The 55,719-nt window shown below is 43.2% G+C and carries 60 protein-coding genes, 9 tRNA genes and 7 pseudogenes (1 of these 76 only partly in view); 46 read left to right on the forward strand and 30 right to left on the reverse strand.

Annotated features, from left to right (window positions below; genetic code table 11):
- The 3 genes and pseudogenes from HW45_RS01725 to mrdA form a co-directional block, all read left to right on the forward strand.
- Window positions 1–252 (forward strand): transposase domain-containing protein (locus HW45_RS01725; protein WP_038224239.1); only part of this gene is annotated, 252 nt, incomplete at its 5' end.
- Window positions 253–266: 14 nt separating this feature from the next.
- Window positions 267–553, forward strand: a pseudogene (locus tag HW45_RS29810) (Tn3 family transposase); the annotation flags it as partial.
- A 171-nt stretch (window positions 554–724) separates the two neighbouring features.
- On the forward strand, window positions 725–2,596 hold the full coding sequence (gene mrdA, locus HW45_RS01730) for a penicillin-binding protein 2 (RefSeq protein ID WP_038224358.1): 1,872 nt from the start codon (window positions 725–727) through the stop codon (window positions 2,594–2,596).
- A 148-nt stretch (window positions 2,597–2,744) separates the two neighbouring features.
- Here the strand turns inward: mrdA and HW45_RS01735 are convergent.
- Window positions 2,745–3,197: pseudogene (locus HW45_RS01735) on the reverse strand (type I restriction-modification system subunit M N-terminal domain-containing protein); the annotation flags it as partial.
- A 528-nt stretch (window positions 3,198–3,725) separates the two neighbouring features.
- Here HW45_RS01735 and HW45_RS01740 point away from each other — a divergent pair.
- On the forward strand, window positions 3,726–4,010 hold the full coding sequence (locus HW45_RS01740; protein ID WP_038224243.1) for a hypothetical protein: 285 nt from the start codon (window positions 3,726–3,728) through the stop codon (window positions 4,008–4,010).
- An 887-nt stretch (window positions 4,011–4,897) separates the two neighbouring features.
- Here HW45_RS01740 and HW45_RS28165 read toward each other — a convergent pair.
- Window positions 4,898–5,212 carry a hypothetical protein gene (locus tag HW45_RS28165; RefSeq protein ID WP_051867653.1) on the reverse strand — a complete coding sequence of 105 codons (315 nt, stop codon included), beginning with the start codon at window positions 5,210–5,212 and terminating at the stop codon, window positions 4,898–4,900.
- Window positions 5,213–5,526: 314 nt separating this feature from the next.
- Between HW45_RS28165 and HW45_RS28600 the strand changes: the two genes are divergently transcribed.
- The 4 genes from HW45_RS28600 to HW45_RS01760 all read left to right on the forward strand — a co-directional run bounded on the left by HW45_RS28600 (window position 5,527) and on the right by HW45_RS01760 (window position 7,080).
- Entirely contained in the window at window positions 5,527–5,871 is a 345-nt protein-coding gene (locus tag HW45_RS28600; RefSeq protein ID WP_081875734.1) for a DUF805 domain-containing protein, read from the forward strand.
- Window positions 5,872–6,012: 141 nt separating this feature from the next.
- Window positions 6,013–6,288 (forward strand): HU family DNA-binding protein, encoded by a 276-nt coding sequence (locus HW45_RS01750; protein ID WP_038224245.1) that lies wholly within the window; start codon window positions 6,013–6,015, stop codon window positions 6,286–6,288.
- A gap of 62 nt (window positions 6,289–6,350) precedes the next feature.
- Window positions 6,351–6,788 (forward strand): regulatory protein RecX, encoded by a 438-nt coding sequence (locus HW45_RS01755; protein WP_038224247.1) that lies wholly within the window; start codon window positions 6,351–6,353, stop codon window positions 6,786–6,788.
- A gap of 34 nt (window positions 6,789–6,822) precedes the next feature.
- Window positions 6,823–7,080 carry a helix-turn-helix domain-containing protein gene (locus HW45_RS01760; protein WP_038224250.1) on the forward strand — a complete coding sequence of 86 codons (258 nt, stop codon included), beginning with the start codon at window positions 6,823–6,825 and terminating at the stop codon, window positions 7,078–7,080.
- A 4-nt stretch (window positions 7,081–7,084) separates the two neighbouring features.
- Here the strand turns inward: HW45_RS01760 and HW45_RS01765 are convergent, their stop codons facing one another.
- Both HW45_RS01765 and HW45_RS30260 read right to left on the reverse strand, forming a co-directional pair.
- On the reverse strand, window positions 7,085–7,264 hold the full coding sequence (locus HW45_RS01765) for a hypothetical protein (protein ID WP_038224251.1): 180 nt from the start codon (window positions 7,262–7,264) through the stop codon (window positions 7,085–7,087).
- A 325-nt stretch (window positions 7,265–7,589) separates the two neighbouring features.
- A pseudogene (locus HW45_RS30260) lies at window positions 7,590–7,787 on the reverse strand (transposase domain-containing protein); the annotation flags it as partial.
- A gap of 226 nt (window positions 7,788–8,013) precedes the next feature.
- On the opposite strand from HW45_RS30260, the gene tnpA (HW45_RS01775) reads away from it, so the two are divergent.
- The 3 genes from tnpA (HW45_RS01775) (at window position 8,014) to tnpC (ending at window position 10,336) form a co-directional block, all read left to right on the forward strand.
- Window positions 8,014–8,355 (forward strand): IS66 family insertion sequence element accessory protein TnpA, encoded by a 342-nt coding sequence (tnpA, locus tag HW45_RS01775; protein ID WP_038224254.1) that lies wholly within the window; start codon window positions 8,014–8,016, stop codon window positions 8,353–8,355.
- On the forward strand, window positions 8,352–8,699 hold the full coding sequence (gene tnpB, locus HW45_RS01780) for an IS66 family insertion sequence element accessory protein TnpB (protein WP_038224256.1): 348 nt from the start codon (window positions 8,352–8,354) through the stop codon (window positions 8,697–8,699). The genes tnpA (HW45_RS01775) and tnpB overlap by 4 nt, the downstream gene beginning before the upstream one ends.
- Before the next feature lie 125 nt (window positions 8,700–8,824).
- Window positions 8,825–10,336 (forward strand): IS66 family transposase, encoded by a 1,512-nt coding sequence (gene tnpC / locus HW45_RS01785; RefSeq protein WP_038224360.1) that lies wholly within the window; start codon window positions 8,825–8,827, stop codon window positions 10,334–10,336.
- Window positions 10,337–10,679: 343 nt separating this feature from the next.
- Here the strand turns inward: tnpC and HW45_RS30265 are convergent, their stop codons facing one another.
- The 3 genes and pseudogenes from HW45_RS30265 to HW45_RS30270 form a co-directional block, all read right to left on the reverse strand.
- Entirely contained in the window at window positions 10,680–10,847 is a 168-nt protein-coding gene (locus HW45_RS30265; RefSeq protein ID WP_443083028.1) for a hypothetical protein, read from the reverse strand.
- Window positions 10,796–11,026: a hypothetical protein gene (locus HW45_RS29170; RefSeq protein ID WP_152559588.1), complete on the reverse strand. Its 231-nt coding sequence runs from the start codon at window positions 11,024–11,026 to the stop codon at window positions 10,796–10,798. Before HW45_RS29170 ends, HW45_RS30265 begins: the two co-directional genes overlap by 52 nt.
- Window positions 10,942–11,462, reverse strand: a pseudogene (locus HW45_RS30270) (ISAs1 family transposase). The gene HW45_RS29170 and the pseudogene HW45_RS30270 overlap by 85 nt, the downstream one beginning before the upstream one ends.
- A 221-nt stretch (window positions 11,463–11,683) precedes the next feature.
- Here HW45_RS30270 and HW45_RS01795 point away from each other — a divergent pair.
- The 3 genes from HW45_RS01795 to HW45_RS29175 all read left to right on the forward strand — a co-directional run bounded on the left by HW45_RS01795 (window position 11,684) and on the right by HW45_RS29175 (window position 13,489).
- Window positions 11,684–12,451: a hypothetical protein gene (locus tag HW45_RS01795; protein WP_051867657.1), complete on the forward strand. Its 768-nt coding sequence runs from the start codon at window positions 11,684–11,686 to the stop codon at window positions 12,449–12,451.
- Window positions 12,452–12,620: 169 nt separating this feature from the next.
- Window positions 12,621–13,067, forward strand: a complete 447-nt coding sequence (tnpA, locus tag HW45_RS01800) for an IS200/IS605 family transposase (protein ID WP_038224258.1) — start codon at window positions 12,621–12,623, stop codon at window positions 13,065–13,067.
- Window positions 13,068–13,291: 224 nt separating this feature from the next.
- Window positions 13,292–13,489 (forward strand): hypothetical protein, encoded by a 198-nt coding sequence (locus HW45_RS29175; RefSeq protein WP_152559589.1) that lies wholly within the window; start codon window positions 13,292–13,294, stop codon window positions 13,487–13,489.
- A 162-nt stretch (window positions 13,490–13,651) separates the two neighbouring features.
- Here HW45_RS29175 and HW45_RS01810 read toward each other — a convergent pair whose 3' ends face one another.
- The 3 genes from HW45_RS01810 to HW45_RS30275 form a co-directional block, all read right to left on the reverse strand.
- Window positions 13,652–14,338, reverse strand: a complete 687-nt coding sequence (locus HW45_RS01810; protein WP_235225335.1) for a Fic family protein — start codon at window positions 14,336–14,338, stop codon at window positions 13,652–13,654.
- 422 nt (window positions 14,339–14,760) lie between these two features.
- A complete protein-coding gene (locus HW45_RS29180; RefSeq protein WP_152559590.1) occupies window positions 14,761–14,967 on the reverse strand; it encodes a hypothetical protein in 207 nt (68 codons plus the stop codon).
- Between the two features lie 111 nt (window positions 14,968–15,078).
- The gene (locus HW45_RS30275) at window positions 15,079–15,219 is read right to left on the reverse strand and encodes a TOTE conflict system archaeo-eukaryotic primase domain-containing protein (protein ID WP_443083029.1); all 141 of its coding nucleotides are present in this window, start codon (window positions 15,217–15,219) and stop codon (window positions 15,079–15,081) included.
- 221 nt (window positions 15,220–15,440) lie between these two features.
- On the opposite strand from HW45_RS30275, the gene gspS2 reads away from it, so the two are divergent.
- On the forward strand, window positions 15,441–15,659 hold the full coding sequence (gspS2, locus tag HW45_RS01815; protein WP_160171183.1) for a type II secretion system pilot lipoprotein GspS-beta: 219 nt from the start codon (window positions 15,441–15,443) through the stop codon (window positions 15,657–15,659).
- A gap of 80 nt (window positions 15,660–15,739) precedes the next feature.
- Here the strand turns inward: gspS2 and HW45_RS01820 are convergent, their stop codons facing one another.
- From HW45_RS01820 to HW45_RS01835, 4 genes are all read right to left on the reverse strand, one after another.
- Window positions 15,740–16,483 (reverse strand): EAL domain-containing protein, encoded by a 744-nt coding sequence (locus HW45_RS01820; protein WP_038224264.1) that lies wholly within the window; start codon window positions 16,481–16,483, stop codon window positions 15,740–15,742.
- Window positions 16,484–16,688: 205 nt separating this feature from the next.
- On the reverse strand, window positions 16,689–17,324 hold the full coding sequence (locus HW45_RS01825; protein ID WP_038224266.1) for a YagK/YfjJ domain-containing protein: 636 nt from the start codon (window positions 17,322–17,324) through the stop codon (window positions 16,689–16,691).
- A gap of 116 nt (window positions 17,325–17,440) precedes the next feature.
- Window positions 17,441–17,899, reverse strand: coding sequence for a ribonuclease HI (locus HW45_RS01830; RefSeq protein ID WP_038224268.1), 459 nt, complete (start codon window positions 17,897–17,899; stop codon window positions 17,441–17,443).
- A 113-nt stretch (window positions 17,900–18,012) separates the two neighbouring features.
- On the reverse strand, window positions 18,013–18,597 hold the full coding sequence (locus HW45_RS01835; protein WP_038224270.1) for a YagK/YfjJ domain-containing protein: 585 nt from the start codon (window positions 18,595–18,597) through the stop codon (window positions 18,013–18,015).
- 682 nt (window positions 18,598–19,279) lie between these two features.
- On the opposite strand from HW45_RS01835, the gene HW45_RS01840 reads away from it, so the two are divergent.
- A complete protein-coding gene (locus tag HW45_RS01840) occupies window positions 19,280–20,854 on the forward strand; it encodes a DUF4041 domain-containing protein (RefSeq protein WP_038224272.1) in 1,575 nt (524 codons plus the stop codon).
- 231 nt (window positions 20,855–21,085) lie between these two features.
- On the opposite strand, the pseudogene HW45_RS28610 reads toward HW45_RS01840, so the two are convergent.
- Together HW45_RS28610 and HW45_RS28615 are read right to left on the reverse strand one after the other, a co-directional pair.
- Window positions 21,086–21,361, reverse strand: a pseudogene (locus tag HW45_RS28610) (DDE-type integrase/transposase/recombinase); the annotation flags it as partial.
- Window positions 21,362–21,406: 45 nt separating this feature from the next.
- Window positions 21,407–21,739 (reverse strand): GFA family protein, encoded by a 333-nt coding sequence (locus tag HW45_RS28615; protein WP_081875737.1) that lies wholly within the window; start codon window positions 21,737–21,739, stop codon window positions 21,407–21,409.
- Window positions 21,740–21,891: 152 nt separating this feature from the next.
- Between HW45_RS28615 and HW45_RS01850 the strand changes: the two are divergent.
- Window positions 21,892–22,113: pseudogene (locus HW45_RS01850) on the forward strand (transposase); the annotation flags it as partial.
- A 653-nt stretch (window positions 22,114–22,766) separates the two neighbouring features.
- On the opposite strand, the gene HW45_RS29190 reads toward HW45_RS01850, so the two are convergent.
- From HW45_RS29190 to HW45_RS01870, 4 genes are all read right to left on the reverse strand, one after another.
- Entirely contained in the window at window positions 22,767–23,186 is a 420-nt protein-coding gene (locus HW45_RS29190) for a hypothetical protein (RefSeq protein WP_152559591.1), read from the reverse strand.
- Between the two features lie 208 nt (window positions 23,187–23,394).
- Window positions 23,395–23,817, reverse strand: a complete 423-nt coding sequence (locus tag HW45_RS28180; protein WP_051867661.1) for a helix-turn-helix transcriptional regulator — start codon at window positions 23,815–23,817, stop codon at window positions 23,395–23,397.
- 58 nt (window positions 23,818–23,875) lie between these two features.
- Complete coding sequence (locus HW45_RS01865) at window positions 23,876–24,676, reverse strand: hypothetical protein (RefSeq protein WP_038224277.1); 801 nt, start codon at window positions 24,674–24,676, stop codon at window positions 23,876–23,878.
- Window positions 24,660–25,598 (reverse strand): hypothetical protein, encoded by a 939-nt coding sequence (locus HW45_RS01870; protein WP_038224279.1) that lies wholly within the window; start codon window positions 25,596–25,598, stop codon window positions 24,660–24,662. Before HW45_RS01870 ends, HW45_RS01865 begins: the two co-directional genes overlap by 17 nt.
- A gap of 256 nt (window positions 25,599–25,854) precedes the next feature.
- Here HW45_RS01870 and HW45_RS01875 point away from each other — a divergent pair, with 256 nt between their 5' ends.
- Window positions 25,855–26,511 carry a hypothetical protein gene (locus HW45_RS01875; RefSeq protein WP_038224282.1) on the forward strand — a complete coding sequence of 219 codons (657 nt, stop codon included), beginning with the start codon at window positions 25,855–25,857 and terminating at the stop codon, window positions 26,509–26,511.
- 239 nt (window positions 26,512–26,750) lie between these two features.
- Here the strand turns inward: HW45_RS01875 and HW45_RS29815 are convergent.
- A pseudogene (locus HW45_RS29815) lies at window positions 26,751–27,544 on the reverse strand (IS30 family transposase); the annotation flags it as partial.
- Window positions 27,545–27,809: 265 nt separating this feature from the next.
- Between HW45_RS29815 and HW45_RS01885 the strand changes: the two are divergent.
- The 8 genes from HW45_RS01885 to HW45_RS01910 all read left to right on the forward strand — a co-directional run bounded on the left by HW45_RS01885 (window position 27,810) and on the right by HW45_RS01910 (window position 31,255).
- Window positions 27,810–28,634, forward strand: a complete 825-nt coding sequence (locus tag HW45_RS01885) for a substrate-binding domain-containing protein (RefSeq protein WP_038224370.1) — start codon at window positions 27,810–27,812, stop codon at window positions 28,632–28,634.
- Window positions 28,635–29,281: 647 nt separating this feature from the next.
- Complete coding sequence (locus HW45_RS29820; RefSeq protein ID WP_235225340.1) at window positions 29,282–29,677, forward strand: cache domain-containing protein; 396 nt, start codon at window positions 29,282–29,284, stop codon at window positions 29,675–29,677.
- Window positions 29,678–30,394: 717 nt separating this feature from the next.
- A complete protein-coding gene (locus HW45_RS29825; RefSeq protein ID WP_235225336.1) occupies window positions 30,395–30,541 on the forward strand; it encodes a hypothetical protein in 147 nt (48 codons plus the stop codon).
- A 209-nt stretch (window positions 30,542–30,750) separates the two neighbouring features.
- Window positions 30,751–30,826 (forward strand) — tRNA-Phe (locus HW45_RS01890).
- Window positions 30,827–30,882: 56 nt separating this feature from the next.
- Window positions 30,883–30,958: transfer RNA gene (locus HW45_RS01895), tRNA-Thr, on the forward strand.
- An 18-nt stretch (window positions 30,959–30,976) separates the two neighbouring features.
- Window positions 30,977–31,052 (forward strand) — tRNA-Asn (locus HW45_RS01900).
- Window positions 31,053–31,084: 32 nt separating this feature from the next.
- Window positions 31,085–31,160, forward strand: a tRNA-Thr gene (locus tag HW45_RS01905).
- A gap of 19 nt (window positions 31,161–31,179) precedes the next feature.
- Window positions 31,180–31,255, forward strand: a tRNA-Asn gene (locus HW45_RS01910).
- Window positions 31,256–31,382: 127 nt separating this feature from the next.
- Here HW45_RS01910 and HW45_RS01915 read toward each other — a convergent pair.
- Both HW45_RS01915 and HW45_RS01920 read right to left on the reverse strand, forming a co-directional pair.
- Window positions 31,383–32,492, reverse strand: a complete 1,110-nt coding sequence (locus tag HW45_RS01915) for a PilT/PilU family type 4a pilus ATPase (RefSeq protein ID WP_038224286.1) — start codon at window positions 32,490–32,492, stop codon at window positions 31,383–31,385.
- Window positions 32,493–32,501: 9 nt separating this feature from the next.
- On the reverse strand, window positions 32,502–33,542 hold the full coding sequence (locus HW45_RS01920) for a type IV pilus twitching motility protein PilT (protein ID WP_038224287.1): 1,041 nt from the start codon (window positions 33,540–33,542) through the stop codon (window positions 32,502–32,504).
- Window positions 33,543–33,567: 25 nt separating this feature from the next.
- On the opposite strand from HW45_RS01920, the gene HW45_RS01925 reads away from it, so the two are divergent.
- From HW45_RS01925 to hemW, 7 genes are read left to right on the forward strand one after another with little or no spacing between them, the layout of a single operon-like run.
- Window positions 33,568–34,278, forward strand: coding sequence for a YggS family pyridoxal phosphate-dependent enzyme (locus HW45_RS01925; RefSeq protein ID WP_038224289.1), 711 nt, complete (start codon window positions 33,568–33,570; stop codon window positions 34,276–34,278).
- A gap of 46 nt (window positions 34,279–34,324) precedes the next feature.
- On the forward strand, window positions 34,325–35,143 hold the full coding sequence (proC, locus tag HW45_RS01930; RefSeq protein WP_038224292.1) for a pyrroline-5-carboxylate reductase: 819 nt from the start codon (window positions 34,325–34,327) through the stop codon (window positions 35,141–35,143).
- Window positions 35,144–35,174: 31 nt separating this feature from the next.
- Window positions 35,175–35,732, forward strand: coding sequence for a YggT family protein (locus HW45_RS01935; RefSeq protein ID WP_038224294.1), 558 nt, complete (start codon window positions 35,175–35,177; stop codon window positions 35,730–35,732).
- A complete protein-coding gene (gene yggU / locus HW45_RS01940; RefSeq protein WP_038224296.1) occupies window positions 35,732–36,019 on the forward strand; it encodes a DUF167 family protein YggU in 288 nt (95 codons plus the stop codon). The genes HW45_RS01935 and yggU overlap by 1 nt, the downstream gene beginning before the upstream one ends.
- A gap of 24 nt (window positions 36,020–36,043) precedes the next feature.
- Window positions 36,044–36,475 carry a DUF4426 domain-containing protein gene (locus HW45_RS01945; protein ID WP_038224298.1) on the forward strand — a complete coding sequence of 144 codons (432 nt, stop codon included), beginning with the start codon at window positions 36,044–36,046 and terminating at the stop codon, window positions 36,473–36,475.
- 48 nt (window positions 36,476–36,523) lie between these two features.
- Window positions 36,524–37,126 (forward strand): XTP/dITP diphosphatase, encoded by a 603-nt coding sequence (locus tag HW45_RS01950; RefSeq protein ID WP_038224300.1) that lies wholly within the window; start codon window positions 36,524–36,526, stop codon window positions 37,124–37,126.
- A gap of 16 nt (window positions 37,127–37,142) precedes the next feature.
- Complete coding sequence (hemW, locus tag HW45_RS01955; protein ID WP_038224372.1) at window positions 37,143–38,291, forward strand: radical SAM family heme chaperone HemW; 1,149 nt, start codon at window positions 37,143–37,145, stop codon at window positions 38,289–38,291.
- 29 nt (window positions 38,292–38,320) lie between these two features.
- Here the strand turns inward: hemW and glsB are convergent, their stop codons facing one another.
- The gene (gene glsB / locus HW45_RS01960) at window positions 38,321–39,241 is read right to left on the reverse strand and encodes a glutaminase B (protein ID WP_038224302.1); all 921 of its coding nucleotides are present in this window, start codon (window positions 39,239–39,241) and stop codon (window positions 38,321–38,323) included.
- A gap of 85 nt (window positions 39,242–39,326) precedes the next feature.
- Window positions 39,327–40,046: a tRNA (guanosine(46)-N7)-methyltransferase TrmB gene (trmB, locus tag HW45_RS01965; protein ID WP_006075540.1), complete on the reverse strand. Its 720-nt coding sequence runs from the start codon at window positions 40,044–40,046 to the stop codon at window positions 39,327–39,329.
- Between the two features lie 141 nt (window positions 40,047–40,187).
- Here trmB and mutY point away from each other — a divergent pair, with 141 nt between their 5' ends.
- The 7 genes from mutY to HW45_RS02000 all read left to right on the forward strand — a co-directional run bounded on the left by mutY (window position 40,188) and on the right by HW45_RS02000 (window position 43,270).
- Entirely contained in the window at window positions 40,188–41,246 is a 1,059-nt protein-coding gene (gene mutY, locus HW45_RS01970; protein WP_216613724.1) for an A/G-specific adenine glycosylase, read from the forward strand.
- Window positions 41,247–41,260: 14 nt separating this feature from the next.
- The gene (locus HW45_RS01975) at window positions 41,261–41,533 is read left to right on the forward strand and encodes an oxidative damage protection protein (protein ID WP_038224304.1); all 273 of its coding nucleotides are present in this window, start codon (window positions 41,261–41,263) and stop codon (window positions 41,531–41,533) included.
- Window positions 41,534–41,587: 54 nt separating this feature from the next.
- Window positions 41,588–42,721: a membrane-bound lytic murein transglycosylase MltC gene (gene mltC, locus HW45_RS01980; RefSeq protein ID WP_038224375.1), complete on the forward strand. Its 1,134-nt coding sequence runs from the start codon at window positions 41,588–41,590 to the stop codon at window positions 42,719–42,721.
- A 125-nt stretch (window positions 42,722–42,846) separates the two neighbouring features.
- Window positions 42,847–42,922, forward strand: a tRNA-Phe gene (locus HW45_RS01985).
- Between the two features lie 58 nt (window positions 42,923–42,980).
- Window positions 42,981–43,056, forward strand: a tRNA-Thr gene (locus HW45_RS01990).
- A gap of 7 nt (window positions 43,057–43,063) precedes the next feature.
- Window positions 43,064–43,139: transfer RNA gene (locus HW45_RS01995), tRNA-Phe, on the forward strand.
- A gap of 55 nt (window positions 43,140–43,194) precedes the next feature.
- A tRNA-Asn gene (locus HW45_RS02000) sits at window positions 43,195–43,270 on the forward strand.
- A 259-nt stretch (window positions 43,271–43,529) separates the two neighbouring features.
- Here HW45_RS02000 and HW45_RS02005 read toward each other — a convergent pair.
- Window positions 43,530–44,852: a cation:proton antiporter gene (locus HW45_RS02005; protein WP_038224306.1), complete on the reverse strand. Its 1,323-nt coding sequence runs from the start codon at window positions 44,850–44,852 to the stop codon at window positions 43,530–43,532.
- A gap of 300 nt (window positions 44,853–45,152) precedes the next feature.
- Here HW45_RS02005 and metH point away from each other — a divergent pair, with 300 nt between their 5' ends.
- Entirely contained in the window at window positions 45,153–48,830 is a 3,678-nt protein-coding gene (metH, locus tag HW45_RS02010; protein WP_038224307.1) for a methionine synthase, read from the forward strand.
- Between the two features lie 64 nt (window positions 48,831–48,894).
- Here metH and HW45_RS02015 read toward each other — a convergent pair whose 3' ends face one another.
- Window positions 48,895–50,163 (reverse strand): HlyC/CorC family transporter, encoded by a 1,269-nt coding sequence (locus HW45_RS02015; RefSeq protein ID WP_006075528.1) that lies wholly within the window; start codon window positions 50,161–50,163, stop codon window positions 48,895–48,897.
- Window positions 50,164–50,267: 104 nt separating this feature from the next.
- Window positions 50,268–51,062, reverse strand: a complete 795-nt coding sequence (locus HW45_RS02020; RefSeq protein WP_038224308.1) for a cytochrome C assembly family protein — start codon at window positions 51,060–51,062, stop codon at window positions 50,268–50,270.
- Between the two features lie 172 nt (window positions 51,063–51,234).
- Between HW45_RS02020 and ffh the strand changes: the two genes are divergently transcribed.
- From ffh to rplS, 5 genes are all read left to right on the forward strand, one after another.
- Entirely contained in the window at window positions 51,235–52,617 is a 1,383-nt protein-coding gene (ffh, locus tag HW45_RS02025; RefSeq protein WP_038224377.1) for a signal recognition particle protein, read from the forward strand.
- 221 nt (window positions 52,618–52,838) lie between these two features.
- Window positions 52,839–53,087 carry a 30S ribosomal protein S16 gene (gene rpsP, locus HW45_RS02030; protein WP_038224310.1) on the forward strand — a complete coding sequence of 83 codons (249 nt, stop codon included), beginning with the start codon at window positions 52,839–52,841 and terminating at the stop codon, window positions 53,085–53,087.
- Window positions 53,088–53,107: 20 nt separating this feature from the next.
- Window positions 53,108–53,665, forward strand: coding sequence for a ribosome maturation factor RimM (gene rimM, locus HW45_RS02035; protein WP_031494889.1), 558 nt, complete (start codon window positions 53,108–53,110; stop codon window positions 53,663–53,665).
- A gap of 34 nt (window positions 53,666–53,699) precedes the next feature.
- Window positions 53,700–54,449 carry a tRNA (guanosine(37)-N1)-methyltransferase TrmD gene (gene trmD / locus HW45_RS02040; protein ID WP_038224311.1) on the forward strand — a complete coding sequence of 250 codons (750 nt, stop codon included), beginning with the start codon at window positions 53,700–53,702 and terminating at the stop codon, window positions 54,447–54,449.
- A 42-nt stretch (window positions 54,450–54,491) separates the two neighbouring features.
- Window positions 54,492–54,845 carry a 50S ribosomal protein L19 gene (gene rplS, locus HW45_RS02045; RefSeq protein ID WP_006074418.1) on the forward strand — a complete coding sequence of 118 codons (354 nt, stop codon included), beginning with the start codon at window positions 54,492–54,494 and terminating at the stop codon, window positions 54,843–54,845.
- A gap of 198 nt (window positions 54,846–55,043) precedes the next feature.
- Here the strand turns inward: rplS and yacG are convergent, their stop codons facing one another.
- Together yacG and zapD are read right to left on the reverse strand one after the other, a co-directional pair.
- Window positions 55,044–55,238, reverse strand: coding sequence for a DNA gyrase inhibitor YacG (yacG, locus tag HW45_RS02050; RefSeq protein ID WP_006074419.1), 195 nt, complete (start codon window positions 55,236–55,238; stop codon window positions 55,044–55,046).
- A 21-nt stretch (window positions 55,239–55,259) separates the two neighbouring features.
- Window positions 55,260–55,719 carry the 3' portion of a cell division protein ZapD gene (gene zapD / locus HW45_RS02055; protein WP_031494891.1) on the reverse strand. Its footprint extends 281 nt past the window's final position, so only the last 460 of its 741 coding nucleotides appear in the window; its start codon lies off the right edge, out of view; its stop codon occupies window positions 55,260–55,262.

Raw genomic sequence — 55,719 nt, forward strand, 5'->3', positions numbered from 1 at the left:
CTACGGGCACCACGCTCACTTTTAGTAAATAACCACGCTTTTCGCTTATGTGGACATCCACATAACAGGAAGAACTGGCTCTTCTCGAACACACCAAATGGTGCTGCGGCGAGCGCAATGCTTTACAGTATCGTCGAGACTGCTAAAGCCAATGGACTTATCCTCTATGACTACATGGTCAAGTGCATGAAAGAGCTAGCAAAAGCAGAACCAGATATCGATGCACTCCTACCTTGGAACTTCAAACATTAGCAAGATCACCCCGTGGGTTGATGGGGCGCATACGCAAGAAATACAGAGAAGGTCAGAAAGATCAGTTAAGTGCGCTCGGGCTAGTCACCAATGCCGTTATCTTATGGAACTCGATTTATTTACAAGAAGCGAGGATCATGTCAGCAAGCACGAAAACGTCAATAATGAAGACATCGCACGTGTATCACCTCTGATGACTCGACATATTAATATGCTGGGTCAGTATTCATTCAACGTTTCACCAAGTATTTTAAAAGGCGAGCGGAGGCCACTTTATCAAAGAGAAGATTGGATTGACTAGCCATTAAAGAGTTGTCCTTTCTCACAGATTACTTTATCGTCTAACTGCTTTAAGAGACGTGCAAGTCAATACCCATTTTGTTTAGCCTACTTTCGTACTAAACGTTAGGTCAATAAGCTAAAGACACTAAAAGAGTAGCCCCAAAGTTTGAAAAAACACAACCTTACGAAAATGCAAGACTATAAGCGCGAAGTAGATTTGTTTCGAAACAGAGCTATCGTCGCATTTATTGGGATTTTGCTTTTAAGCCTCGTCCTAATTGGCAACCTTTATTGGCTCCAAGTAGAAAACTTTAAGAATTATCAAACTCGAGCTGATGGTAACAGGCTTAAGGTTTTACCTATCGCGCCTACTCGTGGATTGATATACGATCGCAATGGTGTATTGCTAGCTGAAAATAAGCTCATCTATGATTTAGTCATGATTCCAGAAAAAGCCGATGACATTAATATTGTGCTCGAAAAACTCAATAAATTCATTCCACTCACGGATGAGCAAATCACTCGCTTCAAAAAACGTTATCACAATACTCGCCATTTCAAACCTGTAACGATACTAGAAAATTTGAATGAAGAAGAAATTGCTAAATTCTCTGTCCATCAGTACAAATTTCCTGGCTTATCTATTCATACTGGCTTTAAGCGTTTCTATCCTTATGGTGAAGTACTGACTCATATATTAGGGTATGTTGCTCATATCAATGATAGAGATTTAAGCAAGCTAAGAGTACAAGGAAAAGAAGCCAACTATCAAGCCACTACTGTCATTGGTAAGCTTGGTGTAGAACGATACTATGAAGATACACTCCACGGTAAACAAGGTTACAAAGAAGTCGAAGTAAATAGTCAAGGAAGAATCGTTAGGACTGTTCAATATGTACCACCTATAGCGGGGAAAGATATTGTTCTAAATATTGATCTTAAACTACAAAAATACGTATTTGAACAACTTAACCATCGAGCAGGTAGTGCCATTATTCTCGATCCCAAAGACAATAGCGTCTTAGCAATGGTATCAACTCCAAGTTACGATCCGAATCTGTTTGTCGATGGAATTTCTTACAAGAAATACCAACAATTATTAAACGACCCAACGCGGCCACTAGTAAATAGAGCTACCTTAGGTGTGTATCCTCCGGGGTCTACCGTCAAACCTTTTATGGCCATTGCGGGTTTACAAGAGCATGTCATTTCGAAAAACACCATTCGTAACAATCACGGGTCATGGAGAATACCGGGTTCTAAACCTAATTCGAAAGCGTGGCGGGACTGGAAACGTTGGGGACATGGTCCCGTAGATGTGACCTTAGCAATTGAAGAATCTGTAAACTCTTTCTTTTACCAAACAGCCTTTGATCTAGGTATCGATCGAATATCATCATGGATGAATCGGTTTGGTTTTGGTCAATCGACAGGAATTGATATCGATGAAGAAACTAGTGCCAACATGCCAACTAGAACATGGAAAATGACTCGTTATCATACGCCTTGGTATCAAGGTGATACTGTACCTGTTGGAATTGGGCAGGGGTATTGGACTTCTACCCCTCTACAACTTGCTAAAGCAACGTCTGTATTAGTTAATCATGGTAAAGTGTTTGCACCTCATATTCTTAGAGGAACACTAGAGCATGAGAAAGACTTTGACACACAGCAGTTAATCGTACCAATGTCGATGCCATCAATTGATGATGTACCTGATGAAATATGGAATATATCACTTAATGCGATGCGTCTCGTGAACCATGGTAGTCGTGGTAGTGGTAGAAAAGCATTTAAGGATGCGGACTATATAAGTGGTGGCAAATCTGGTACAGCGCAAGTCTTTAACCTTGCAAAAGGTGAGTCCTACAACTCTAAAAAGCTAGCCAGAAATCTACTCGACCAAGCTTTATATATTGCCTTTGCTCCTTATAATCATCCGGAGTATGTTGCGGCTGTTGTTATTGAGCATGGTAATGGTGGTTCTAAGGTTGGTGCGCCTTTCATACGTAACGTATTGGACTATGCTTTCCAACTTAAAAAAGTTAGAGGACGTCATTAATCCCTAACTATCAACTAGTGAGATGAGGAGATGTAACTATACCGAACTAAGAGAGTCTTTGGAACTTTCAATCAGTGAATAAATTTAAAAGAAATACAATTAGTTAGCACTTTTAACGTTGTTTTCTGTTCCATTGGTGCTCAAACCCCATTAAGTGTAGCAAATCACTGATCGCTTTGGTGCGCTTACCTGCACTTTCACCGAGCTTGCTTAAACCTGTCTCTAAGGTAGTAAAAATACCTTCAAATAACTTTTTGTAAGTAGGAGAGATCAAACGGCTAAAAGCTGAGAGCGCATCGCGCACGTTAGACTCGTCAAAGTCAGACGTTGGATCAATCCACGTTGAAAACAAATTATCGCAAGCAATAAAGTAGCCCAGATTGTTTTGGATATACTCAACGGTTTCAGTGTCGTTTTCTGCTAGAGCCTTAATGTCTTCAGATGTCATCCCTTCTTTAGTAACAAACTGCACCAGTTGGTCGCTGAGGTATTTGTAGAAGATGAAGCCTAAAATATAGTCTTTGTATTCGTTTGCTTCGATCTTTGAACGCATTTGGTTCGCTGATTCCCAGATTTTGGCCGCTAATTGTTGTTTGTTCATATTCTGCTTGATTCGTTTCTATTATTTACTATTGATCAACTTTGTTAAAATAGTTGGCACAGTTGTTTTTGAAGGTTTGTGTACTGGTCTAATGGAACAGGACACTTTATTCTTTTTACTTCTCTATTTATCTTTCGAGCTCTTCATGTTGAAACGTTAAGAGCTGCTGAATTGAAGCTAGAAGGTCTTTCTTCATACACCAACACTATAAGGTAGACTTAATGATGAGAGAATATGGGAAAATGGGGTGATAGACAATGATGATGGTTGTATCTGTCAGTCACATCTGACCAAATTGACAAATCCGAAACGGAGCAGGAGGGTAACAAGAGGTGTAAAATCCAAATAAAAAAACCGAAAACCGCAACAGATTTAAACGGTTTTCGGAATACTCTCAGAGTCGGTTCAAAGAACCATTATGTAAATGGACAGCACAATCCTGTAAGTCGGATTAGGATTGTCAGAAGCAACATAACGCATTACTGTGCGTTGCAATAGAGAAAATTTTTCACCACTTGGTGAGAGTCTATGAGAACACCTCAATTTGATGACTGGGTTTGTCTTGAAGATGACGCAGGCGATTATGTTATTGACCGCTTTGAGCTTCGCGTAAAAGGCAGAAAGCCGCTTGTATTAAACCACCCCAGTTTTTCCAAACTATTTTATAACGTACAGCAGTATCTGCATATTAACCGAACTCAGGCGAAAGCATTGCTGGCGGTTTCTGTCATGGATACCCCTGACCCTTTTACTGTCAGAGAACATATGGCATTGGTCCACGCACTGACTCAAGCGCCAGATAAGAAACCATAATCTAATGAATTAAAATGATATCGATGCCACTGCCTGAGCAAAAGTTCACCAAAGTAGAGCCGATGATATTTGAATTCTTGTAGGTAGCGCCAGTGTTACTTCCTCTATAGTGAATATCAGGTACCTAGTATAGCGCGAGGTTTGGAGAGTGAAGGGTAGAGTATTCGAGGCTAGGTGATAATTCTATCGTCACACTTAGCAATAGAACGTCAACCATCTAGGCATGATAACATAAGGGGCAATAACAAGGGGATCAAGATGAGACAATACTTATATAGTAAGCTGATGAGGAAACCGGCTTTTGATGTCACGATGAAGAGAATGTGGTCAGCGTGACGCAGTCAATCCTATCGACAGTTTGACCAAACGACTGACAGCTTGACAAACCATCGATACTTGGAGAGATTGACCAGATCACGTTGACCACAAGTACGGAAAAAGGGCATCAATGAAATCATATCCCTGTAATGGGGGATTGTCGCCTCAAAGCCATCCAACCCTATGATACCAGAAGGTGATTCCTTGGAAGCTTAACCAACAGAGGCGACAATCGAAACTATTTTATTCGAGTGTGTCGTAGTGTTAGGAAAAATATGCCTCCGAATGAGTCAGAGGCACAGTTCAATAACACATTGAAATGAATAACAAATTACAATATAAATGACCAAAGGCTTAATGATCGAAAGCAAGTATACACACTCACACAACACATCTGTATAGAAATTTGGTTCACAGAATCACATTACGAGACCTAATACCTAAAACATTAATATACAGACATCTAAAACTCGAAGTGCATCGCCACTATTTAACACTCAACCGATGTGAATTGAGAGTAATACTTTGCTATACCGCGGTATTCGCTTGGGGATCAGTTCAACTACTGATTAAAATAGCGTAAAACCCCAATCCGTATCTTCAATACCTTGATAATAAATGCAGTCATCGCTTAATTCACACTCAAACTGGTCCGCGTATTTCGATATCAGACGATTCACTGTGGCTTCGTTTGAGGTAGGATGAAGGCCTAAACACCACATGCTTCTAATATCATCCTCTGTCGATTTCATATTCCAGACTTTTTCTACATCCTTGAACATATTGTGAATACATTGTGTAGTGTTGAGGTTTTGTTTTAGCTCCAAGGCGATATATCGGTCTTTTGCTGTTCGTTTACGGCGAAAAGCAAAATCAATGGCCATCTTTTGACGCGTCGCTGTGTGGCGTTGGTCTATTATGTACGGACACTCCCGATACCAGTCACCAATACCGTTGTAATTGTTGATAAAACAAGCAAATTCAACTTGAAGTCAAATCTCCCAACCTGTGATGTTGTACTTAGAGATGAGTTGTAAACGATGTTTTATCGCAGGTTGTTTAAAAATCTTGAATCAAGGTCTGGGTAACTTGAAAATCCGGGTCCATTGTCGCTATGATTATCTTATTAGATGTCACTATGAGTCACGTTTTATATCTGACGTAAGAATCATACAAACTATGGAAGTGATGATGTGATATGTTTCGTTATTGGGATGTGTTAATCACTAGTGTTCGGTTTTCTGGGCGAATGAGATGCAAAAGCTACGGTTTGTTTTTGGTGGTACTGTTTATACTGGTTTGTGACGTGCTGTGGGGGATGAGTGATGGACATGTGGTGCGATGGTATGTCTTGGTCACACTCCCTGTGCTCTTCTCATCGTCATGCCGTCGTCTTCATGATGCAGGTTATTCTGGTTGGAGGATGTGGATTGGTGTCATTCCAGTGGTGGGCATGATAGGACTCATCTATAGTTTGTTTAAAAAGGGACAGCCGTATCATAATCGCTTTGAACCTAATCCTAGAGAATGGGAAGACCGCTGATGTCGGTTTTTGACGAGATGGTGACACGGACTGAGAACGTTAGGTAAAACATATATAGAACTCATCCACTTCAGGAGAGGGGGAAGAGTTTGATAAACCAATTAGGTTTTAAATCTTCTAAACAGCGAGAGGGGAACGATAATGAATAAAACTCAATTGACGGATGTTATCTCAGAGAGAGCAAACATTTCTATAACTCAAGCTCACGATGCCCTTGACGCGATAACGCAGGCTATTGAGCAAGCCCTTGCACAAGGTGATGACGTGGCATTGGTTGGTTTTGGGACGTTTAAAGTGACGGAGCGTGCAGCGCGAACAGGACGTAACCCTAAGACGGGAGACCCTATTCATATTGCCGCCAGCAAGTCTCCGGCTTTTAAAGCCGGAAAAGCGCTCAAAGAGAGTGTTAATTCATAATATCCAGTTCGTCATGTGGGAGGTGTTTGCCTTCTGCATGGTGTCCTCCTTCGGAAACCATGATGACTAATATTGAACTGTATGACTTTGCCATCGCCTTGCTTGCGAAACGGGATTATTCTTCTGGTGAGCTAAGACGGCGTTTACAATGTGAAGTCACTAATGAAGAGAGTGTAGATCTCGTGATGGAACGATTGCAGTCACATCACTACGTTGATGACTGCCGTTTGATTGAACGAGAGCTTAATAAGCAGGTCAATAAAGGGCATGGGCCTAGTCGGATAAAACAAGAATTGAGACAAAAAGGACTGGATGCCTCTTTAGTCGAACAAGCTATTGAAGAGTTAGATGTCGATTGGTTTGAGTTGTGTCAGAAGGTAAAAGAGAAAAAGTTTGCCGATGATGTCCCTCAGGATGCAAAAGAAAAGGCCAAGATCATACGATATTTACAGTACCGAGGTCATGCCATGAATGTGATTATGGAGGCGCTGCGTCCATAATGGCGTACTTTTTTATCTCACCGTTGGTTAACTTATGAAACCCACTCCCATTAATAAAGAAGCCCTGACACATCATCTGCGCTTGTTATTACAACCTTATTGGAATGACAAAAAGGCCACGCCTGACTTGAGTTGGGTTTGGCCTGACGTTGAGCGCATCTTGATAGAAGCGTTGCTGATTGACACTTATGGTAATCAGTCCCAGGTAGCTCGGCTTACTGGATTAAATCGCGCAACAGTGAGAAAACTGGCAAAGCCATCTCGCCAGAAAAATCCGAGTCCCGAAAACTAAACGGTTACGTTGTAGAGTGCGTCTTTTGCTCACCACTATCTGAATGTTCATTAGATGGTGATAGGCCATGCAAAAATAGCTGCTGATAACGTTGTAAGTTGCCCAGTCGGTAGCGTTTGATTTGTTGTTGGTACTCTCTACTCATCGTCATGTAGAAATCAGGAAAAGTGGGTGACCACTGCATCGGGTCGAGCCGCTCTTTCAAACTTACCCACTGCTGCCCCTGTTTAAATTTAAGCTCGGGTTTAGGACATAATGACCTCGCTTGATACGATAGAAGAGTTTTTTGTTACGGCCACCTTCTTTTGTGCATTCATTGGCCGAAAGATAGCGACTGATATAAGCCTGTTTTTTCTTCATGGGTGGAAGGACGCTATCTGTTAAGGTATCTAAGAGAAGCGTTAAGTGTAAGCGTCTTTAAATCGACTCATTGACTTCCAAGCATCAACACAGATACCGCCAACTAAAGCGGTATCTGTTATTCGAGCAGTATTTTGCAACGAGGAGGGTTATTCGGTTTTTGGCATGTTCCAGGGAAGAAGGTGACTATGATCATCTCCGTATTTCACTTTGGGGATTTCCCGTAGAACATACTCTAGATACTCATGGGGTTCACAGTCGTTCGCTTTTGCGTTTTCAATGACACTGTACAAAACCGCACTTGCACGGGCTCCATTGTGAGTGTTGGAGAACATCCAGTTATTTCGCTTATGTGGATGTCCACATAAACGGAAGGCGTGGTTATTTACTAAAAGTGAGCATGCTGCCCGTAGCAGTTGCATCTTATATAGCTTAGTTGAGATGGCTAAAGCGAATGGCTTAGTACCGGCAGAGTAGGAAAGAAACATTGTAAGCTGGCGGTAAACCCCATCTAATAATCCCACTCCAAATTCGATATGGTCATGGCTTCCAATGTCTTAAAAGGGATCAGCAATGCCAAGACCTATCCGTACCAGAACTGATGAAGAGTGGGCGACAATGATTCGAACTCAGCGTGAAAGCGGCTTGTCCGTCGCTAAGTTTTGTCGTCAGAACAACATTAACCAACAAGCATTCTATCGACATCGTAATCGCATTGAACTGAAAACCTTACAAGAAGACGTCGAAGAATTTGTTAAGGTCAATGCAAGTCAGGAAGTATCACATGATGTCCCACCCCCCCTTGTCGATAGACCGTCATCTATTTCTTTGACGATTGGCCACATCAGCATCAGTCTTTGTGACCGAACTTCACCTCTATGGGTTGCGCAGCTTATTCGAGAGGTGAATGCGTGAAGGCCTTCTCTGAATTTGACCAACTTTTCCTCTACCCAGTACCTGTCGATTTTCGTAAATCTATCGATGGCTTAGCCTATCTGGTCGAGCAAACCATGACGCTTGACCCATTCCAGTCTGCGCTTTTCGTCTTCTGCAATAAGTCGAAGGACAAAGTGAAAGCGTTGTACTGGGATAGAACTGGCTTCGCATTATGGTATAAACGCTTAGACCGTGACCGATTCCGTTGGCCGACAAAAGGCACGAAAACATTGACGTTAGCTCCACATGAATTGGACGCATTACTCGCAGGATTTTCTTTATCTGGTCACCGAGCCGTACTCGTTGAAAGCCTTATAGAATAAGGAGAAAAACCCAACAGAACCAACCAGTTAACGGTTAATTTCATGGTATAATCAATACCATGAAAACGATGAATAACCCTCACACTGAACAGTTAACATCTCAGCATACTCTTCACGATCTTGAGATGATGAATGCTGCGCTTGTCTCAGAGCGAGATGAAGTGGCTGCTGAACGAGATGAATTTAAACATCGTTACTACCAAGTGCTTGAAGAGCTACGTTTAGCTCGACATCACCGTTTTGGCGCAAGCTCTGAGGTCGATACTGGTCAAGGTGAGCTTTTTAATATTGAAGACGAGCCCATTGAAGCTGAGTCAACCACTGAACCTTCATCAGAAACAGGCAAAACCCGTCGTAAGCCCAAACGGCAACCCTTATCTAAAGACTTACCCAGAGTCGTGATTCACCATGAGCCAGAGGAAACACATTGTCCGGATTGTGGTGATGAGCTTCATACCATTGGGGAAGACATCTCTGAGAAGTTGATTTTTATCCCTGCCAAGGTGGAAGTTGAGCAACACGTTCGACCTAGGTGTGTCTGCCGTCATTGTGAGCAACAAGGTGAGCCAACTGTTGTTCATCAAGCTTCTATGCCGGCAACGGTCTTCCCTAAAAGCTTTGCAACACCGAGTCTCGTTGCCCAGATCATCGCCATGAAATTCCAATATGGTTTGCCGTTAACTCGCATTGCGTCGCTATTTGGGGACTGGGGTATTGATATCAGTCGTCGAACGCTGGCTGATTGGGGCGTTCAGGGCTCGGAGATTTTAGAGTGTGTTTGGACACACCTTCGAAGTCATCTGCTTAAAGAAAGTGCTCTCAATGCAGACGAAACGCCCGTCAAAGTCGTGGGTAGTGACAGGAGCAAAACTTACATGTGGGTGTATTGCTCTGGCACTGATGGTCCAGAGTCTCCACTCTATAATGAAAACACTCACAACATTGTGTTGTACGACCATCAAATGTGCCGCTCTGGTCATCATGCATCCAACTTCCTTGATGGATATAAGGGTTATCTGCATGTTGATGGCTACAAAGGTTATCAAGATACCGATGCCATTCTCGTGGGTTGCTGGGCTCACGCACGCCGTAAATTTATCGATGCCCAGAAAGTGCAAGGTAATGACGAGGGTGGCGTTCGTGTTGCGTTAACTCACATCAAAAAACTCTATCGCACAGAAGCTTTGCTCAAAGAGCGTAATAGCTCCGCGACAGAGCGATACAATGAACGTCAAACTAGCTCAAAAGCGGAACTGAAGAAGTTTAAAAAGTGGTTGGATAAGACGGTACTTCGTATTCCAAAACAAAGTGCTTTAGGGAAGGCGGTCCATTACACATTGGGGCAGTGGGACAAACTGATGCGCTATATTGACGATGGCCGACTTAGCATCGATAACAACAGAGGCGAGCGAGCTATCCGTCCGTTTGTGGTTGGACGCAAGGCGTGGTTATTTACCAAAAGTGAGCGTGGTGCCCGTAGTAGTTGCATCTTGTATAGCTTAGTTGAGACAGCCAAAGCGAATGGCTTAGTACCGGCAGAGTATCTAACCCATTGCTTTGAGCGACTGGCGGTCGAACCAGATAACTTAGAAGCCCTGATGCCATGGAACATCAAAGGGTTAAAACCCATTAAGTAAGAAAGAAACGGAAGGCTAATCACCTTCCGTTTTTTATTGCAATAGGGTGTTTACCGCCAGCTTACGATAGACGGCAATATTATGAATACAGAGGATTCTTAACACGTCTGGTACGCATTGAATAGGCAATTCTGCTTCATAACCGTAAGGTAATCTCTTTAATGTGTGGGCGTACTTTGTGCGAAGGAATAGGACAAGAGATTCGACTTCAAGCGTTGTTAGAAATAGAAGTGCACCGATAGCAATCCATTCTCAAAGCAAAATGCCGTATCACCCCTACATTTTCCGCACCGTCACCAACTCTGATGCGTGAGTCATCTTCTTTAAAAGTGACATCAAGCACTCAATGCACCTTATTCTCAACTTCCCAGTGTCCTCGGATTGCTTCTGCTAGCTCTTTAGGCGATGCGGCTAGAGAGCTGATGTAATACTGAGTCTCTGTTTGAACCTTACCAGTTGTCAGAAAGTGCCTTTCTCTCTCACCTTTACGATAGATTGAATACCTTTCCATCTGTCCGCTTCCCTAATCCATTCATTCACTCTCAGCGCGCTACAACGGCGTACTTCAACACGACTGTGGCCTTTATCAACTTCTTCGTCGATTTTTAAATGTTCTGGGGTATCACGTTCAACTTTGTAAAAGTAAGTGCGATTTCCTCCCGAAGCGTTTTCTGATTGTCTTTTACGCACATGACGTAGTCACCTTTTTTATCGATGATACGCTCTGCAATTTTTCTCTGCGTATTCATCGCATCTACGGTGACCGTCGCGCCTTTGACATTCAAAACATTTAATACTTCAAGCACACTAGCATTTTCATTTTGTCCGTTGAGGATTTCAGTTGAGCCAAGACTAATCCCTCAGATTTACTCCACGCTGTAATACTGTGTAGAGCACTATGTTGCTCTGTATCTCGACTTCCTATCAACGTTTTGCCATCGATAGCTATTTGCTCTTTACTTGTCTGACGTCTTTCTTCATTCACCCAGTTTATAAAGGCTTGATTTAATTGAGTTGGTTCTATTGCTCTAATGATTCGAGCAAGTGTATCGTCAACAGGGATACCATGCTCAAAGTCTCTATATTGCTTTAACCAACCGAGCTTATTGCATCCAAAGTCTACAATGTCGCTCTATCCTTCAGCTCCTGATACCACGCCAGCGATGGTCAGAAACAGCATATCTTAAGGTTAATTGGCTTTCTTGGGGGCTTCAATGTGGCTAAAGTGGTCTACAAAACTCATTTCGATTCCTTATTTTTGTGTGATATCGATCTGATAAATATTATGCACGTGGCTTTGCAGAGGTAGAATTTACACCGCAAAACGATAAAGATGGAAATAGTATTTTGAATACTCGCCATGTTTATGCTGCTTTTGGTGATGAAAATAACGAACTTCGTTATGGTAAAACGGATGGTTCATTAGGGTTAATTACCGATTTCACTGACATTTTTTATTCATACGGTGGTGAGGCACAAGCGAAATTAAAAACTGCGGATCGTGCGGCAAACCAATTGCTTTATGTTGGCACATTTGGTGCTTTAACAGTTAAAGCAAATGCAAACGGTGGCGGTCAGGACTACAAATATGAAAAAGGCGGTCAAAAAGTTGGCGGTCAAATCCGTTATGGTTTAGGGCTTGCAGCCAAGTATGATATTGGTTCAGGTTTTGCGGTTGGTGCAAGTGCTGCATATGAAGACATTAATAAGGGTACGGTGTTGGCAGCAACTAACCTGAAAGGCAATGCGTCTGAATACGTTGGCGGTTTAAGCTACACCAATGGTGCACTTTATCTTGGTACGGGTATTAACTATACCGAAGTAGTTGCAAAAGACATTATTAATGTAGGTGACGTTAAAGCGAGTTCGACAGGTTGGGAACTGGTTGGTAAATATCAATTTACAGATAAATGGCAAGGTATTGCGGGATATTCCGATACGTCATTTGATAGCACACCATCGACCGACGTAGACAATGATAGCTTTGTATCAGCGGAGTTGTCGTATGAATTTGCACCATCAATGGTGACTTATGCTGGTATCGAATACGGTTTGTCAGGCGAGAAACATGATGACAGCCTAGCGGGCCGCGTTGGTGCGAAAGTCACGTTCTAAGCGTCTAAGCAATGCTAATAATAAAAACCTCCCAATTGGAGGTTTTTTTGTTTTCTAACCCTAAACCACCTTCTAGGAAGGTGGTGATCGTCCATTAGGGCTTTGCCCGAAGGACGCTCATGTTCAAGATATCCAAGTTTGTAACCAGCAAATCAAGGAGAAAAAGAACATGAGCAGATATGAATCCGCTTCCCACGTATATTACAGGTGTCAGTACCACATAGTTTGGACACCGAAGTACCGACTCAAAATACTTAAGGGTAACTTGGGCAAAGAGCTGTACCGAAGTATCTACATCTACAGCAACATGAAGAACTGCAAGGTTGTAGAGTTGAACGTGCAAGTAGATCACGTCCATTTAGTCGTGAGAATGCCCCCAAGTTTGAGCATTTCAAAGTATATGGGATTTGTAAAAGGACGGACAGCGATAAGGTTGTTCAACAAATTTCCGTATCTAAGAAAGCAGAAGTTATGGGGCAATAAGTTTTGGCAGCGTGGTTATTTTGTTGATTCGGTAGGAATAAACGAGGAAATAATCCGAAGATATGTCAGGCATCAAGATCGTGTTGGAAAGGAAGAAGAAGAGCGTCAGATGCATCTGGGGTTGAGTAACTAAAAGTTAGCCCCCTTTTAGGGGGCCATTCAAAGCCACCTGCTCAGCAGGTGGATTATTTACTCATAGACAGGTAGGAAAGATGGATTTACAGAAGCTTGCTGATGATAATGATTCTGTTGCATTGTTGCATTGTTGCATTGTTGCATTGTTGCATTGTTGCATTGTTGCATTGTTGCATTGTTGCATTGTTGCAAACACATGGTCGGTACAATTTCGGCCAACTTTTGGCGGTTACTCAGCAATATGCCAAACTGAAAGGCTACACCGAAACAGCCAGTGATAAAGCCGTTGCCACTAGTAAGGTGTTACGGTGGCTTGATTCTCGAATGAGTATTACTGGTGCGGCTATTGAATGGTTTGAATCAACCTATCAATCATGCCAAGATCCTAATGAAAAACTCAATATCATTGTCGGTTCATAGCCACCATAGTCAGAAATATCTATGCTCATCACATCGAAGTAGGAGCTCTATTAACCCTTAAATAACAAAAGGTTAAACTAAGAGCCAAGTAATAAACGATCTGACGGGAGACGGGACGAGTTTTTGAAAACTATTGTTGTACGACTAAGATTTAAAACTCACTTAAAAGTTTTTCATGAGTTTTTTATCGATGCAACTACGTAAAAACTGATTCATGGGCTGCATGTCACCCGTTGAGTAAAAATCCAACATCAAAGTATTGAACTCTTGTTGTCTCTTTGCAGGTACGTTAATGATCGGATAACCCTTACTCAACAAAATACCATTCATCATAAAGCGACCCGTTCGCTTGTTTACATCCCAGAAAAACTGGTTTCTAGCCATTTGTAAGAAAGCAGTAATTGCTCGATCATAGATGTCACTCTGCTCACAAATGATGGCTTCCATTTCTATCCACTTTCGATCTAGCACATCTGGAGCTGGTGGCTCATACTCAGAACCAGTAATGCTTATATAGCCAGTTCGAAATTTGCCCCACTCTAGTGCTTCCTCTTCTGCTGCAATAGCGTGAAGGGCTAGAGCAATTTCTTTGGTGAAAGAGAAATGACCAGTACCAACTAACTCAAAAATGTACAACCATGTTTTTGCTTGATTTTGTGCCATGTTTTGATCGCTGATCCTGTGTCCACCTACTGTTATCCCATCTAGAATGGTCTGTACTTCAGGTAAAGTCATGGTAACGCCTTCTAAATTGACTGCGTTATAGACCAGTAAAGGTATATCACGTTTAGCGAGTTGTTTTGCTAGAGGAACGTTGGGCTCCATGCCCCATTTGGTATCTTTACACATAGTAGTTTTATCTGCTTTTATTCGAATATGCTAATTATACATTGATTACCACAATTTGGTTAACCAGAGCGAAGAATGTAAAGGTAAACAAAGGATTAAACGTATATAGAAATAAAGCCACACACTCTTGTGCTCGCTTATTGAATTAGGAGTAATGCTGACGTCTAGCATGAGTGATTTACTTGCCGTTGTTCTTTGGGATTTATTATGCGAATAGCATAGTTTGATATTGTTCGGTTCACCAAAATCTAAGTTAATCGACCAAATTTCTTCGGTAGTAGGCACGTTGGCTGACTGGGTGAGCAGGTAACTTCCAACCATTGAGCAGAATACATAGCATCGGATATACAGCCAAAATATTGATTGAGTTGTAACTTTAACCATTCAGGCTCTAACCTACTATCAATAGGGAGTTGGTGCACCTACCGTCTATCTGGGCCCTCATCATGTAATTTCTCAAACTGCTCTAGGTGAGGAGAAATTGCATCAAGAAAACGATTCTTGACTTTATCCGGTAAGTAATGAATCAATACATTAGAAGAAAGGTAAGCAACAAGGCCAGTATGAGGAAAATGTTCCAAATAGTCAGCTCGATAACGTACCGTATGAGATGGACCTTTTGTCAGCACCTTTATCCTCAAGAGTTCTTTAAGACGTCCATTTTTTAAGATTCGTCTCACTGAGTGATAACATTGCTAATGTGCCACGAGCAACAACAGTATCCGCTAAATCTTGATAGTTTAATGGTTCGGATGGATGTATAGATTTGCCACATGCACTTGATGCCACTCATTTTCACAGGCGATCGTATAACCACTTCTGCCTTGTTGATTCTGCCACCTATGCGCATAGCATTGAGTATTGCCTCTAAGTTCATCCATGTCTAGTCCTGATAATTATATCACTTTCGTGCAGTCTTCATACCAAAGAAAAGGAAGAAACGATTCTTTGGGGTTGTTAGAAAATATGGGTTCTCTCTGTGATGTTAACGGGTTGCTCAAATCGACCAGAGTATGCGATGGCTTCCCAAATTACGAGTAATCGAGTCAGTGAATTTAAAAACGATAGGGTCAACAGGGCGTAGCGTTCTCCTATCATTTCTGTGAAGTCTGTCAGGAATACGATTTATCTTTCTATCATGATCCCTGATATCAATCGAGCGCAATTAAGAATGTTACCGGAACATATTGCTCAGCACTATTGTGGGGATAAAGACACTCGCCGTTTGCTTGACGCGAATGTCGATTATCAAATCACAGTATTTGATGCTCAACAGAAGAAATTAGAGTCTTTTCATATCAGTGAAGAGCAGTGCACTTAGCATGGTTTGCCTTCAGGTCTAAATGCGTTTTAGTAAAGGCTTGTTTAGCATCCAATGGTTGATTATCTATTTGGCTCACGTTACGTTTGCTTGTTTAGGCTCCATTCTCCCTCATTAAAATCGTTGAAAAAATACCCTTGTGTCATGACGTTTAACGATTGGGTCAAGACAAAATCCGAATATGTTTCGCATCCTTCAATGACGACGTTAACGGTGTGGTTTTTTATGAGATAAACGAGATCTTGTAGTAGATTTGGCTTTGATAGTAAAGAGCGGAAAATATCCTTGTCTATTTTCACGATATCAAATGGCACATTGAGTACCTGGTCTAAGTTGGCTTTTGCCGCGCCGAAGTCATCAAGGGCAACAGAGATGCCCATGGATGAGGTGGTTGATACAAGCTGCGAGAAGGCGTGGTGATTCGGTGGCAGCGAGTCTTCCGTGACTTCAAGACATACAGGGAAAGGTGAAGCAATAATCTGAAGTGCTTTTATATACGCCTCGTCAGATAAGTGATCGGCTCTAATATTGATGAACAAACGGGGTGTCGTCGTTTGGTGATGACGAACCAAAATATGGTGAGCGATGGTCGTCAGTTGTTTGGTCAGTTTTTTATGCGCGCTGTCAGAAAGTGCTCTCCAAAATCGAGCGGATGATTCGATATGGTGATGGCATCGAATTTGAGATAACAGCTCGAAAGCGATGAAGCGGTGATATTGATGACAATAAATGGGTTCTAATTTTACGGTTAAACTCCTCCTTCCATAAGCCAGAGTACTTGTAATGATGTCAGTATGACGTTGAGTGTATTGAGGTTCAGACATGGCATTTATCATATAGCTCAGAAACATTAGATTATATTTAACCGTAGTGCTTAATATTCGGGATTGAAAGTGAATTGGCGTTATGATGGCTTTGGTTTGTCAAATAAATGCTTGTTGTCGCTTTCTGCATTAGGTGTTGGCCGTGTATTCATACCAACCGATCTAAATGGCGCTCTCGTAAGACGTAGAGCCATGGCTCAATGGTTCAGGAATGGTGTGTCGTTTGTGGCATATAAAGACCCCGTCCGAGTATATCGCTTGCAGTCAACGGTTGGTCTAGCATCAAATGGTTGATTATCTGTTTATAAACATGGCTTAGCTGTTTCTGCACTAATAGAAAATCGTGCTGTTGACTAATCGATACCGCCTCATCTTTGTATGTAGAAACAAGATCAGAGGCGTGGTAAGTGTCGTGAGAAGGTAAAAGACCTAAGGCTGACCGCCAACTTTCTTGTATGCGTGTTGCGAAACAAGAATAACTGTCTGGATGAGATTGCATCCATGTCTGATTGAGAAATAAACATAACTCGTACCTAGTGGGTCTGACGGTACGGTTAACGTCCCACACACCAGCGATTTGTCCTTTTTCATGATATCCCCCAGCAGAATCGTTAATACGCTGTTGTAGCGAGGCCATGACACGGTGTAGGTGAGACTCTCCGGTGTTTTCATTGCAGTATACGTTCAGTCCCATGGGTACGATTAATGAAACTGGCAGGATTACCAGTTGTTGGTAGCGTCCCATTGCATCGTTGAGTACCGATTGAATCGTCAACAAAGTGTGTTGAATATCCGGTGTAGGAGGAAGATGGGATAGAGTAGGGTAGCGATATCGGCTCATGTAGATAGGCTCCATGTTGTGTGTTGAACATAAACGTGGGCGGTTTGTTTTCGATAATGATGTGAGTGAATAGACAAGGAGGGACTCTCCTTGTCTCATTTCAAAGAGGGGGAATGTCAGCGTATCGCGGCTTGTGTCGCGAGTGCATCCGCTTTTTCGTTACCGTCTATGCCAGCATGCGCTTTCACTTTGACTACCTGTATAAACCTCATTGCTCGTAATGTGTCGATTTGTTGCCACAGTTCACGATTGGCGATAGGTTTGTTATTGGCTTTACGCCATCCTCTGGCTTTCCAGTTGTCTAACCATTCATTGTAACCTTTTACGCAATATTCACTGTCTGAATAGACCGTGTCGCCGTCATTGGCGTACTCTAATCCTTCCACCAGCGCCATCAGTTCTAGCTCTGCGTTATCAGTGGCACGATGGATGGTGATGGATTCAGTATGAATCAATTGCTGCTCGGAATTGTAAATCGCTATGCCGATGCCGCCTTTTAGACAGCCGTGTTGATTATTGGGCGCTGCTCCATCAATGTAGATAGCGCATGGGGTAACGGAATGTAAATAAGTCATGATAATGGTGTCCTTGAGTGAGTATTGTGATTAAAAGACGTATGGTGATGCAGTACAAAGCACTTACCTTACGTTTTGAATATGAGGTGAATGGTTGGTTTGATTAGCTCTCGCTATAAAGTGCTTTTCCCCCAGCAACGTTGTCCTGGTATTTTTCCTGTCCGTTTGGCGAGATAACTGAGCATCTTTAGTACGCCATTCCATTGCGGTTGATAATCTTTGCCTGCATACGTGCAAATACTCTTCACGCTGCCGTATTGCAGGACATTAGGCGCATACTCCGAAGGTAATCCCATCGCGCTTAAGCACGCTTGTTCAACGCACGCTTTTAAGCTGGGGCCTTGGTAGTGATAACGCCCCCAGTTTCGGAACTGATTGCCATTAAGAATGAAGGCAAAGTGATAGTGCGGTAGAGGTGTGTCTTTCTCGATGTGGTGCTCTTTACACCAAAGGTAATAGAACGCGGCTTTTTGACCTGTCATGTGCTCTAATTTTGCTGTGAACGACCCTAGGAATTTCTTCGTAAACTCCTGTGTACGATAAGATGTTGGGTCATCAGGATGGAAATTAGGGTAATGCACATCGAATCGAAAAATGCTGACTCGTTTAAATTGGGTCAATGCTTGATGAAGTACGTGCTCAATGTCTTGAATATGCTTAAGGTTATAACGATGGTTTGGGTAATCGCTAGTCATCATTGAATCTCGTCATGAATGGGTTTCATAACAAACTCAATAGTTGTATTTGCTCAGTATTTAATGCTTACCATAAAGGTGGAAAGTCTTGATGTTGTTGAAAAGTGGATGTGAAAACCGACGCCCAAAACACGGACGTTATTCTTCGTTTAGGGCGATATCCCTCCAGTGAGACCACGGCGACAAACGTTATCCAATTTACTGCTGTTACCGCTTACTAGAGTCTAACACTCCAGAGTGTCAATGATGGATATCACCACCATTAACGTACTGTTTGTTTAAGTGGTCATCTATCCATTGGTGTGTAGAGCATTGTCTTACTATGGTTTCAAATCCCCCTCTAAACTCATTACATTCACCTGCTCGTCTTACGCCACCAGCACCGTAAATACAACTCAACTGTCCCAAACGTGAGATTAACGAAACCTAAGCGTGAGATTCGCGACCTTTGTAATAGTAACAAATCATGAATAACTACAGGTGTGGTAAAGTAAAAAAGCCCATCGTTAGGAGCGAAGAAAGTGGTATTCTTATAGTGTCTGTCCTTGTTATTTTAGGCAAAGTTGTAACAGATACTTATAAAGACTTAACTTACTACTTGTGGTCGCCCATAGAAGGCACTCAAGTGACTAAAGGTAGGCTACTTCCTTTTTAACATCAGTAAAAAACTAGCTAGGTAATATAAATGGATACAGGCACCGTCATAGCTCTCACTATATTTTTCCTCCCTCTTCTGCTACTTGTGATTTTTCACTTCCGTAATAAGAGCAAGAAACGTCAGCTTGAGGACGAAGTTCAAGAAGCTAAATTGAAAACCATTGAAGTTCGTCAGAATTTGACGGTTAGCCAAGGCGAATTGAAAAATGCTCGTGATGAAGTCGATACTCTCCGAGAAAAATACTGTTCAATCATCAACATGGAGAAACATACGCAACAGCTTCTTGATGATGCTGAAAAAGATGCAGCCGCAACACGCCACCAAGCAGAAAGTGTACTTTCAGAGGCCGAAACACTTCGCAAAGAGACTCGCCAAAAGCTAAATGAAGCCAAAGAAAAAGCTGAAACCATCAAGAGTGATGCGCGCGAAGAAGCAAGTAAAGTCGTTAGTTTTGCTGAAGCACAAGCCCAAGAGATTGCCGGTGATGCCTATGCAGCAAAAGCGAAAGCCGATTCTTACGAACAAGCGATTCGAGCAATGCGTAACACGATTGAGGGGTATAAAGATGATTACATCATTCCAAACCATTCTGTGTTAGATGATTTAGCCGAAGAGTACAGTCATAAAGAAGCAGGTGAAGAACTAAAAGCTGCTCGTAAACGTGTTAAAGCAATGGTGAAAGAAGGTCACGCGGGCGCATGTGATTACGTAGAAGTCCATCGTAAGGCCTATGCAATCCACTTTGCGGTTGATGCATTCAACGGTAAGGTCGACAGTGCATTAGCTAAAGTGAAACACGATAACTTTGGAAAAATTAAGCAAGAGATCCTCGATGCCTATGCATTGGTGAATCATAACGGTACACCTTTTCGCAATGCTCGCATTAACCAAGAGTACTTAGATGCTCGCCTAACCGAACTAAAATGGGCAGTTGCGGCGTTTGAACTTAGAAAGATAGAAAAAGAAGAACAAGCCGAGATTAAAGCTCAGATTCGCGAAGAAGAGCGCGCTATCCGTGAAATAGAAAAAGCACGTAAAGAAGCTGAGAAAGAAGAGAAGTTGCTACAAAAAGCATTGGAAAAAGCGCGCTCAGCACTTAGTCAAGCAACGGAGGAACAAAAAGCTGAGTTTGAAGCTCAACTCGCAGAGCTTGAAAGCAAGTTAAAAGAAGCTGAAGAGAAAGGCCAACGTGCTCTATCAATGGCACAGCAGACACGCCGTGGTCACGTATATGTAATCAGTAACGTTGGTAGCTTCGGTAAGGAAGTCTTTAAGATTGGTATGACTCGCCGTCTTGAACCAATGGACCGAGTTAAAGAGCTGGGTGATGCGTCTGTACCATTCTCATTTGATGTGCATGCAATGATTTATAGTGATGATGCCCCTGCCTTAGAAAAAGAGCTTCACAAGAAATTCCATGAGCAGTCTGTAAACAAGATTAACCCTCGTAAAGAGTTCTTCAAGACAACAATTGCAGAAGTTAAGCAGGCGGTTGAGCAGCAAGGCTTAGATGAAGTTCACTGGACTCTGAAAGCAGAAGCAGCAGAGTACCGTGAGAGCCTAGCAATTGAGAAAGAGCAGCAAGTTGAAGCTGTTGCTTAATCTACCTTTCCGGAGAAAAGCAGATAGTACATTTAAACTTAAAAACTTTGGCTAGGGCGTGTTGATCTTTCGGAGCGGCCATGGCTTGAGGAGCACGAGTAACAAAAACGTGAAAAGGTAAACCTTCACTAGTAATATAATCAACCATATTAAAGGCTAATCTCGCACGGGCAAATTCACCAAGGTGCTTTTCGAAACACATAAGCTAATTTCTTAAGTGGTTGAACCAGCTTATGCAGCGTATCTTTGTCTGCCGAAGTAGGCCTCATCAGGAGTGAGGTCATTGAGTCCTTGATCTGAGTTGAAGATATCAGGTGACCCATAATGTTTAAGTGCTTCCTCAAGCGCTTCGATACAAAAGCTCGTGTCCATGGTGTTGGATAGTTGCCAAGACAATACCCTGCGGCTATACCAGTCGATAATAGCAACTAAGTATTAGAGCCCTATGGCCATTGGAGCATACGTGATATCGATGGCCTAAGCTTGGTTTGGGTAAGTGACTTCAATATGTACTTCCATTCCTTCTGGTGACACATAGCCTTATTAGGTGGGCTAGTACGACGCTCCATTGATCTTTCTTTTTGGTAATTGAGACAGTGTTTCAACGGAGGCAAGCTTCATATTCACAGCTAGAATTCGTTCAGGACATTTATCCGTGGTAATGTAATGTGTCACGCAACCACAATTACTGCAACGGTGAAACTCGACCTCTTTGTCGCCCCAGCAGTAGAAATTGGTGCATCCTTCTGTCGTGACATCATCTGGTGAAAAGTAGCCCCAAAATGCAGCGTAACGTCTACAAATAGAACAATTGCACTCTCCTACCTCATGAGGGATAAATGCCAAATCTAATCGCACTTCTCCGCAATGACATGTTAGTTCCATTCGTTCTTATCCTTTCGCTCGCCTAACGAGCCAGTAGGATTTCTCCCTCACTCGTTCTTAATTATGATCCTACCGCCATTTCATCAAGATATGAACTTGAACGCATTAATTATTTGTGAGCTAATCTAAATCATTCGCCACGAGACACGGTCATGCTTAACTTCAAAGCCGATTACTCGAACAAAAACATGTTTGTCTCTGTCATCATTGACGAGCAATTCATCCCTGACATTATCGACAATATGGGATATCGCATACTCGATAATCATCTCGAACTATCATCTTTTGATGAGCACTACTGCAATGACCAAAACAGGGCGGCCGCCTATCCATCGTCCATCATGCTCAAGGTTATCTTTTATGTTTATTATCTCGACATACGAAGAACAAGCTATCGATATTGATGATGCACTGCATAAGGTGATTCTTATTCTATGACTAGGTAGTGGTTATTACTTTAGTGGTATTGATTAGTGTAGTACTAGATAGTGTTAGATAAATAGATAAATAGATAAATAGATAAATAGATAAATAAAGCTTGGAGTACTAATACATCCGAACTCATTCTGAAAATAAGTGATATGAATGTTGAGATAAAAGCTCTTGCCCAATAAGGCGATTAGTGGCTTTTTGAGCGTCACGTATGGTTCAACATCCACTCGGAAGTTAGCTTTGGGGAGAGGATAAGTTTTGGGGGACGTGTTATCCCCAAAAACAACCATGTTGGTTTTTCTTTACCGTATCTAGTACTTGCTCTAGAGGTTCAAATGTCGGGTACTTTTTTCCATTGAGCACTGGTCTGCATCCAAGAGAATCGCCAGTGTTGTTTTGTCTGCACGTAGGAGAGTCTAGCCGACGACCTATGTTGGTATTTGGGTGATCGCTATGTGCTGGTGGGCTGATAGTTTGAATAAGCATGTATTAGTGGCTATCGCAAACTTAGTTGCGCTTCACTTAAGCTAGACGAATAGAAATGGTAGAAAGGGCGTTATATCGCCCTTCTGCCTTTAAAGCGTCGGGTTATGTGTTAAGGCAGTAACCTTAACTGAGCATCAACAATCGGTGAGCTAAGAAATATGGATTGCCAGCGTTCAAAGCTATCTTTTAATCGAGTGTCGTGTTGCATGGAGTTCATCGAATAATAAGAGGTATCGGTGGTTTGAAAGTGATGTTTCTTAAAATCGAACCAATGCGAAATAGAAGGTTGGCTGGTATCGAGTCTTTGCCATTGTGTGATGTGCTCTATCTTCCAGTCGTCGGTTTTCTGCTGACATAGGGTAACGTCAATCGCCTGTGTTTGAGAGACGGTAAATCTTAAGCAAAGCCTCTGACAATGGCGACGAAAAGCTAAGTGAGTGAGTCTTGCTAATGTGGCATGGATTTGATGTAACAAGCATGAGTCAAATAATACAGCGTTGTTTGGCGTGGAAATGGACAGTGTCTTCATGAGTGCTCTCTAAATAGGATGCTAGCCTCATTCTTGTCTTCAAGTGTCAGAATATCCCCAGAGCAAATGATTCCACTATTCACTGGTAGAATCTGAGAATAATATTAGTGAAGGTCGTTGAGGACAATCGAATGAAATGAGTGAAGGGTTACGTTGTGCGTTTTAAATGTTGCTGGTGGTGTGTTTAGCTAGAGGAGGGCGTTTATGTTTAATCCACCTTGTTATCTCGCTCTTGAATTTTACTTGCCAGCCAACTCATGATGTCGTTGTAGTGCCAGCGCCGCTCTCGGTGACCTAGTACTTTCCCTTCTGGAAATTCTTCTCTTTCAATCATTCGGTACAGCGAATCTCTTTTAACGCCAAGAATATAGAGGACTTCTTTCCTATTTAATAAACGAGGTTCGTCGAGTAACGGTGGGCTGTATGAATCACCAAAATTCCAAGTTTGATTTATCCACGATTTAACTTCAGGAAGGAGCCAGCCGCTGGCTCTTGGTCCTATTTTTATTCGTTGGGGGAAGCGACCTTCTGAAACCATGTGGTTGATTGAGCTTGTATGGTAGCCAATCATTTGGGCGAGGTCGTTAATTCGGATAAGTTTGAGGTCGGGTTGAGTCAGTGTTGCTGTCATGAGATTGCTCCGTAGTGATAATTACAAAGCAATGCTCATGACTGTATTGGATTAGTTATTAGTACGAATCTAATAAGGTTAAGGAGATCGCAGCTTCTTTTTGCACTGTTGGGTTTTGGCTCTTTTTTAGTTGTTTCTTATATTCATCTCTCAATCGTTTGATGAGTACGGTATGAACCCGGAATGAATAATTGGGCCAATCGGTTCCCAATCCATCGGATTGTCTAGCTGCATAATTCTCTAACGATGTCATCAACATGATGTTTCTTCCTTTTTCCGTCCAAGAAAATCCCATCTCCTTACATCCATTGAACTTTTCTTTCACCAATACGCTTCGTATTACAGGTGAGTTCATGACTTTATCGATAGTCGCTCTTGGAATGTCTGCTAGACGGTAGAGATCCGTGCAAGTGATGCAACACTCATCCGAAATTAAATTGGTGCACCTCGCTACAATTTGGAGAATTCTCTTTGCTGTTAAGGATAGTATTTTGTTATCTATGGCTTGAGGGAGAATAGGTTTATCGCAGTAAGCCCTTCTTGGATAACAAACGATCTCTTGGTATGACGCCAGAATAAGCGCCTGCTTATCATAATGCGAGTGAAGTTGAATGGGAGAGGGGATAATGACGGCAATTTCATCAATGTAATTCTCTATCGCGATACGGTGTGTACTTTTTCTTTTGATTCTGCCGTCTTGAAAGCACTGAGTTAGATAGAGCAGTCCAACTTTCTTAAGTTCCATCTTAAGATGGGTGACGTAATGTGTGTATCCTCCCTCAGTGAATAGGCATTCAAATGGCAGCATGGTCAATGCGGCAGAGTCAGTGGCAACTATGTATTCATGCTTTCCCTTCATTCGGATGTAAAGTTGAGTCTGAGTGTTTAGAGTGAGGCTGAGGCACACGGAATAGATCATATTGGTAATCCGACAAAACTAGCATCTCAAAGTCTTTTTTTGGACGTCCTTTGAGTTTGAAATGGTGGTCTAGGATGAATCTCTTTGTTATTTGGAGCCGTTTTTCATGTTCTTTTACTGGATAGGTGTGGCTTAACTTTAACAGGTATTTCCTCAGCGTCAAAAACGCCTTAGCTGCCTGGTAGTCCGAGCAGGTACGTATCTTTAGTTGCTTACAATACTGAACGACATATGTCTTTACCACAGGGTAGTCTGTGAAATGCTTTAAAAAGGTGCGATTAATACACAGGCTCTTTTGCCAATGGTGTTCTATCAGCTTGAGCTCGCAAAACCATGAGAGCAATGTCTCGACCTTTTCTTTCGGCATTGACAGTTTGCGTGACATTTGTGTGCCGGAGATTGACACTAAGCCAAATGGCAGCCAAACATGTTTAAGAACGAGGACAATCAAACGATGCGCCTCTGAGAGATGATTCAATGGTATTTTTAGTTGAAGGAGCGCATTGATTATTGTGCTAGAGGAGATCGCTTTTTGCTTCCAGCGTTGAGCTATAGATCTAGACAGTAATGATGTGTCCCCATAAGGAAAGTGTACTTCACTGTCTATCAACGAGATAAGAGCGTTAGGGTAGTCCGCTGCGACAGGAAAAATGCACACCATATTAAGTTTTTCTTTCGTAATGCAACCAGAGGCTTGCTCAAACCACTCGTTATAAACCTCTCGCGGCTTTCCTAGAGCACTCGTTGAGGGGGACCATGAAGTTATCTGTACCCCATCCTCTTTTGATTGGCAGTAGACAGTATATCCTTTACTGGGAATGACAGTGCTGATTGTCGTAATACGCCTTTTAAAATCCTTCATTTCTTCGCCATAGTAAAATAAATGAATTTGTAATTTTTTAGTTGAACTAGCATACTAACCACACTAATTCTAATTAAGCGTTTTGGCAAGCTGACTGTAGCGAGTGCCCGTAATTACCTAGGGTTGCTGTACGGTGTAAATAGGTTTTGAAGTTAAGTTTGGTGCGTGTGGTTTGGGTTGTTGCGTGTATATTGCACGTAGTGTGATATGCATAATGTAGTATTATATTTATTTAAAAAAAAGTGGGTGCGAGACAATGAGTCGTTTAACAAATTTTAATCCTTTAGAGAGACACCTAGTTGGGTTCGATGCAAAAAAACAAAAACATCAAGGTTGGTTGGTGGAGATAGAGAGATTTTTTCGTATACCTGTGGAAGCTAGGGCTGAGTTACGTGATCAAGATTATCGGGCAAGTGTTGAGGTAGCAGAGTGGCTTGACAGTTCTGATGGGCAGCCGCATCTAGTCAGTATTCAAAAGCGCTGGGGGAGAGCGTTTCCTCAAGATAAGAAAACGTATAGTGTGTCAATGCCTGTCCCTATACACAATAAGCTTGAACGTTTAGCTAAGAAGAGGAAATCAAGCAAAAACTCAGTGGTCTTTAACCTCATCGCGGAAGCGGCTGCTGAAGAGCACAAGCCTTCGATTGCTGAGCGGTTTGATAAGCTTGAGCAAACCCTTTCAGAGGAACGTAAAAAGTTGACTCAAGAATTTCGAGAGTCAGAATGTCGTAAAATGCGGCTCCAGGATGGGATAGTTTATTTGTCGTCGGAGATGAAGCAAATAATGGAGGCGCAAGCAGTGGTGCCTAATGGTGTTTATAATGACGAACTCTGGGAGTTTGTTACTGTTGTTAAAAAGTTCTATCACTACTGTCAGCAAGAAGGGGTTTATAGCGACGATGTGATCGAATAGTTCCACAATCTTTGGCATAATCTGGCGGTTGTGGATAGCCCTATGAAACTCGCTTATCAAAAAATCTGTAATTTTAGTCTCTGTTTTTTAGGTGTAGTGGCATATTGTTCAGCCAGTTGCCGTGGCGATGTGTCCCTAAAAGGAGTATGAGTTATGCAGAAATAGACTCTTTCACAATGATGTGTAGATCGAATCAAACCCACAGACAAGACTTAAATAAATTTATGATGTTAACTTCTTCAATTTGTATTGATGACTTTACCCTCTGGGTAAAGCACGTCTTCAAATCTAAAGTGCGACACTTCGCTATCTAATAAACACTTTTTCGGCCTAAAGTTTATTCTCAACATCGCAAGTTGTATCACCTCATCTCCAACTTCAACGCAAGTTTGACTTCTTGGATACATATTGACGAAGTAATCCATTGGCATTTCTATTTGCTCCACGTTCCCACGTTCCCACGTTCCCACGTTCCCACGTTCCCACGTTCCCACGTTCCCACGAGCTGCACGGATGAGCAAAGTAACGCTCTGCATCCAACGCCTTTTCAATTAACTCATGGCGGGCAAACTCCCGACCATTGTTAGCGGTGATGGTAGTACATGCCCTGTGTATGGCTTGAGCAACTCAATAGTGGCTTTAGCTACATCCTTACCTGACTTTGAATCCACTTTTTGTATCAAGAAGCAGCGGCTCTTGCGATTCAGTAGCGTTACAATGGAACCAGTATCATGCTTACCTAAGACCGTATCGATTTCCCAGTCACCAAAGCGTTCACAAGTATCTGCAACATTTGGTCATTCATCTCTCGATACAGTATTTGATTGCTCCGCCGTCGTTCTTTTACCTTTGCAGTATCGTTTATGATCTTGCTTTAAATGATGATAAAGCTTGCCCCAGAGCATTATTATCAGCGATGTATTGATAAAATTCATACGGGTATCCTAACAGAGGTCAGCACATCCGAGATTTGCTAAGGACTCCAATCATGTTCAATGAGCAATAGGGTGAACTCAATATGCTCTGAAGATATCTTTTACTGTGCAGCTTGTTTCTCTGATCAGGAGAGCATTCCAATTTCAACTAGTGGTTGTCTTCCTTAGCTCTATCCATGAAGTGTCGCACTTATTACCTGAACTCGGGTGTATCTAGAATCGTGTTCATTATTTTCTAAAGTCGATGGAAATTTCGATATTTTATAACGTAGTGAATATATTTCATCTATCAAAGAACGACGATATCTGCTTAGTATTAAAAGTTTTTAATTAATATTTTCTAACAAGGAGTAATTAATGAAATTGAAACGAATGATACACTCATTAGTAATATTATCCCTGATGTTTTCAAGTTATTCCGCTTTTAGCGCATCCATAGCTAATCATATTCGTTTGGCAACTACCACAAGTACATATCACTCAGGTTTACTCGATTACCTGCTCCCTGCGTTTGAAAAAGACACCGGTTATCATATCGATGTTATTGCAGTAGGTACTGGAAAAGCATTAAAGATGGGAGAAAACGGTGATGTTGATGTAGTAATGACGCATGCTCCAAAGGCTGAGCAAAGTTTTGTAAACTCAGGCTTCGGTATTGAACCACATAGTGTGATGCATAATGATTTTATTATCGTTGGACCAAAGAAAGACAGTGCAGATGTACACGATCAAAAAACGATAGAAGAAGTATTCTCAAACATTGCTAAAACTAACGCGATTTTCATATCTCGTGGTGATGATTCAGGCACTAACAAAAAAGAGTTGGAAATCTGGAAAAAGACGAAACTGAAGCCTAATTTTGGTGGCTATCGTTCTGTAGGCCAAGGAATGGGGCCAACACTTAATATGGCCTCAGAAATGCAAGGTTATACGATGACAGACCGTGGTACTTGGCTTGCTTATCAAGCTAAGCTTGACCTTGAAATATTGTTTCAAGGTGATAAGCAACTCTTCAATCCATACCAAGTCATTCTTGTGAACCCAGAGCGTTATCCTACTCTTAATACCAAGGGTGCTCGTGTACTAAGTGATTGGTTGATATCAGATAAGGGACAATCTATGATTAACAGCTATCGAAAAATGGGTGAACAATTGTTCGTAGCTGATGCGAAGAAAACGAATAATTAATGCATATCAGTGAAGCTATATGTCTCATTTCATTTTAAAAAGAGTAGGTATTGACTTTAGGTACACGTATGGGTACACTGCGCATCATTCGAAAGGGGTACTATCCCTTTTGAAGCCAAATACGGCAAGTATTCAAGGTGTTCGGTTCGGATGACGTCCACTCCGCCACTTATTAGAAAACCCGATGCGAAAGCGTCGGGTTTTTTATTATCTAAAATTTGATCGACTTCCGGTTGATTTCAACCTTAGGCTAGGCGCCTCCGCCGAAAGACTGGGACTTTTACGTTTCTCAAAAGGTGGCTTCACACGTAGAACATTACCCTAGAGTAAGTGCACTTTCCCTACCACCATATCGATATCCACAAGGCTTTTGATATTCCTTTCAATATGAGCCTGCTGTCATTCCCCTAGTGCACCGTTGTGCTGAAGACAATAAGCTGAAAGATAGTAAATAAGAGATGACTCTATGTCATTGCCTGCTATACCGCTTATTAGACTATAGTATTGTGGTCGCTTCGAGTAGCAAGCAATGCAGAAGATAAAGCATGAGTTACAGACGTTTTTACTAGTACCTACTCCACAGCGTTCAGTTAGAAAAACTATCCTTAGGGGGCAAGCTAACAGAGCAAGAAGATAAGACTATCGCCATAAGAATACGGTGCAATGACATCTACAAAGATAGCGAATACGTTTATATAGCTGATGAGGATAGGACGTTTATTGTTGTTCCTCTTGATCCTGTGCTTCTGCATTATGGTACGAGTTTTCACAATTTCAAAGATGGTGTTGGACAAAGTGTTACAGACATTATCCTTTCTGAGCTTGGCAACACTACAAGTATGGCAGTCGCATATAGCTGGACTCAGAAGCTTCCGAGTGTGGACACAGAATATAAGCTATCAATAGCTGAGAGAACACCACTTCTTATGTTTGATCCTTGTTGTAGCTATCGTTTCTTTGTTACTGCTATCACTAAAGAGGATTTCAGCTATTCATGGAGGAGACCCACAAGAGGTATTGCTTGCGGTGCAAAATCTAGCTGAAGAAAATATCACGACCAAATTTGGACAAATGGCTTATGAGGGAAGTATCTACACTCAGTACAACAAACGAATTTGTTTCTAATTTAACTCTTGTCTAGCATTGAGAAAGTGACAGTTTCCATTACGGTACAAGTAAGTGATGAAAGTAAACGCTCATTGACGATGTCGATGCTGACTTCTACGCAGCAGCAGAGCAAAGAAATGATTGCTACCGCTATGATTTAATTGACTCCTTCGAAGTATCCTGTCGCTCGATCTGCTGCTGACGAGGCAACTCCTACCGATTAAATCGAGATCGCTGTTTTTGAGTTTGATTCTGATGTTCACAATATCGCACGGGTTCTGGGTGTGATAGTGATATCGCTGAGCAGGTCGAACTACTTGCATTGAATGTCGCTATCGAGGTTGCTTGTGCTGGCGAGTAATGCACAAGCTTTTCCGTTGTTGCTGATGAAGTCAGAAATCTTGCTGGCCGAACTCAGTAAAGTACAAAAGAGATTAAAGAAATGATAGGCAGCCTGCAGTCAGGCTCACAACATGCCATTTAAAGTATCAATTGTTGCGCACAGACTAGTGAAGCGACGGTTGTTGAGCCACAAACTGCCTTAGCTGCTTTGCAAGAAGTCGTTGCTCTGTTTAGAGGCTGTTTGCCTTTAAATCGCGATAGCGACAACAGAACAAACAGAGGTGAGTGACGATACCTATCAACGAATCAACATGATTGAACAAAGTGGCAGTGAACTTCGCTCGGTTGTAGAAGAAACAGAGCAGGCCACTCGTTCATTAAATCAGCTGTCGTTAGAGCTGTACCACAAAGTAGCTCGCTGTGAGGTTCAGTCATCAAGGTTTTTCTCTTTGTACTAGGGGACAAAATCTTAACTTATTTGGTGCTGGGAAAGTTAATGAGCCTAGTTTATCTATATTCATTAAATGAGCCGAACGACTGCTAGGGCTTGTTTTTGAGCGCCAAATGAATAAAAACAGAACGCTAAGTATAGAAAAGCACCAAACGATATTTTTTTTGCAATTTAGTGTTGACGTAAAGGACGAAAAACCGTTTAATACACCTCGTCGCCCGGATAGCTCAGTCGGTAGAGCAGAGGATTGAAAATCCTCGTGTCGGTGGTTCGATTCCGCCTCCGGGCACCACAATTTAGATTGTTGGTGCTGTTAACAGTAGTACGAGCAATAACAAATAAAGTGTCGCCGACTTAGCTCAGTAGGTAGAGCAACTGACTTGTAATCAGTAGGTCACCAGTTCGATTCCGGTAGTCGGCACCATTTATTACGTAAAGTAATTCCCCCTTAGTTCAGTTGGTAGAACGGCGGACTGTTAATCCGTATGTCGCAGGTTCGAGTCCCGCAGGGGGAGCCACTTTTAAAAGTAAGCAAAAGCTTGCTTTAAGTGCCGACTTAGCTCAGTAGGTAGAGCAACTGACTTGTAATCAGTAGGTCACCAGTTCGATTCCGGTAGTCGGCACCACTTTATTGCGAAAAGCAATTCCCCCTTAGTTCAGTTGGTAGAACGGCGGACTGTTAATCCGTATGTCGCAGGTTCGAGTCCCGCAGGGGGAGCCACATTATAAGGCTGCATCTTACGATGCAGCCTTTTTTGTTATCTTGAGTTTGCCTTCCCTCTCCTGAACTGTAAAAAAGACCGTATTGCAGTAATACAGTCTTTTCTCATGCTGGTTAGAGCCTGTGATTAGCTCATATCAATCTTAATATCGCTAAGGTTTGATGAGCTGTTATTGTCATTACTTTGAAGCTTTAACATTAATCTGAGATCATTTCGCGAATCAGCACTGTGTAAAGCGTCCTCTTGATTTATCTTGCCAGCTGAAACCAAATCAAATAAGGCCTGATCAAAGGTTTGCATTCCGACTTCTTTACCTTTCGCAATTGCAGCTTTGATTTCATGTAAATCACCTTTACGGATGAGCTCGGAAATGCGAGGGCTATTTAGTAGAACCTCGAAAACGCCGTGACGGCCCTGTCCATTCTTATCTCGAATGAGCTGTTGTCCTACAATGCCTTTTAAATTCGAAGATAAGTCAAAGAGGAACTGTGCCCGTCTATCTTCCGGTGTAAGGTGTAGTATTCGCTCTAAAGCTTGGCTAGCATTATTCGCATGCAATGTTGCGATACAAAGGTGCCCAGTTTCAGCAAACGACATGGCGTATTCCATCGTTTCCCTAGAACGTATCTCACCAATTAAAATCATATCAGGAGCTTGTCGAAGTGAATTTTTAAGAGCAACTTCATAGCTTTCAGTATCCAGCCCAACCTCACGCTGTGTCACGATACATTTTGCGTGCTCATGAACGAATTCGATGGGATCTTCGACGGTAAGAATATGACCACTGCGGTGCTGATTTCGATAACCTGTCATCGCTGCCATAGTGGTAGATTTACCCGAACCAGTAGCTCCTACCACTAAGACTAAACCGCGTTTAGCTATTGCAAGATCTTGCAATACTTCTGGCAACGAAAGCTGCTCGAAGGTCGGTATCTGAGTTTCAATTCTTCGGATGACTGCACCAGGCAATTCTCGCTGGTAGAATGCACTTACTCTAAAACGGCCGTATGGCTTCACTATCGCAAAATTAGCTTCTTTTGTTGTCTGATACTCCGAGTACTTAGAACGCTCCATGACGCTGCTTAAAAGCGCTTGAATCGCCTCTGTAGTGAGCTTGTCATCTTTTGCTTGCAGTTCGCCATCTACGCGATATAACAGTGGCGCATCGACTGTTAAGTAAAGATCAGAGGCTTTTTCGTCAAGCATGTGATTTAGAATAGTATCAATGTTGTGCATTATCTCGTCCTATTGAAACATTGAACCATGTTGTTCAATCTTCTTATTCACTTCTTCTAGTTCAACCAATCCTTGAGACAATAACCGTTTAGAGTGCTGTTCCATGGTCTGCATACCACTTGCCGCACCTGTTTGGATAATTGAGTACATCTGAGCTACTTTATCTTCTCGAATTAGGTTTCTGATAGCGGGTGTCGCTAGCATAATTTCATGACAAGCGATGCGCCCACCTCCCACGCGCTTTAACAGAGTTTGTGCGATAACAGCTCGTAAAGATTCTGAGAGCATAGAGCGAACCATTTCTTTGTCTTGGCCTGGAAATACATCAATAATCCGGTCAATGGTTTTGGCTGCAGAGCTCGTGTGCAGAGTGCCAAAGACTAAGTGGCCGGTTTCGGCAGCGGTAAGAGCTAAGCTAATGGTCTCTTGATCTCGAAGCTCACCGACTAAAATGATGTCCGGGTCTTCACGCAGTGCAGAGCGGAGTGCAGCTTTAAAACTGTGGGTGTCGCGATGAACTTCTCGCTGGTTAACCAAACATTTTTTATTCTGATGAACAAACTCAATAGGATCCTCAATGGTCAGAATATGTTTGTTTTGATGTTGGTTAATGTGGTCGACCATGGCAGCTAGTGTCGTTGATTTACCCGAACCAGTCGGCCCTGTCACTAATACCAAGCCGCGTTCTAAACTGGCTATCTCGGAAAATTTGTCGGGTGCGTCTATTTGCGCCAGTGTTGGGACTTCACTGGGGATGGTACGAAAAACGGCAGAGCAGCCACGAGATTGATTAAACGCATTGACACGAAAACGACCGATATCGGGCACATCAAATGAAAAATCGATTTCGAGATGCTCTTCGTATTCGCTGCGCTGTTTATCATTCATAATGTCAAAAACTAATTTATGGACCTCAGAATGCTCAAGAGCAGGGATACCAAGCTTTCTTACTTCACCATCAATACGTACCATAGGTGGGACACCAGCAGAAAGGTGTAGATCTGAAGCGTTATGCTTTACACTAAAGTCTAGTAACTCGGTGATATCCATTCATTTTCCTTATAATTTGTAAGCTATGACTAGTATTCAACAAAATATCGAACTAATCACCTCCCAAATTGCACAGGCTGAGCAAAAGTGCGGGAGAGCGCAAGGTGATGTGCAATTGCTCGCGGTCAGTAAAACTAAGCCTATTGAGGCAATTTTAGACGCATGTCAGGCAGGTCAACGTCGTTTTGGCGAAAACTATGTTCAAGAAGGCGTTTCTAAAGTTGTTCATTTCAATGAACAACATGGTGATATAGATATTGAATGGCACTTTATTGGACCTATTCAGTCGAACAAAACACGACCAGTCGCAGAGCACTTTGACTGGGTTCATACTGTAGATCGTGCCAAAATCGCCCAACGACTTAATGATCAGCGCCCTCAAGGTATGAAGCCTATTCAAGTACTGATTCAGGTGAACACTAGCAGTGAAGCAAGTAAGTCTGGTGTCGATAGCGAGCAAGTTTTAGAGCTTGCCCAATTGATTTCCTCATTACCAAACCTCACGTTAAGAGGAGTAATGTCAATTCCAGAGAATGTTAGTGACTATCAATCTCAGCTCATTGCTTTTAAAGCACTGGCAGAGGTCAAAAGCTTGCTGGCAGAAAAGCACCCTCAAGTCGATACGCTATCGATGGGTATGAGTGGTGATATGGAAGCGGCGATAGAAGCTGGAAGTACCATAGTTCGAATTGGAACAGCTATCTTTGGTGCGAGAGATTACAGCAACAAAGCGTAACACATAAGAGAGTGACGCAAAGTACCTCTAATTTAGGATAGGGTTAATGGAACAAAGAAAGATCGCATTCATTGGTGCGGGCAATATGACTCGCTCCATCGTCGCGGGATTGGTGGCCAGTGGCTACCGTCCAGATTGTATTACTGCGACAAATCCCAGCGAAGCAAAGTTAGTTGCTTTGCAGCAGGCTTATGATATTCAAGTGACGACGAACAATACTGAGGCAGCACAACAAGCCGATGTGATTGTGATGGCTGTGAAACCTCAATTAATGGAACAAGTGGCTAAACCACTTCAGTCGATTGATTTTCAGGGCAAACTGGTCATTTCAATTGCTGCCGGAATCTCAATAGAGCGTCTACAACAAATGTTTGCCAGCCCACTAAATCTGATTCGAGTAATGCCGAATACACCTTCTTTATTAGGTGAGGGTATGAGTGGTCTATTTGCTTCCCCAATAACACCAGTTAGTGATAAAACCTATGCAGGTGAGCTGATGCAGGCTGTTGGTAAAGTTTGTTGGGTTGAACAAGAATCCGGCATCAATGACATTATTGCTGCCGCTGGTAGTGCTCCGGCGTATTTCTTCCTGTTCATGGAAGCGATTCAGCAACAAGCGATAGCAAGTGGCTTTGATGAAGACACCGCTCGATTGTTGGTGCAACAAACCGCATTAGGCGCAGCCAAAATGGTTAATGAGAATCCAGAGACTGATTTAGCTACCCTGCGCCAACAGGTCACCTCTAAAGGAGGGACAACGGCAGAAGCGGTTCGTACGCTTGAGGAAAATGATATTCGAGGCATTGTTGCTAAAGCGATGCAATCGGCCGTGACCCGTGCTGAAGAAATGGAAAAACTGTTTTAATCCCAACAATGATAACTCGTAAGGGCTAGTTATGAATTCAATGAGTTTCTTGGTTTCGACCTTGTTTGATCTCTACATTATGGTCGTGATTTTGCGCATTTGGCTACAGGCAGCACGCGCAGACTTCTACAACCCGTTTTCACAGTTTATTGTGAAAGCAACCCAACCTGTAGTAGCGCCACTAAGACGAATTATTCCGTCTATTGGCGCTATTGATATGGCGACGTTACTGTTTGCTTACGTTCTTTGTGTTGGTAAATACGTGGCTTTGGTACTGATAGCTTCTGGTGGCAACTTTAGCTTCGGTGCTGACTTCTTGTTCCTAGGCTTGCTTTCTCTGATTAAAGCCGCGGGTGGATTGTTGTTCTGGGTACTATTAATTCGTGCAATCTTAAGCTGGGTCAGTCAAGGGCGCAGTCCGATCGAGTATGTCTTCCATCAATTGACAGAGCCTATGCTGGCACCAATTCGCCGAATCATTCCAGCGATGGGTGGGTTTGATTTGAGTGTGTTAGTGCTATTTATTGTGCTGCAGTTTGCTAATTTCCTAATGGGCGATCTTATTGGTCCAATTTGGTATCGACTTTAATGTCAGCCGTAAAACAGGATGGAGAAGAGCTCATTCTTCGTATTTATGTTCAACCTAAAGCCAGTCGAGACAAGCTGGTGGGAGAGCATGGAGAAGAATTTAAGGTGGCGATTACTGCCCCTCCTGTTGATGGAAAGGCCAATGCGCATTTGAGCAAGTACCTTGCTAAACAATTTAAAGTCGCAAAGGGACAAGTGTTGATTGAGAAAGGTGAGCTTGGAAGGCACAAACAACTTCGAATAGTGTCACCTGTACTGATTCCCAAGGAATTTATGGCCCTCTTATGAGGGCTTTTTTAAAGGAGAAGAACAATGAAAAAGTGGTTATTGTTGATTTCGGCATTGATGGTGGCTGGGTTAGCTCAAGCGGAACAGTTCAAAACAATCAAGGATGCAGAAGTGCATTATGTGGTGTTTAACTCGACGTTTATGACGCCACAAGTGGCGCGTAGCTATGGTTTGAAGCGTAATGAGTTTGTTGCAACGGTGAATATCAGTGTCCTTGATCGTTCAAGCGCGGGTAAGCCTGCCATGCCAGTATCGATAAAAGGCAATGCTAAAAACCTGATTGGCCAAACCAAAACGCTCGAGTTTAAAGAAATTAAGGAAGGAGATGCGATATACTACTTGGCTCAATTTCCTATCGTGAACGAAGAGCAATATCGATTCACGATTGATATTGATGCTGGAAACAAAGGTCGCGGTCCTATTACCTTTAGTCAGAAACTGTATGTAGAACCTTAAGGTTCCAATAAATACCAACGCTTAAGCTTACTAACTCGAGAGAACCCCATGAGCAAAAAAATCGTACTTGCAACCGGCAATCAAGGCAAAGTGAAAGAGATGGCTGATTTGCTATCTGATTTTGGTTTTGAAGTCCATGCCCAAAGTGAATTCAATGTCTCAGAAGTGGCTGAAACCGGTACGACATTCATCGAGAATGCCATCATTAAGGCCAGACATGCCGCTCAAGAAACAGGACTAGCTGCGATTGCAGATGACTCTGGGTTAGAAGTTGATTACTTAAAAGGCGCACCGGGGATCTACTCTGCTCGTTACTCTGGAGAAGGAGCAACGGACAAGCATAACCTAGATAAAGTACTAGAAGAGTTGAAAGGGGTTCCTGAAGCACAGAGGACTGCACGGTTTCATTGCGTGTTGGTATTAATGCGTCATGCCGCTGATCCTACGCCGATCGTTTGCCATGGAAAATGGGAAGGTCGTATTCTAACGGAGCCAAGTGGCGACAATGGTTTTGGTTATGATCCTATTTTCTTTGTGCCTGAAGACAACTGTACGTCTGCTGACCTAGAACCTGCACGTAAAAAACAGCTGTCACACCGCGGTAAAGCGTTAAAGGAGCTTTTCGCAACGATTAATGCGCAAGGTCTTTAACATGGAGCAAACACCTGTGCTGGTACCGCCGCCGCTGAGTCTCTATATCCATATTCCTTGGTGTGTTCAAAAATGTCCATACTGCGACTTTAACTCGCATGCCCAAAAGGGAGATATTCCCCAACAAGCATACATAACGGCGTTACTTGAGGATTTAGATACTGATATTCGTCAATACGGATTGGCTTCAGATTCTCGCCCGCTGTACTCAATTTTCATTGGTGGTGGTACACCAAGTTTAATCGCTCCAGAATACATTAAGCAGTTGCTTGATGGAGTAAGGGAGCGTATTCCATTTCGTGATGACATAGAAATCACTATGGAGGCCAATCCAGGAACGATCGAAGCTGCACGATTTGAGCAGTACCGAGTCGCAGGTGTCACACGCATCTCTATTGGTGTGCAGAGCTTTCAGCAAACCAAACTTGAGCGCTTAGGACGAATTCATGGTGAAAGTGAAGCGGTCAATGCAGCAAAGCTGGCTCATGAAATTGGCTTAAACAGCTTTAACTTGGATCTTATGCATGGATTACCAGATCAATCTATTGATGACGCATTAAGTGATCTTAAGCAGGCGATTGAATTGGCGCCACCGCATCTTTCGTGGTACCAACTCACAATCGAGCCGAATACCCTGTTCTACTCTAAGCCACCTACATTGCCAGATGATGATGATCTTTGGGATATCTTCGAGCAAGGACATCAAATGCTGGTGGAGGCTGGTTATCAGCAATATGAGATTTCGGGCTATAGCAAGCCAGACTTTCAATGTCAGCATAACTTAAACTACTGGCGTTTTGGCGATTACCTAGGTATTGGCTGCGGTGCCCATGGTAAGTTGAGTTTTTCCGATGGTCGTATTGTTCGAACGACTAAAGTGAAGCACCCACGCGGCTATCTCAATATGTTAAAGCCATACCTAGATTCTCAAACCGAAGTGGCTCCGGAAGAGCGTCCGTTTGAGTTCTTCATGAACCGTTTCAGGTTGTTGGAAGCATGTCCGCGAGTTGAATTTACAGAGCGAACAGGTTTGTCTGAAAGAGATATCGAAGACAAGTTAACTTGGGCGAAACAAAAAGGCTACATCAGTGAGACCTCGAAAGAGTGGCAGATCACCGATAAAGGTCGTTTGTTTTTAAATGATTTACTTGAAGGCTTTATGTAAAAAGGGAGGCGAAATGCCTCCCTTTTCAATTAAAATATAGAACGTCCAATTCGCTCCGAAAGCATCTCCAACGCTCTCGTCCCAGCGAGAGAGTTACCAGATTTATCCAGTTCTGGAGACCAAACCGCGATAGTCATTTCACCCGGAACCATTGCAATAATGCCACCGCCCACACCTGACTTACCTGGCATGCCGACACGGTAAGCAAACTCCCCGGCACCATCATAGAGGCCGCATGTCGCCAATAACGCATTGAGCTGCTTGGTTTGTGTCGGTGTGATGATCTGCTTCTTAGTATTTACGGATTGCCCTTGATTGGCTAAATAACTAAAGGTTTTGGCAAGATCAACACAGCTCATCTTTAAAGCGCAGGCATGGAAATAGTTATTGAGAACAGGAATAACATCGTTATTAAAGTTGCCAAACGAGCGCATTAGATAAGCGATAGCCGCATTGCGGTCACTGTGCATCATTTCTGAAGCTGCCACGATCTTATCGTAGACAATATGGTTGTCACCTGAAAGTGTTCTAACAAACTCCAATAGACGCTGCCTAGGCGCCGATAAGCGACTTTGCAGTAGGTCGGCTACCACAATCGCGCCTGCGTTAATAAACGGGTTTCTCGGTATTCCTTGTTCCATCTCAAGCTGGATTAGTGAGTTAAATGCTTGCCCTGAGGGTTCCTTGCCGACACGCTGCCAGATTTCCTCTGGTTTATACAGCATCATTGCCAAAGTTAGGCTCAGGGCTTTGGAAATTGACTGTATAGAAAAGGACTCTTCGGCGTCTCCAGCGGTAATTACTTCACCTTCGTTGGTGTACACTGCTATGCCTAGTTTGTTGTTAGGTACTTTTGCAAGAGCAGGGATGTAGTCCGCGACTTTTCCTTGTCCAATCAGTGGTTTTACTTCACTGAGGATAGTAGAAAGAATCTGTTTAGTTGGTTTCATATTTGTTGTTCTCCCAACGTAAGCGCCAAAAAAAGCCAACGGGAGGTTGGCTTTTCAGGATTAGAATTCGATTAGCAATCGAAACTTAAGCTGTGCGGCGATATTTGATATCCCAAACACCATGACCAAGTCTGTGACCGCGAGCTTCAAACTTTGTTAAAGGACGATCATCTGGACGTGGTACAAAGTCACCATCAGTAGCAATATTCTCATAGCCAGGTGCTTGGTTCATTACCTCAACCATATGCTCGGCATAGTTTTCCCAGTCTGTAGCCATGTGGAATACGCCTGTTTCTGGAATAAGCTTAGTTCTTACCATTTCAGCAAAATCTAACTGCACAATACGACGTTTGTGGTGACGCTTTTTATGCCATGGGTCAGGGAAGAACAACTGCATTGTACTTAGGCTGCTGTCCGGAATCATGTTGGCAAAGACTTCAACCGCATCGTGACACATAACACGCAGGTTAGTAATACCAGCATCGCGCGCTGATGATAGACATGCACCTACGCCTGGGCTGTGTACTTCAATGCCAATAAAGTTCTTTTCTGGTGCGTTCTTTGCCATTTCGACCAAAGAAGCGCCCATGCCGAAACCAACTTCAAGAACAACAGGGTTATTGTTACCAAATACCTGTTCCCAGTTGAGTAGTGACTCTTGGTAATCAATACCCATTGTAGGCCAGCACTCTTCCATCGCCGATTCTTGGCCTTTGGTTAGGCGTCCTTCACGACGAACAAAACTGCGAACTTTGCGAATCAGTTTGCCATCTTCTGTGTATTCGTTAGTAGTCACTTCACTCATTGGTTTAGCCTGTTCATTCAATAATCAGAGCGGGAATTATCCAAAGAATTTGCTCGCAAGCAAGCATTATCGGATCAGAATTTCACGCAGTTTTACTTCTGTTACTAAGTGTGGTGCAATTTCTAGCAAATTATAAGAGAGATGAGAGTAATTGTGACGCCTTTTGCACGCTCAATATTAGATTGGTATGAGAAATACGGTCGCAAAGAGCTACCGTGGCAACAACAGAAGACCGCCTATAAGGTTTGGTTGTCGGAAATCATGCTACAACAGACACAAGTGACCACCGTCATTCCATACTATGAAAGGTTTCTGGAGCACTTTCCCACAGTAGAGTCTTTGGCTAAAGCGCCACAAGATGAAGTGTTACACTTGTGGACGGGGTTGGGATATTACGCCCGAGCACGCAACCTTCATAAGGCCGCTCAAGTTGTTGTCGAACAGCATGGTGGTGAATTTCCTTTGTCACTCGAAGCAATGAATGCATTACCAGGAGTGGGGCGTTCGACCGCAGCTGCTGTTTTATCATCAGTTCATAAACTGCCTCATGCAATTCTCGATGGTAATGTAAAACGAACACTTGCTCGCAGTTTTGCTGTGGAAGGGTGGCCTGGGCAGAAAAAAGTAGAAAACCAGCTATGGCAAATTGCTGAACAACATACTCCCGCGGAAGATACGGATAAGTACAATCAAGCAATGATGGACATGGGGGCAATGGTTTGTACCAGAAGTCGACCAAAATGCACATTGTGTCCGGTAGAAAGCTTTTGTGTTGCTAATAAGCAGGGGAATCCTCTTGATTACCCGGGAAAGAAACCTAAGAAAACCAAACCTGAAAAAGAAACTTGGTTTGTGATTTTAAAACACCAAGATGAACTCTGGCTGGCTCAAAGGCCTCAAACGGGGATTTGGGGTGGTTTGTTTTGCTTCCCTGAGAGTCCTAGCGCAGATATTGATGAGGTGTTGGAGCAATATGGTATCCAACAGCGAAATATCCAATCTAGAGAGGTTGAAATCGCGTTTCGACATACATTCAGCCATTATCACCTCGATATAACGCCAATCGTCGTGACGCTTAACCAGCTTCCAACAATGGTGATGGAAGAGTCGAAAGGTCTTTGGTATAACATAACTAATCCAGAAAAGGTTGGATTAGCGGCACCAGTTAAGTCGCTAATTGAAACCTTACAACGACATTAATTGAGGATAACAATATGAGCCGTATGGTTTTTTGTGCTCACCTACAGAAAGATGCTGAAGGTCTCGACTTCCAATTGTACCCAGGTGAATTGGGTAAACGTATCTTCGATAACATTTCGAAAGAAGCATGGGCTTTATGGCAGTCTAAGCAGACCATGCTGATCAATGAGAAGAAACTCAACATGATGGATCCCGAGCATCGTAAGTTGATTGAAACTGAAATGGTGAACTTCTTATTTGAAGGAAAGGATGTCGTCATCGACGGCTACACGCCGCCGTCAGAGTAATCTACAAGGAATAAATCAAACACCACCTTTTGGGTGGTGTTTTTAATGTTGTCTATGAAGAAGTTAATCTACTTTCTGGTTCCCCTATTGCTGGTGGGCTGTAGTCGCGAATTTATCGAGAAGATATATGATGTTAACTACGAGCCAACTAACCGCTTTGCTAAGAACTTAGCCGAACTCCCAGGCCAATATGTAAAAGATACAAAGGCGTTGGACGCGCTGATCAACAGCTTTAACGGTAATATCCAGAAGCGCTGGGGTAGTCGCGAAGTTAAGGTTGCTGGTAAAAGTAATTATGTGAAATACATTGATAACTACTTGAGTCGCGCCGAGGTTAACTTTAGTAAAGGTCTTATCACGATTGAAACCGTGTCTCCAACCGAGCCGGAGAAGCACCTTAAGGCCGCTATCGTGACAACGCTGTTGACGCCTGATGATCCATCAAGCGTTGACTTGTTCTCGTCTAAAGCCATTAAGTTAGAAGGTCAGCCGTTTCTTTATAACCAGGTTGTCGACCAAGAGAAAAAACCAATCCAATGGACGTGGCGTGCTAACCGTTTTGCCGATTATCTCATTGCGAATAAGTTAAAGACCAAAAACGTAGATTTCAAGAAGGCATACTACGTTGAGATCCCCATGGTAGCGGATCACTTTAAACAGCGTAGTTACCAGTATGCAGATATCGTACGCCGGGCTTCTAAGCGCTATGACATCCCGGAAGATCTTATCTACGCGATTATAAAAACAGAAAGTAGCTTTAACCCTTATGCGGTTAGCTGGGCTAATGCCTATGGTTTGATGCAGGTGGTGCCAAAGACTGCGGGTCGAGATGTGTTTAATCTTGTCAAAAACAAACCGGGAGAACCGACGCCAGAGTATTTGTTCAACCCTGAACAGAATATTGATACTGGGACGGCGTACTTCTACATTCTAAAAAATCGCTACTTGAAAGATGTTAGGCATCCACTGTCGTTGGAGTACAGTATGATTTCCGCATATAACGGCGGGACGGGAGGGGTGCTGAAAACATTCCATAGTGACAGAAAGCGAGCGATGAACGACCTCAATTCGTTGCAACCGAATCAAGTTTATTGGGCGTTGACTAAAAAACACCCGAATGCTGAAGCGCGACGTTATTTGGAGAAAGTAACTAAATTCAAAAAAGATTTTAATGCTGGAAAAGGCTAATTTGTCCCGATCTGCGCAAAACGAATACGATTCGATGAAAAATGCAGCGCTTGAACGCTTTTTTGAAGTTTTTTTCAAAAAAGCGTTGACGGGAGACCGGAAAATCCGTTTAATAGCGCTCCGTTGCCCGGATAGCTCAGTCGGTAGAGCAGAGGATTGAAAATCCTCGTGTCGGTGGTTCGATTCCGCCTCCGGGCACCACAATTTGATATTGTTGGTGTTGATAGAAATTAGCACGAGCAACGCAAAATAAAGTGTCGCCGACTTAGCTCAGTAGGTAGAGCAACTGACTTGTAATCAGTAGGTCACCAGTTCGATTCCGGTAGTCGGCACCATTTATTTGCCTCGATAGCTCAGTCGGTAGAGCAGAGGATTGAAAATCCTCGTGTCGGTGGTTCGATTCCGCCTCGAGGCACCATTATTTGGTGCTTAAGCAAATAATGGTCTTAATGACCAGTGCTTACACAAATAATTCCCCCTTAGTTCAGTTGGTAGAACGGCGGACTGTTAATCCGTATGTCGCAGGTTCGAGTCCCGCAGGGGGAGCCACTTTAAAAAAGACCGCATCGAAAGATGCGGTCTTTTTGCATTTACGCTCCTAAGCTTTGCAAGCTTGATGTCGCTGACCTAAGTGGCCCCGTAGTATGTCGCTACGAGTGCATGGTCAGTGGAGCCACTTATAAATAGGCCGTATCATAAGATACGGCCTATTTTGCTTTTGATGTGTTTTAGTATTACTGCTTCACTACTATCTTCATAAAAAAGCCCCACCGATAAGGTGAGGCTATTGGTAGATATTAAAGACTCGCTATTCTTGATGGGCGTTGGTTTGCTCTTGAGCCGCTTTCTTTTCCGCCATTTCCTTCTCTGCAAGCTTCGCTTTTTCAATCATAGGTGTAATGGTGGAGCCTTGAATAAGAATAGAGAAAACCACCACAGAGTAGGTCATAACAAGAATTATCTCTTTAACGTCGATAAGTTTGTCTTCGATAACCCAAATTCCCGATGGAATAGAGAGTGCCATTGCTAAAGCAAGACCGCCGCGTAGGCCTCCCCACGTTAAAATTCGAACTGACCAAGGGTTATAAGTGCGATAGCGTTTAAAGCCTACATAGGCCAGTGCGACACTTAAATAGCGCGCACCAAGAACCAGAGGAATGGAGAAGGCCATCAAAATCCAGTCTTCTTGATGAAATTGGAACAGCAGCATCGACATACCAATAAGTAAGAACAGTACGCCATTTAAAAACTCGTCAACAAGCTCCCAGAAGTGGTCTAGGTGGTCTTCTGTTTCTTTTGAGAAGCCGATATAACGAGTCCAGTTACCGATCATAATGCCAGACACCACCATCGACAATGGGCCTGAAACATGAAGCACTTCTGCAAAAGCATAGCCGGCTGTTGGGATACCTATGGTAAGTAGTAGTTCCATAGAGTGGTCGTCGGTCGAGCTAATTAGGTAGTGGAATACTAAGCCTAAAACAAAGCCATATAAGATACCGCCCAGAGCTTCTTGTAAGAACAACATAGTCACGCTGCCGACAGTTGGTGTCTCACTGCCAAAAGCGATCGTAAAGAGAGTGACGAAGATAACCAGACCGAAACCATCGTTAAACAGTGACTCACCTTCAACCTGCGTTGAAACGCGTTCAGGCGCGTTGAGCTTTTTGACGATTGCCAATACTGCGATAGGGTCCGTTGGAGAGATAAGAGCACCAAACAGCAAGCAGTAGATGAGATCAAACTGAATGCCAATGACATTACAAAATCCATACAACACAAAACCGATGAAGAAGGTCGAGAACAGTGTGGCACCGAGTGCGAGTACGGTGATTTCCCATTTCTGATCTTTTAAGTGAGGCAATTTAATGCCCAAACCACCTGCAAAGAGTAAGAAACCAAGGATCCCTTGTAGAAGGAAGTCTTCAAAATCAATATCAGCTACGGTCTCTGTGGCAATCTCAGTAAGTTGAAACCAATCGTTTTGGCCAGCAATCAAGATGAGTAGCGACAGCATCATTGCACCAGCAGTGATGGCTATCGTAGTCTGCATTTTTCCTATCTTGCTGTTTACAAAGGCAATTAACATTGCCGCTGCCGACAAAAAACATAAAGTCTGATAAACGGACATCACTCCACCTAGTTTGTAAAAAAATGTTAATGGGATTTTGTGCTTCTCTTGCAGGAATATCAATCACTATTTTTGAATTCATTCCTCTTGTTTATAGATTAGAGCTTAATGAGGTAACTTGCGGATTTTTCTCATAACCGGAATGAAATTGTAGTCAGTGGATAGAATATAGAAGCGCTTGTGTCAGTCCTTTTAGTTAGATAACGTGGAAGATAATAAGACTAGAAAGATTTTTAGACGTCTAGATTTCTAAAAAATCTATGATACGATGACGGCATAAGCAAGGAATGAGGCAGTATCGTGGGAAGTAACGTAAGACAACAAATAGAGAGTCAGCTAAGGCAACGAATTCTACTGATTGATGGTGGTATGGGTACCATGATTCAGGGTTATAAGCTTGAGGAAGAAGATTACCGAGGTGAGCGCTTTGCTGATTGGCCGAGTGATCTGAAAGGTAACAATGACCTTTTAGTATTGACTCAGCCAGCACTTATTAAAGAGATTCATAGTGCTTATCTGGAAGCCGGCGCGGACATCTTAGAGACCAATACCTTTAACGCTACCACGATAGCAATGGCCGACTATGATATGGAATCGCTCAGCGAGGAAATTAACTACCAAGCGGCAAAGCTGGCTCGTGAAGCCGCAGATGAGTGGACGACTAAAACGCCAGACCGACCTCGCTATGTTGCTGGTGTACTTGGCCCAACCAACAGAACCTGTTCAATATCTCCCGATGTGAATGATCCTGGTTATCGTAATGTCACGTTTGATGAATTGGTAGAAGCGTACTCAGAATCAACACATGCACTGATCAAAGGTGGCTCAGACCTAATCCTTATCGAAACTATCTTCGATACACTCAATGCGAAGGCGTGTGCTTTTGCCGTCGAATCTGTGTTCGAAGAGCTTGGCTATGAGCTGCCAGTGATGATTTCGGGTACAATTACCGATGCATCCGGACGAACTCTTTCAGGTCAAACAACAGAAGCTTTCTATAACGCGTTACGTCACGTAAGACCGCTTTCCTTTGGCTTAAACTGCGCTTTAGGCCCTGATGAGCTTAGACAATATGTTGAAGAAATGTCGCGTATTGGCGAGAGCTTTGTTTCTGCTCACCCTAATGCAGGCTTACCTAACGCCTTTGGTGAATATGACTTGTCGCCAGAAGATATGGCAGAGCACATTGGTGAGTGGGCGCGCAGTGGCTTCCTAAACCTCGTTGGTGGCTGTTGTGGTACGACACCTGAGCATATTCGTCAAATGGCGAATGCCGTTGAAGGTGTCACTCCTCGTCCTCTACCAGAGCTACCTGTAGCTTGTCGACTATCAGGGTTAGAGCCACTGACGATTGAGAAAGACTCTTTATTTATTAACGTTGGTGAACGTACTAACGTAACTGGCTCTGCACGATTTAAGCGCCTTATTAAAGAAGAGCAATATGACGAAGCGTTAGAGGTTGCTCGTCAGCAAGTCGAAAACGGCGCGCAGATCATCGATATCAATATGGATGAAGGCATGCTTGATGCCGAGGCGTGCATGGTTCGTTTCTTAAACTTGTGTGCTTCTGAGCCTGAAATCTCCAAAGTACCAATCATGGTAGACTCATCAAAATGGGAAGTGATTGAAGCTGGCCTGAAGTGTATTCAAGGTAAAGGCATCGTTAACTCGATTTCCATGAAGGAAGGCAAAGAGAAATTTGTTGAGCAAGCGAAGTTAATCAGGCGCTATGGTGCTGCGGTTATCGTGATGGCGTTTGATGAAATTGGTCAAGCAGAGACTCGTGAGCGTAAGCTAGAAATTTGTACCAACGCCTACAATATTCTGGTCGATGAGGTTGGTTTCCCACCTGAAGATATCATTTTTGACCCTAACATTTTCGCAGTGGCGACAGGTATAGAAGAGCACAACAACTACGCTGTGGATTTCATTGAAGCCGTTGCCGACATTAAACGAGACCTCCCACATGCCATGATTTCTGGTGGTGTGTCTAATGTCTCGTTCTCTTTCCGCGGTAACAACTATGTCCGCGAAGCCATTCATGCCGTGTTCCTTTATCACTGTTTTAAAAATGGTATGGACATGGGTATCGTAAATGCTGGTCAGCTTGAGATTTACGACAATGTGCCTGAGAAATTGCGTGAAGCGGTTGAAGATGTCGTACTTAACCGCCGTGATGATGGTACCGAAAGACTGCTTGATATTGCCGCTGAGTATGCCAATAAGGGAGTGGGCAAAGAGGAGGATGCCAGTGCACTTGAATGGCGCACTTGGCCTGTCTCAAAGCGTTTAGAGCATGCTTTGGTAAAAGGTATCACTGAGTTTATTGTTGAAGATACCGAAGAGGCGCGTGTTAATGCGTCTAAACCTCTGGAAGTCATTGAAGGGCCATTAATGGATGGCATGAACGTGGTGGGTGACCTGTTTGGTGAAGGCAAAATGTTCTTACCTCAGGTTGTAAAATCCGCTCGTGTTATGAAACAGGCGGTTGCCCACCTAGAACCGTTTATTAATGCAGAAAAACAAGCAGGTTCTTCAAACGGTAAGATCTTACTTGCGACAGTGAAAGGCGATGTTCACGATATTGGTAAGAACATCGTTGGTGTTGTCTTGCAATGTAACAACTACGAAATCATTGATCTTGGCGTTATGGTGCCGTGCGAAACGATTCTTAAAGTCGCCAAAGAAGAGAACGTGGATATTATCGGTCTGTCCGGACTGATTACTCCGTCTCTTGATGAGATGGTTCATGTAGCAAAAGAGATGGAGCGTCAAGGCTTCACATTGCCACTGTTGATAGGCGGTGCTACTACATCCAAAGCGCACACGGCGGTGAAGATCGAACAGAACTACAGTGAACCCGTTGTTTACGTGAATAACGCATCTCGTGCGGTTGGTGTTTGTACTTCACTGTTATCTAAAGAGCTTAAACCAGCCTTTATTGAAAAGCTTGATATCGATTATGAACGCGTGCGCGATCAGCACAACCGTAAAAAGCCAAGAACTAAACCGGTGACACTTGAAGAAGCCAGAGCAAACAAGGTGGCTATCGATTGGCAAAACTACACGCCACCGATTCCAGCGAAGCCGGGCGTGCATGTATTCGAGAACTTTGAGGTCGCAACATTAAGAAATTACATTGATTGGACACCTTTCTTTATGACTTGGTCGCTGGTGGGCAAGTATCCCGCGATACTAGAGCATGAAGAAGTAGGTGAAGAAGCGAAGCGATTGTTCCATGATGCCAATGAGTTGCTAGACCGAGTTGAACGTGAGGGCTTGCTAAAAGCAAGTGGCATGTGTGCCTTGTTCCCAGCGGCATCTGTCGGAGATGATATTGAAGTATACACTGATGAATCTCGCACCCAAGTTCGCAAAATACTGCATAACTTGCGTCAGCAAACTGAAAAGCCTAAAGGGTTCAACTACTGTCTCTCTGATTATGTAGCACCAAAAGAAAGCGGTAAGCAAGATTGGATTGGTGCGTTTGCGGTAACTGGTGGTATTGGTGAGCGTGAGCTGGCTGACGAGTACAAAGCCCAAGGTGACGATTACAATGCGATCATGATCCAAGCGGTTGCTGATCGTTTGGCAGAAGCGTTTGCAGAATACATGCATGAGAAAGTTCGTAAAGAGATCTGGGGTTACTCAGCAGATGAAGCCCTGTCTAATGACGATCTGATTCGTGAAAAGTACCAAGGTATCCGACCAGCACCTGGTTACCCAGCCTGTCCAGAGCATACGGAAAAAGGTGCGTTGTGGGAGCTACTCGAAGTTGAGCAAACTATCGGTATGTCACTGACTTCCAGCTATGCGATGTGGCCAGGTGCTTCTGTGTCCGGATGGTATTTCTCACACCCTGATTCTCGATACTTTGCAATTGCACAGATTCAACAAGATCAGGTAGACAGCTATGCTGATCGTAAAGGTTGGGATCAAACGGAAGCTGAGAAGTGGTTAGGGCCTAATATCAACTAGGTTGTTCCATTTGGAAGTAGAGAAAACGGCACCTTTTGGTGCCGTTTCTTTTAATACTGGTTGGTTATTTTTTGTTCTTTGGAAAAACTTTGACCATCTTGATACGGTTCTCTTCCAGTTCAACAATTTCCATTTGATGCTCCGCAACTTGAACACTCAGGTGGCTTTCAGGAATATCTTCCAAATACTCCAGCATTAAACCATTCAATGTTCTAGGGCCATCTGTTGGTAGGTTCCATTTAAGGCCTTTATTAATGTCTCGGATGTTGGCGCTGCCTTCGATCAAGAAGCTACCGTCCCCTTGCGGCGTAATTTCATCAGAGAGTGTTGGCGCCATTGAGGTAGTGAACTCACCAACGATTTCCTCGAGAATGTCTTCAAGGGTGACTAGGCCATTAATATCACCGTACTCATCAACGATCAGTCCTATGCGTTCTTTATTACGTTGGAACTTTAGCATTTGTACGTTGAGTGGCGTCCCTTCAGGAATGAAGTAAACCTCATCAGCACTTCGGAGCAGGGTTTCTTTGGTGAATTCGTTTTTCTCCAACATTAAACGATAAGATTCACGTAGACGCAGCATCCCAACTACTTCATCAATCTGATCACGATACAGCACCACACGACCATGAGGTGAGTGGGTTAACTGACGAACAATTGATTTCCAATCATCATTAATATTGATGCCAGTAATCTCGTTGCGGGGGATCATAATGTCATTCACGGTCACGTGTTCAAGATCGAGAATAGAAATCAGCATATCTTGGTGACGTCGTGGGATCAGCGAGCCAGCTTCATTAACTACGGTTCTCAGCTCCTCCGAGCTTAAATGATCTTCATCATTGTGATTAACGCGAATACCCAATAAGCGAATAAAGCCGTTAGTAATAAAGTTAACTAAAACAACCAGAGGAGACAGAACCTTCATCAGAATGGTCAGCAAGATACTGCTCATAAAAGAGACGCGTTCTGGATACAGGGCGGCGAGCGTTTTCGGTGTGACTTCGGCAAAGACCAAAATAATCAGAGTTAATGCACCTGTGGCAATGGCGACACCAATATCACCATAAAGGCGTAAACCGATGACGGTGGCTATGGCTGAGGCGAGAATATTAACGAGGTTGTTACCGATGAGAATTAACCCAATCAACCGATCTGGGCGATTGAGTAAGCGCTCGACGCGTTTCGCGCCTTTGTGGCCAGTCTTAGAAAGATGTTTAAGTCGATAGCGGTTCAGAGACATCATCCCTGTCTCTGAGCCGGAAAAGTAGCCGGAAATTACAATTAGACCTGCAAGGATTGCAAACAAAATACCGGTCGAAATGTCGTCCAAAACTTCAAAATTCCTTTAGTTAATAGCTGGTTAATTAATGAACCATTTATACTGTGTTGTCAACGCGACATTCGTAGTGTGCTAAGTAGAGCATATCAAGCCATCTAGCTTAGTATGATTTCCCTAACGAATCGGCTACCGAAGTATGCCAGAGTCAGCAAGGTTGCGCCTGCAACAGCAAACCAAGTCACTTTTTTGCCTCGCCATCCTTTGCGGTAATGTCCCCAAAGCAATACTGAGTAGATAATCCAAGCCAAGAACGAAAGCACACCTTTATGAGCTTTTCCTTGAGCAAACATATCTTGAACAAACACAAAACCAGTAAGAAGCGTTGCGGTAAGCAGACCAGTGCCAATCAAAATGATCTTGAAAAGCTGTCTTTCAACCATCATTAAAGGTGGAAGATTAGGATTAATGGTCAGTGCTTTCTTATTCTTAAGCTTATGGTCAAGCCACGCTAATTGAATTGCGTAAAGCGCACCAATGGAGAGCGTAGAATAGGAAAAAAGTGCTAACGAAATATGAATTAGCAGTTTTGGATTGTGCTCCAAGTGAGTAATAAACGCAGTTGGAACAAAAGCGGCGGCAGAGAGGTTAATGGCGGCAAAGCCGTAAACCACAGGCAATAAGAACCAAATTCGCGTTTTAAGCATGGCAATGCTCATAAATAGCGAAATAATGAAGCCAATTAATGAAGCGACATTCAAGATGCTGAGGTTTTGTCCACTGCCACTCAAAATGAGATCACTGAGTAGCCACGCATGGAAAGCTAGTGCTAAAACCGCACTGACGAGAACAGTTTTTGTACGGATCCCGACCTGGTGGACCAAGCCTGGGATAATTGTAACGATGGCCAGCACATAAAGAATAGCGGCCGCAATTGCGATTAAACTGTCCATTTTTCCTAAAAAATCGATTGCTTAGAGCTGGAATTATACCCTGCATCGACTCAATGAGCCATCGCAGAAGTAAAAAGTATTGACTCGTATTTGATCTTGTTAGGTATGACTCTCACTGCTGGCTAAGGTATACTCACTACAATTGATCGCAATTTACAGCGAAGAGAAAGAAATGTTTGAGAATTTAACGGATCGTCTATCCAAAACGCTGAAGAATATCAGCGGCAAAGGTCGTCTGACCGACGACAATATTAAAGATACTCTGCGCGAAGTTCGCATGGCGCTTCTAGAAGCCGACGTTGCTCTGCCAGTAGTTCGAGATTTCATCAAAGGCGTAAAAGAGCGTGCCGTTGGTGTTGAAGTTTCTAAATCCTTAACTCCAGGCCAAGAGTTCATCAAAATCGTTCAAGCTGAGCTTGAGTCGGTTATGGGTGAATCCAACGAAGCACTGGATCTAGCTGCACAGCCGCCTGCGGTCATCTTAATGGCAGGTCTGCAAGGTGCGGGTAAAACGACCAGTGTTGGTAAACTCTCTAAACTGCTGCATGAGCGTGACAAGAAGAAAGTTCTTGTGGTGTCTGCCGACGTTTATCGTCCAGCGGCGATCAAACAGCTAGAAACACTTGCTACCGATATTGGCGTTGATTTCTTCCCTTCATCAGCAGATCAAAAGCCAATTGATATCGCCAATGCAGCTATCGATCATGCGAAGAAAAAGTTTTATGACGTATTGATTGTCGATACCGCGGGTCGTTTAGCGGTTGACCATGAGATGATGGATGAGATTAAAGATCTCCATTCAGCAATCAACCCAGTCGAAACGCTGTTTGTTGTCGATGCGATGACAGGTCAGGATGCCGCGAACACAGCAAAAGCTTTTGGTGATGCGCTGCCGTTAACGGGTGTCATATTAACTAAAGTCGACGGTGATGCTCGTGGTGGTGCGGCGCTTTCTGTTCGTCATATTACGGGTAAACCAGTTAAGTTCTTGGGTGTGGGTGAAAAGACTGACGCACTAGAACCTTTCCACCCAGATCGTGTTGCATCACGTATCTTAGGCATGGGTGACGTTCTTTCTCTTATCGAAGATTTACAACGTAATGTTGATACCGATAAAGCAGAAAAGATGGCGAAGAAGTTCAAGGAGAAGAAAGGTTTCGACCTAGAAGATTTCCGTGAGCAACTTGGTCAGATGCAAAATATGGGCGGTATGATGGGAATGATGGACAAGCTACCAGGCATGTCTAACTTACCTGATAACGTTAAAGACAAAGTTGACGACAAGATGTTTAAGCAGATGGAAGCGATCATCAACTCAATGACAATGAAAGAGCGTCAACGTCCTGAATTAATTAAAGGTTCTCGTAAAAAGCGTATCGCTGCAGGTTCTGGTACTCAAGTGCAAGATGTTAACCGTCTCTTGAAGCAATTCACTCAGATGCAAAAAATGATGAAGAAGATGCAGAAAGGCGGCATGCGCGGAATGATGCGCAACATGCAAGGCATGATGGGTGGCATGGGCGGCGGCGGCGGCTTCAATCCATTTGGTCGCTAGCCGTGGATTGGCTCAGGTTTCAGTCCCTTAAGTTTCAAACTGTTATCTGCGTCACACGAGAAATACCAGCCAAAAACTGGTGAAAAAATAGCTAAACCCCTTGCAATGCCTCGGAATAAGAGTAAAATTCCGGGGCTTTATTTTGGCACGAGACCTCAGGTTGCTCATTAGAGAAACACTTCTGAGGTCATTTTTATTATTGAGAAAGCAAAGAGGACGATATGGTAACCATTCGTTTGGCACGTCACGGCGCTAAGAAGCGTCCATTCTATCAAATCGTAGTAGCGGACAGCCGCAATGCAGCGACTGGCCGTTTCATCGAGAAAGTGGGTTTCTTTAACCCAACTGCTACTGGTCAAGAAGAAGGTCTACGTCTAGACCTAGAGCGCGTTAACCACTGGGTTGGTCAAGGCGCAACAGTTTCTGACCGTGTTGCTAAGCTAGTTAAAGACGCTCAAAAAGCGACTTAATTATTAGTTTAGTTAGCAGTATGTCGTCGATGAAAGGTAAAGAAACTATGAGCAATACTCCCGAAAGAATTGTTGTAGGTAAATTTGGTTCTACTTATGGCATTCGTGGATGGCTTAAAGTGTTTACCTACACAGACAATCCTGAAAGTATTTTCGATTACAGTCCTTGGTACATTAGTCAAAAGGGCGAATGGGTCGAATTGAAAGTTGAAAGTTGGAAGCGCCATAACAAAGGTATGGTGTGTAAACTTGAAGGTCTTGAGGTTCGTGAAGAAGCTCACCTACTAACTAACTTTGAAATTGCAATTGATCCAGCTGTGCTTCCTGAACTGTCAGAAGATGAGTTCTACTGGCGCGAATTGTTCGGCATGAAAGTAGTGACCACAAAAGGTTACGACCTAGGTGAAGTAACCGACATGTTGGAAACGGGTTCGAACGATGTTCTGGTTGTGAAAGCAAATCTGAAAGATGCTTTTGGGCAAAAGGAACGGTTGATACCGTACCTTGAAGAGCAAGTGATCAAGAAAGTTGATCGCGAAGCTCAACGGATCGAAGTTGACTGGGATCCTGGATTCTAATCCTTAATTGGTAACTGAAAGAGCGAGAGAACAGATGTGGGTTGGCGTAATTAGCCTTTTTCCAGACATGTTCCGCAGCGTTACTGATTATGGAGTAACAGGTCAAGCGGTTAAAAAAGGTCTACTGTCGATTGAGACATGGAATCCTCGTGATTTCACTCACGACAAACATCGCACTGTCGATGATAGACCCTACGGTGGTGGTCCTGGCATGTTGATGATGGTTCAGCCATTGCGCGATGCCATTCACGCAGCCAAACAGGCATCACCGGGTAAGACGAAAGTTATTTACCTTTCTCCTCAAGGTCGTAAGCTCGACCAGATTGGGGTAGAAGAACTAGCGAAAAACGACAACCTTGTGTTGATTTGTGGACGCTACGAAGGGGTAGATGAGCGCATCATCCAAACAGAGGTTGACGAAGAATGGTCAATCGGAGATTTTGTGATGACAGGTGGGGAAATCCCAGCCATGACGCTAATCGACTCAGTCTCACGGTTTGTTCCGGGAGTACTAGGCGATTTTGCTTCAGCAGAAGAAGATTCTTTTGCAAATGGCTTACTAGATTGTCCACACTATACGCGCCCTGAAGTTCTAGACGATTTAGAGGTACCAAGTGTCCTCAAGTCTGGTAACCATAAGGACATTCGTCGCTGGCGACTTAAGCAGTCGTTAGGCCGTACTTGGCTAAGAAGACCGGAGCTCCTGGAAAACCTAGCTCTGACTGACGAACAGGAACAATTACTTGCCGAGTTCATAAAAGAGCATCGAGTTAATAGCAAGTAACCTATTTAATTTAGTATCAGTTTATTCTAGGAATTTAAGAACATGAGTAACATCATCAAGGCTCTTGAAGAAGAGCAAATGAAATCAGGCCTACCTAAATTTGCACCAGGTGACACTGTTGTAGTTCAGGTTAAAGTAAAAGAAGGTGACCGTGAGCGTCTACAGGCTTACGAAGGCGTTGTAATCGCTATCCGTAACCGTGGTCTTCACTCTGCTTTCACTGTTCGTAAGATCTCGAACGGCGAAGGTGTTGAGCGTACGTTCCAAACTCACTCTCCAATGGTTGATAGCATCGAAGTTAAACGCCGTGGTGCAGTACGTCGTGCCAAGCTGTACTACCTACGTGAGCGTTCTGGTAAGTCTGCTCGTATCAAAGAGAAACTTGCTAAGAAGTAATGCTATTTTACTAGCGTTCTCAAGTATTAAGCGGAGCCCAAGGGCTCCGCTTTTTTTATGTTTGAAGTTAATACATTAGCACTTTTACTTATGTGTCCGGTTAGAGCTGTTAGCTATAAGCTCGGTCAATACTCTTTGATAAGATCCCTGCCTACGCAGGGATGACGAGATATACGGGACGGTAACTGCTGGACCGGGTTAGTAATTATCTTCTGACCAGCCATCGCTGTCAGACATATCTGGTGCGCCAGGAATGGTGTTCTCTTCGTCGGCCCACTCACCAAAATCAATCATTTGGCACTGCTTTGAGCAAAACGGGCGAAAAGGGCTGTCTTCGTTCCATACAACTTCAGCTTTACATTGAGGGCATGGAACAACGGTTGGTTTACTCATAGTGATTCCTGAGTGTTACTTTCAGCTGCAAACAGCTAATTCAAATTCAATATCATTAGGGTAGGCTTGACCTGATTCAAAGGCAATAAACTTCACTGCAAAGCGGTTTTTATGTCCTGAAATCATTGGGTAGACACCATACTCCATTGGAATGGTTAGACGAAGGATATTGGCTTCTTCAGCGTCACTTTGATAAAATCCAGAGCGGGCAATTTGTTTCTTAAAACGACCAGTCTCACGAGTGAGCTTCAGCCATAACTGAAGGGCATTCATAAGTGGTTTGACTGACGCTAACCAAGCTTCAGCATCATGCATACGTTTTTCAATCGGTAGATGTAACCAGTAATGCAATGACGGAAGATCGAAACAGCATGAACCACCCGGCAGTCCAAATCGTTGGCGGATTGCGCTGAGGAAGCGATCTTCTTTCAGAGATTGACCGAATCGTTCGGCCATCATTAAATCTTTATGTACACCATCT

The organism is Vibrio sp. ER1A, assembly GCF_000733315.1.
In the GTDB taxonomy this organism is placed as follows: domain Bacteria; phylum Pseudomonadota; class Gammaproteobacteria; order Enterobacterales; family Vibrionaceae; genus Vibrio; species Vibrio mediterranei.

Bases quoted from the DNA above. Each gene is read 5' to 3' on its own strand.
- mrdA (WP_038224358.1), top strand. From the start codon at position 725: ATGCAAGACTATAAGCGCGAAGTAGATTTGTTTCGAAACAGAGCTATC.
- HW45_RS01740 (WP_038224243.1), top strand. From the start codon at position 3,726: ATGAGAACACCTCAATTTGATGACTGGGTTTGTCTTGAAGATGACGCA.
- HW45_RS28165 (WP_051867653.1), bottom strand. From the start codon at position 5,212: ATGGCCATTGATTTTGCTTTTCGCCGTAAACGAACAGCAAAAGACCGA.
- HW45_RS28600 (WP_081875734.1), top strand. From the start codon at position 5,527: ATGTTTCGTTATTGGGATGTGTTAATCACTAGTGTTCGGTTTTCTGGG.
- HW45_RS01750 (WP_038224245.1), top strand. From the start codon at position 6,013: ATGAATAAAACTCAATTGACGGATGTTATCTCAGAGAGAGCAAACATT.
- HW45_RS01755 (WP_038224247.1), top strand. From the start codon at position 6,351: ATGACTAATATTGAACTGTATGACTTTGCCATCGCCTTGCTTGCGAAA.
- HW45_RS01760 (WP_038224250.1), top strand. From the start codon at position 6,823: ATGAAACCCACTCCCATTAATAAAGAAGCCCTGACACATCATCTGCGC.
- HW45_RS01765 (WP_038224251.1), bottom strand. From the start codon at position 7,264: ATGCAGTGGTCACCCACTTTTCCTGATTTCTACATGACGATGAGTAGA.
- tnpA (WP_038224254.1), top strand. From the start codon at position 8,014: ATGCCAAGACCTATCCGTACCAGAACTGATGAAGAGTGGGCGACAATG.
- tnpC (WP_038224360.1), top strand. From the start codon at position 8,825: ATGATGAATGCTGCGCTTGTCTCAGAGCGAGATGAAGTGGCTGCTGAA.
- HW45_RS30265 (WP_443083028.1), bottom strand. From the start codon at position 10,847: ATGGAAAGGTATTCAATCTATCGTAAAGGTGAGAGAGAAAGGCACTTT.
- tnpA (WP_038224258.1), top strand. From the start codon at position 12,621: ATGAGCAGATATGAATCCGCTTCCCACGTATATTACAGGTGTCAGTAC.
- HW45_RS01810 (WP_235225335.1), bottom strand. From the start codon at position 14,338: ATGTGTAAAGATACCAAATGGGGCATGGAGCCCAACGTTCCTCTAGCA.
- HW45_RS30275 (WP_443083029.1), bottom strand. From the start codon at position 15,219: ATGGATGAACTTAGAGGCAATACTCAATGCTATGCGCATAGGTGGCAG.
- HW45_RS01820 (WP_038224264.1), bottom strand. From the start codon at position 16,483: ATGTCTGAACCTCAATACACTCAACGTCATACTGACATCATTACAAGT.
- HW45_RS01825 (WP_038224266.1), bottom strand. From the start codon at position 17,324: ATGAGCCGATATCGCTACCCTACTCTATCCCATCTTCCTCCTACACCG.
- HW45_RS01830 (WP_038224268.1), bottom strand. From the start codon at position 17,899: ATGACTTATTTACATTCCGTTACCCCATGCGCTATCTACATTGATGGA.
- HW45_RS01835 (WP_038224270.1), bottom strand. From the start codon at position 18,597: ATGATGACTAGCGATTACCCAAACCATCGTTATAACCTTAAGCATATT.
- HW45_RS01840 (WP_038224272.1), top strand. From the start codon at position 19,280: ATGGATACAGGCACCGTCATAGCTCTCACTATATTTTTCCTCCCTCTT.
- HW45_RS28615 (WP_081875737.1), bottom strand. From the start codon at position 21,739: ATGGAACTAACATGTCATTGCGGAGAAGTGCGATTAGATTTGGCATTT.
- HW45_RS29190 (WP_152559591.1), bottom strand. From the start codon at position 23,186: ATGAAGACACTGTCCATTTCCACGCCAAACAACGCTGTATTATTTGAC.
- HW45_RS28180 (WP_051867661.1), bottom strand. From the start codon at position 23,817: ATGACAGCAACACTGACTCAACCCGACCTCAAACTTATCCGAATTAAC.
- HW45_RS01865 (WP_038224277.1), bottom strand. From the start codon at position 24,676: ATGAAGGGAAAGCATGAATACATAGTTGCCACTGACTCTGCCGCATTG.
- HW45_RS01870 (WP_038224279.1), bottom strand. From the start codon at position 25,598: ATGAAGGATTTTAAAAGGCGTATTACGACAATCAGCACTGTCATTCCC.
- HW45_RS01875 (WP_038224282.1), top strand. From the start codon at position 25,855: ATGAGTCGTTTAACAAATTTTAATCCTTTAGAGAGACACCTAGTTGGG.
- HW45_RS29825 (WP_235225336.1), top strand. From the start codon at position 30,395: ATGATTGAACAAAGTGGCAGTGAACTTCGCTCGGTTGTAGAAGAAACA.
- HW45_RS01915 (WP_038224286.1), bottom strand. From the start codon at position 32,492: ATGCACAACATTGATACTATTCTAAATCACATGCTTGACGAAAAAGCC.
- HW45_RS01920 (WP_038224287.1), bottom strand. From the start codon at position 33,542: ATGGATATCACCGAGTTACTAGACTTTAGTGTAAAGCATAACGCTTCA.
- HW45_RS01925 (WP_038224289.1), top strand. From the start codon at position 33,568: ATGACTAGTATTCAACAAAATATCGAACTAATCACCTCCCAAATTGCA.
- proC (WP_038224292.1), top strand. From the start codon at position 34,325: ATGGAACAAAGAAAGATCGCATTCATTGGTGCGGGCAATATGACTCGC.
- HW45_RS01935 (WP_038224294.1), top strand. From the start codon at position 35,175: ATGAATTCAATGAGTTTCTTGGTTTCGACCTTGTTTGATCTCTACATT.
- yggU (WP_038224296.1), top strand. From the start codon at position 35,732: ATGTCAGCCGTAAAACAGGATGGAGAAGAGCTCATTCTTCGTATTTAT.
- HW45_RS01945 (WP_038224298.1), top strand. From the start codon at position 36,044: ATGAAAAAGTGGTTATTGTTGATTTCGGCATTGATGGTGGCTGGGTTA.
- HW45_RS01950 (WP_038224300.1), top strand. From the start codon at position 36,524: ATGAGCAAAAAAATCGTACTTGCAACCGGCAATCAAGGCAAAGTGAAA.
- glsB (WP_038224302.1), bottom strand. From the start codon at position 39,241: ATGAAACCAACTAAACAGATTCTTTCTACTATCCTCAGTGAAGTAAAA.
- trmB (WP_006075540.1), bottom strand. From the start codon at position 40,046: ATGAGTGAAGTGACTACTAACGAATACACAGAAGATGGCAAACTGATT.
- mutY (WP_216613724.1), top strand. From the start codon at position 40,188: ATGAGAGTAATTGTGACGCCTTTTGCACGCTCAATATTAGATTGGTAT.
- HW45_RS01975 (WP_038224304.1), top strand. From the start codon at position 41,261: ATGAGCCGTATGGTTTTTTGTGCTCACCTACAGAAAGATGCTGAAGGT.
- mltC (WP_038224375.1), top strand. From the start codon at position 41,588: ATGAAGAAGTTAATCTACTTTCTGGTTCCCCTATTGCTGGTGGGCTGT.
- HW45_RS02005 (WP_038224306.1), bottom strand. From the start codon at position 44,852: ATGTCCGTTTATCAGACTTTATGTTTTTTGTCGGCAGCGGCAATGTTA.
- HW45_RS02020 (WP_038224308.1), bottom strand. From the start codon at position 51,062: ATGGACAGTTTAATCGCAATTGCGGCCGCTATTCTTTATGTGCTGGCC.
- ffh (WP_038224377.1), top strand. From the start codon at position 51,235: ATGTTTGAGAATTTAACGGATCGTCTATCCAAAACGCTGAAGAATATC.
- rpsP (WP_038224310.1), top strand. From the start codon at position 52,839: ATGGTAACCATTCGTTTGGCACGTCACGGCGCTAAGAAGCGTCCATTC.
- rimM (WP_031494889.1), top strand. From the start codon at position 53,108: ATGTCGTCGATGAAAGGTAAAGAAACTATGAGCAATACTCCCGAAAGA.
- trmD (WP_038224311.1), top strand. From the start codon at position 53,700: ATGTGGGTTGGCGTAATTAGCCTTTTTCCAGACATGTTCCGCAGCGTT.
- rplS (WP_006074418.1), top strand. From the start codon at position 54,492: ATGAGTAACATCATCAAGGCTCTTGAAGAAGAGCAAATGAAATCAGGC.
- yacG (WP_006074419.1), bottom strand. From the start codon at position 55,238: ATGAGTAAACCAACCGTTGTTCCATGCCCTCAATGTAAAGCTGAAGTT.